The sequence below is a fragment of the Streptomyces sp. NPDC001231 genome (assembly GCF_042896885.1).
In the GTDB taxonomy this organism is placed as follows: domain Bacteria; phylum Actinomycetota; class Actinomycetes; order Streptomycetales; family Streptomycetaceae; genus Streptomyces.
Genome location: NZ_JBIAXS010000021.1, coordinates 116375 through 157437 on the forward strand (window position 1 = coordinate 116375; position 41063 = coordinate 157437).

The following is a 41063-nucleotide window of genomic DNA, read 5'->3' on the forward strand; positions in this document are numbered from 1 at the left end:
CATGTGGTTGATGACCGTGTCCGCGACGACCTTCACACCGGCCGCGTGGCAGGTGTTGACCATGTTCTGGAACGCGGTGCGGTCACCGAGCCGGCCGGCGATCCTGTAGCTCACCGGCTGGTACGACGTCCACCACTGCGGGCCCTGGATGTGCTCGGCGGGCGGGGAGACCTGGGCGTAGCCGTAGCCGGCCGGGCCGAGGGTGTTCGCGCACTCCTTGGCGACCGAGGCGTAGTTCCACTCGAAGAGGACCGCGGTGACGTCCTTGGTGCCGGGCGGGGAGGCGGCGGCGGGGGCCGCGAGGGCCACCGAGGCGGCCACGGCGAGGGCGGCCGCGCATGAAAGGGGTCTGCGGATGGTCATGTGGGGGTTCCTTCTTCGTTGAAGGCCCTTGCTGAAAGGTTCAGCAAGTCGATGACCCCGGATGGTAGAAGGCCCGCCGCCTCAACGGGCAGCGGGCCGCAAGGAGTTGATGTGAAACTGTGACCTGTCGGGTCAGGCCGTGGTCCACCACACCGTCGTGTCGGACGGGACCTTCGCCTCGCCGTCCGCCTCCGTCACCTCGCCGCTCGTGAGCAGCACACGGCCGTACGCCGGGGTGGTCACCGACTCGCCGGTCGTGTTCGCCACGCAGACGAACTCGCCGCGCCGGAAGGCGAGGACGCCCTCGGGCGCGCGCAGCCACTCCACCGCGTCGCCGGCGCCCAGGTCGGGGTGGGACCGGCGGGCGGCGAGGGCCGAGCGGTACAGCTCCAGAGTGGAGCCCGGTACGCCCTGCTGGGCCGCCACGCTCAGCCGGCCCCAGTGCGCGGGCTGCGGGAGCCAGCTGCCACCGCCGCCGAATCCGTAGGAGGACCCTTCGCGGGTCCACGGGATCGGCACCCGGCATCCGTCGCGGAACCCGTCCTGGCCCTCGCCCCGGAAGTACGCCGGGTCCTGGCGCACCTCGTCCGGCAGGTCCACGACGTCCGGCAGACCTAGTTCCTCGCCCTGGTAGACGTACGCCGAACCGGGCAGCGCCAGCATCAGCAGTGTGGCCGCACGCGCCCTGCGCAGACCGAGCTCGCGGTCGCCGGCGCTGCGGATCTGGGTGCCGAGGCCGGGCGGGTTGGCGAAGCGGGTGGCGTGCCGGGTGACGTCGTGGTTCGACAGCACCCAGGTGGCCGGGGCACCCACCGGGCGCATGGACTCAAGGGTGCGGTCGATGACCTCACGGAGCGCGTCGGCGTCCCAGTCGGTGCCCAGGTACTGGAAGTTGAATGCCTGGTGCAGTTCGTCGGGGCGCACGTAGTTCGCGGTGCGCTCGACGGTCGGGGTCCACGCCTCCGCGACGAAGATCCGGTCGCCCGAGTACTCGTCGAGGATGTGGCGCCACTGGCGGTAGATCGCGTGCACGCCGTCCTGGTCGAAGAACGGCATGACATCGTTGCCCAGCAGCTTCAGCTGGTCGTGGGTGCCGAGGTCGGGCAGGCCCTCGGCCTTGACCAGGCCGTGGGCCACGTCGATGCGGAAGCCGTCGACGCCCATGTCGAGCCAGAACCGCAGGATCGAGCGGAACTCGTCACCGACGGCCGGGTGGTCCCAGTCGAAGTCGGGCTGCTCGGGCGCGAACAGGTGCAGGTACCACTCGCCGGGGGTGCCGTCCGGCTCGGTGACCCTGGTCCAGGCGGGGCCGCCGAAGATGGACTCCCAGTCGTTGGGCGGGAGTTCGCCGTCCGCTCCCTTGCCGGGGCGGAAGTGGTAACGGTCGCGCAGGGCGGAGCCGGGGCCCTCGGCGAGCGCGCGCTTGAACCATTCGTGCTGGTCGGAGGAGTGGTTGGGGACGATGTCGACGATGATCCTCAGGCCCAGCGCGTGGGCGTCGCGGATCAGCGCGTCGGCGTCCAGCAGATTGCCGAACATGGGGTCGACGGCACGGTAGTCGGCGACGTCGTAGCCGGCGTCGGCCTGCGGGGAAGCGTAGAACGGGCTGAGCCAGACGGCGTCCACACCGAGGTCGCGCAGGTACGGCAGGCGGGAGCGTACGCCCTCCAGGTCGCCCATGCCGTCACCGTTGCCGTCGGCGAAGCTGCGCGGATAGACCTGGTAGATCACCGCGTCCCGCCACCAGTCGCGGCGCGGGGCGACGGTGGTGGCAGCCGCTTCGGAGAGGGGGGATTCGGCCGGGAAGTGCTGCTTGCTCATGGCGTCCTTGGTGCGTCGGGGGTTCCCCTGCTCGGGCGAAGGAGCTCGGGGCGCTTGCTTGTCATGGGTGCGGAGGACGGCGTCCGGGTGACGGGGCGGCCGCGGCGACAGGGGGTCCGGGGGTTTCCCTGCTCGAAGTGCTTGGGGGAGGGCACCGCGGCCGCCACCCGCTCGGGCAGCCGCGCGGGAACCGTTGACCAGGGGTGGGGGTCAGCCCTTGGTGCCGCCCGCGGTGAGGCCGGTGACGATGTTTTTCTGGACAAGGTAGAAGAAGACCGACACCGGAACGGCGATCAACACCGCGGTGGCGGCCATGTAGTTCCACTGGGCGTCGTGCTCGCTGACGAAGCTCTGCAGGCCGACCGCGAAGGTGTACTTGGAGTCGTCCAGCATGAACGTGGTCGCGAACGCGACCTCGCCGACGGCCGTGATGAAGTTGTAGAAGGCCGCGACGGCCAGCCCCGGGCGGGCCAGCGGCAGGATCAGCCGTGCGAAGGTGCCGAAGGGGCTGAGCCCGTCCACCCGTCCCGCTTCGTCGATCTCGAACGGGATGGTGTCGAAGTACCCCTTGAGCAGCCAGGCGCTGTAGGGGACGGCCGTGGTGCAGTTGATGACGATCAGGGCCCAGTAGGTGTCGATGAGACCGAGCTCACTGAAGATCTCGTACATCGGCACGATCAGGATGGCGATCGGGAAGGCCTGGGTGAGCAGCAGTACCCACATCAGCTGCTTGTAGCCGGGAAACCGCATGCGGGAGACCGCGTAGCCGGTGGTGGCGGCGACGAAGACGCCGATCAGGGTGGTGCCGAGGGCCACGATCATCGTGGACTTGAGCCAGTCGAAGAAGGCCGTGTGCTGCAGCACGAAGCTGTAGTTGGAGAAGGTGAGCTTGCCGAAGATCCGGCCGGGGTGCAGGTAGTCGTCCTTGTCCGGGCCGAGCGACAGGAAGAACAGCCAGGCCACCGGTGCCACCGCGACGAGGCTCGCCACGGTCAGGCCGCCGTGCAGCAGGGCGCCGCCGAGCCGGCCGCGCTCGCCCCGCCGACGGGTCCGGCGCGGGGAAGGCGGGGCGGAGGCCGGGCCGGCCGGTGTCTTCTCGAGGGTCGTGGTGCTCATGGCGGCGGCTCCTGCGGCGTCAGACGGCGAGCTGGTCATTGCGCTTCAGCCAGCGGAAGTAGAAGGAGGTGAAGACGGTCAGGATCGACAGCAGCAGCACGCCGTAGGCGGCCGACTGGGCGAAGTCGCGCGGCTGCTGTCCGAAGCCCAGGTAGTAGGCCCAGGTGACGAGGATCTGGGCGTCGGGCGCGCTGTAGGGGCCGAACAGCAGGAAGATGATGACGAACTGGTTGAAGGTCCAGATGACGCCGAGCAGCACCACGGTGGAGCTGACCGAGCGCAGACCGGGCAGCGTGACGTGCCGGAACCGCTGCCAGGCGTTCGCGCCGTCCATCTCCGCGGCCTCGTAGAGCGTGGCGTCGATGGACTGCAGGCCGCCGAGGAGCGAGAGCATCATGAACGGCACACCGCACCAGGTGTTGACCATGATCGCGGCGAACCGCTGCCAGAAGGTGTCCTCCAGCCACTGCGGCTGGGGCAGGTGCAGACTGCCGAGCACCTGGTTGAGCACGCCGGAGTCGGCGAGCATGATCCGCCAGGAGAAGACCGTGACGAAGGTCGGCACGGCCCAGGGCAGGACCAGCATCAGCCGGTAGAAGGTGCGACCGCGCAGCTTCTGGTTGAGCATGAGCGCGAGGCCGAGGCCGATGGTGTAGTGCAGGAACACGCAGGCTGCCGTCCAGAAGACGGTCCACAGGAAGTGCGACCAGAACCGGTCGTACGAGGTCGGGCCGAACAGGATGTCCTTGTAGTTGTCCAGCCCGATGAACCTGTAGGTGGCCTCGATGTGGTTGACGCCGATGGTGCGAGCCGAGTTGAGGCTGTTGGCGTCGGTGAGGGTCAGGTAGAAGCCCCGCACCAGGGGGTAGCCCACGATGCCGCCGAGCACGACGACCACCGGCGCGATCATCGCGTAGGCGTACCAGTACTTCTGGAAGCCGTTCTTCAGGCGCTGCCCCAGCCCGGGCCGAGGCGCGCGGTCACCGCGGCGCCTGCCGGTCGCGCGGTCGATGGCGACTGTCATGGTTCGACACCTTTTGCAAGATCAGGGAATGGGGCTGGGCGCAGACCGGTGGCCGCCGGGTCCTTCCCTGTCGCGGGAGAGGCCCGGCGGCCACGCGGACTCACTTGCTGAAGTCGGGGACCAGCTTGGAGATCGCGAGCTCGGCGTTGTCCAGGCCCTTGTCCAGGGACTCCTTGCCGGCGGCGATCTTGGGCAGCTCGGTGTCGAGCGGGCCCCACAGGGAGCCGTACTCGGGCAGCGCCGGGCGCGGCTGGGCGGCGGCCAGGACGCCCTGGTAGCCGGCGATGCCGGGGTCGGTCTTGACCTCGGCGGTGTAGGCGTCGTCACGGGTGGGCAGCGTGGAGTTCTTCAGGGCGATGGTCTCCTGGGACTTCGCCGAGGTCATGAACTTCACGAACTTCAGGGCCGCGTCCTGGTGGGCCTTGTCCGAGCCGGCGTAGACGGAGAGGTTGTGGCCGCCGGTCGGGGCGCCCGCCTTGCCGGCGGAGCCGGCCGGGACGGTGGCGATGCCCAGGTTGGACTTGTCCGTGAAGGCGGAGCCCTTGTAGAAGTTCGTGATCTCCCAGGGGCCCTGGATGATCGCGGCGACCTTGCCTTCGATGAACGCGTCCTGGATGTGGGCGTAGGCGTCGGCGGTGGTGTCGGCCTTGTGCAGGCCCTTGCCGTCGAACAGGCCGAGCCAGGTGCCGTAGCCCTTCTTGGCGGCCGCCGAGTTCATGGTGATCTTCTTGGCGTCGACGTCGACGGTGTCGGTGCCCTCGCCGAAGAGGAAGTTCTGGGCGTAGTAGGCCTGGGTGGAGCCCCAGTAGCCGTCCACGCCGGTCTTGTCCTTGATCTTGGCGGCGGCGGACTTCAGCTCGTCCCAGGTCTTGGGGGCCTCGGCGATGCCGGCCTTCTCGAACAGGGCCTTGTTGTAGACCAGGGCCAGGGTGTCGGTGACGAACGGGACGCCGTAGGTCTTGCCCTCGTACTGGGCCTGCTTGATCAGGCTGGGCTGGAACTTGTCCTGGTCGGCGAGGGCCTCGGTGCCGTCCAGCGGCACGAAGTAGCCCTTCTTGGCGAAGGCCGGGGTCCAGCCGACCTCGGAGCGCAGCACGTCCGGGGCGCCCTTGGAGCCGGCGGCCGTGTCGAACTTGTTCTGCGCCTGGTCGAACTGGACGTTGACGTACTTGACCTTGATGTCCTTGTTGGCCGCTTCGAACTGCTTGACCAGGGCCTGGTACGTCGGTGCCTCGTTGGTGGCGTTGGAGGTGTCCCACCACGTGATGGTCACCGGACCGTCGGCCTTGCCGCCGTTGTCGCTGCCGCTCCCGCCGCACGCCGTCGCCGCGAGGGCGAGGGACGCCACCAGCGCGGTGGCCACTATGCCACGCCGCATGAGTTCTCCTTGAGGGTTAAGCCCGTGAACAGGGAACGGCCCCGTCCGCCGCCCTGCCGAGTTGCCGACCGCGCCGTTGCCGCCGCCGGGCGACCGAGAACGTAACAGCGTTGCAAGCTCTGCGAAAGACCTTGCAGAAAAAAAGCGCAAGACTGCGGGCGAGTTACCTCTTCGTGACCCGCTGAGGCAGGCCCTACGGCCCTGATTTCACGCGGGCAGGCGGCCCCTCGGACACTTGTGCAAGACTCTGCAAGCCCTTGCCAGACGACGGCGGGGGAGGAATCATCCCGTTGCGGACCGGACGCCGAGACCCGGACGTCGACCGGCCGCCGACCGAACACGAGGGATCGCGATGACGCAGCAGCCCGCAGCGGGCCGTTCAACGGCTCGCACCAGGCGCCCCGTCGGTGTGCAGGGCGGGGGCCGACCGGTACAGTCCGGTCATGTGACCACACGGCTTGCCGACATCGCCGCCCAGGCGGGGGTGAGCGAAGCGACCGTCAGCCGCGTTCTCAACGGGAAGCCGGGCGTCGCCGCCACCACCCGTCAGTCCGTGCTGGCCGCCCTCGACGTCCTCGGCTACGAGCGCCCGGTACGGCTGCGGCAGCGCAGCGAGGGCCTGGTGGGCCTGATCACCCCGGAGCTGGAGAACCCGATCTTCCCGGCGCTGGCCCAGGTCATCGGTCAGGCGCTGACCCGGCAGGGCTACACCCCGGTGCTCGCCACCCAGACCCCCGGCGGGTCCACGGAGGACGAGCTGACCGAGATGCTGGTGGACCGCGGTGTCGCCGGGATCATCTACGTCTCCGGTCTGCACGCGGACACCACGGCCGACATGGAGCGCTACGAGCGCCTGCGCGCCCAGGGCGTGCCCTACGTCCTCGTGGACGGCTTCTCCCCCAAGGTGCAGGCGCCGTTCATCTCCCCCGACGACCGGGCCGCGATGACCCTGGCGGTCACCCACCTCGCCTCCCTGGGGCACACCCGTATCGGCCTGGCCCTCGGTCCGAAGCGCTTCGTGCCGGTCCAGCGCAAGATCGAGGGCTTCGTGCGCGCCATGCAGGACCAGCTGGGCCTGGCCGCGGACGTCGTCGAGTCGGAGCTGGTCCAGCACTCCCTCTACACCCTGGAGGGCGGCCAGGCCGCGGCCACCGCGCTCATCGAACGGGACTGCACGGCGATCGTCTGCGCCAGCGACATGATGGCGCTCGGCGCGATCCGGGCGGCCCGGCAGCGCGGCCTGGAGGTCCCCCGGGACGTCTCCGTGGTGGGCTTCGACGACTCCCCCCTGATCGCCTTCACCGACCCGCCCCTGACGACCATCCGCAAGCCGGTGCCCGCGATGGGCCAGGCGGCGGTGCGCACGCTGCTCGAGGAGATCGGCGGGACGCCCGCGCCGCACAGCGAGTTCGTGTTCATGCCGGAGCTGGTGGTGCGCGGTTCGACCGCTTCGGCCCCTGGGGACCGCGCTCGTCCCTGAGGCGGAGAACATGCGAACGGAACCCGACCGGGGGATGATCGGTGGACGAACGCTTTTCTGGCACACTCTGTGCCTATGGGTGACTCCACCGTGACACGACTGGAAGGCCGGGAAGAGGCCGTTCCGCCCCTCGTCACGGACGAGCAGTCCCCCACCGTCCTGGAGCGGCTGCGCACCCCCCGCCGGCCGCGGCTGTGGTTCGAGATCCTGCTGATCGCGGTGAGTTACTGGACGTACTCGCTGATCCGCAACGCGGTCCCGGAGCAGAAGTCCAAGGCGCTGCGCAACGCGGACTGGGTCTGGAACGCCGAGCACCAGCTCGGCATCGCCGTCGAACACTCGGTCAACCATGCCGTGAACTCGGTGACTTGGCTGATCATCGGCATGAACTACTACTACGCGACGCTGCACTTCGTGGTCACCATCGGCGTCCTGGTGTGGCTCTACCGCACGCACCCCGGCCGTTACGCGGCGGCCCGGCTCACCCTCTTCGTGACGACGGGCGTGGCGCTGCTCGGCTACTACCTGTACCCGCTGGCGCCCCCGCGCCTGATGACCGGCGGCCACTTCGTCGACACGGTCCAGGTCCACCACACCTGGGGTTCCATGGCCTCCGGCGACCTCAAGAACATGTCCAACCAGTACGCCGCGATGCCGTCCATGCACATCGGCTGGTCCCTGTGGTGCGGCCTGACCGTCTTCACCCTGTGCACGATCCCGTGGCTGCGCGTCCTCGGCCTGCTCTACCCGGTGGCCACCCTGGTCGTCATCGTCGCCACCGCCAACCACTTCTGGCTCGACGCGGTCGGCGGCGTCCTGTGCCTCTCCTTCGGCTTCACGGTGGCCCGCGCCTGGTACGGGGCGCTGCCGCACGCGCTGCCGCGGCTGACGCCGGCTCTGCAACCTACGGAGGCGTAGGGCCGTGGCGGTGTCGCCGGCCCGCCGTCTCACGAACCGTAGAACAGCTCCTCCATGACCGCCCGGGCCCGGCGGGTCGTCCGCCGGTACGCGTCGAGCATGTCGCCCGCGTGCCCCGGCCCGTAGCCCAGGTACCGCCCCACCGCGGCCAGCTCCCGGGACTCGGTGGGGAACGTGTCCCCGGCCCGCCCCCGGACCAGCATCACCGCGTTGCGCACCCGGGTGGCCAGCACCCACGCCTCGTCGAGCGTCGAGGCGTCCTCCGGGGACACAAGGCCCGCCTCCCGCGCCGCCGCCAGCGCCTCACGCGTGCGCGTGGTCCGCAGCGACGCCACCCCGGCCGCGTGCCGCATCTGGAGCAGCTGCACGGTCCACTCCACGTCGGAGAGCCCGCCCGGGCCCAGTTTGGTGTGCAGCTTGGGATCGGTGCCGCGCGGCAGCCGCTCGGACTCCATCCGGGCCTTCAGCCGCCGGATCTCCCGCACCGCGTCCTCCCGCAGCCCGCCGCGCGGATACCGCAGCGGATCGATCAGCTCGACGAACCGCCGCCCCAGGTCCTCGTCCCCGGCCACCGGCTCGGCCCGCAGCAGCGCCTGCGACTCCCACACCAGCGACCACCGCCGGTAGTACGCCTCGTACGACTTGAGCGTGCGCACCAGCGGCCCGGACTTCCCCTCGGGCCGCAGATCCGCGTCGACCAGCAGCGGCGGATCCGCGCTCGGGACCTGGAGCAGCCGGCGCATCTCGGCGACCACCTTGGCCGCGGCCTCGGCGGCCTCCCGCTCGTCGGCGCCCTCCCACGGCTCGTGCACGAACAGCACGTCCGCGTCCGAGCCGTAGCCCAGCTCGTGCCCGCCGAAGCGTCCCATGCCGATGATCGCGAACCGGGTCGGCAGGGTGTCCCCCCAGCCCTTGCGCACGACCGCCCGCAGGGTGCCGGCCAGCGTCGCCGCCGTCAGGTCGGACACCGCGCCGCCCACCCGGTCCACGAGCGCGCCCTGGTCGGCCTCGGCGGGCCGGGTCTCGGTGCCGTAGGAGCCGACAATGTCGGCGGCGGCGGTACGGAACAGCTCCCGCCGCCGTACGCCGCGCGCCGCCGTGACGCCCTGCTCGGGGGTCTCGGCGCGGCGGACGGCGGCGAGGACCTCCTGCTCCAACTGGGCGCGGCCGCGCGGTTCGAGGCCGCCCGCGTCGCCGTTGCCCAGCAGTGCCACGGCCTCGGGCGCGCGCATCAGCAGGTCGGGCGCGAGCCGCCCGGCCGACAGCACCCGGGCGAGGTTCTCGGCGGCGGCCCCCTCGTCCCGCAGCAGCCGCAGATACCAGGGGGTCTTGCCGAGCGCGTCCGACACCTTGCGGAAGTTCAGCAGCCCGGCGTCCGGGTCGGCGGAGTCCGCGAACCACCCCAGCAGCACGGGCAGCAGGGTCCGCTGGATGGCCGCCTTCCTGGTGACGCCGGAGGCCAGCGCCTCCAGATGCCGCAGCGCGGCCGCCGGGTCGGCGTACCCGAGGGCGACGAGCCGCTCCCGCGCGGCCTCCGGCCTCAACCGGGCCTCGCCGGGAGCGAGTTGGGCGACCGCGTCGAGCAGCGGCCGGTAGAACAGCTTCTCGTGCAGCCGGCGTACGACGCTGGTGTGCCGTTTCCACTCGCGGGTCAGCTCGGTGATCGGGTCGCTGCGCAGGCCGAGCGACCGTCCGAGCCGGCGCAGATCGGCCTCGTCCTCGGGGACGAGGTGGGTGCGCCGCAGCCGGAACAGCTGGATGCGGTGCTCCAGGGAGCGCAGGAACCGGTAGGCGTCGTCGAGTTGCACGGCGTCCACACGCCCGACGTACCCTCCGGCGGCCAGCGCCTGCAACGCGTCCAGGGTGGAGCCGCTGCGCAGCGACGGGTCGGTCCGCCCGTGCACCAATTGAAGCAGCTGCACGGCGAATTCGACGTCGCGCAGGCCGCCCGGTCCGAGCTTCAGCTCGCGCTCGACCTCGGCCATGGGGATGGTCTCGACCACGCGGCGGCGCATCTTCTGCACGTCGGCGACGAAGTTCTCGCGCTCGGCGGCCTGCCAGACCAGCGGGCCGAGCGCGGCGATGTACTGCCCGCCCAGTTCCAGGTCGCCGGCCACCGGGCGGGCCTTGAGCAGCGCCTGGAACTCCCAGGTCTTGGCCCACCGCTGGTAGTAGGCGACATGGCTGCTGAGGGTGCGCACCAGCGGCCCGTTGCGGCCCTCGGGCCGCAGGTTGGCGTCGACCGGCCAGATCGAGCCCTCCACGGTCGTCTCGGAGCAGATCCGCATCATGTGCGAGGCGAGCCGGGTCGCGGCGCGCAGGGCCTTGACCTCGTCGGCGCCGTCCGCGGCCTCACCGACGAAGATCACGTCGACGTCGGAGACGTAGTTGAGTTCGTGGCCGCCGCACTTGCCCATCGCGATCACCGCGAGCCGGCACAGCGCGTCGTCCTCGGGCGCGGCGGTCCGCGCGAGCCGGAGCGCGGCGCGCAGGGTGGCGGTGGCGAGGTCGGCGAGCTCGGCGGCGGTCTCGGCGACATCCGTGGTGCCGCACACGTCGCGGGCGGCGATGGACAGCAGGCAGCGCCGGTAGGCGACGCGTAGCCCGACCGGGTCGCCGGCCTCGGCGAGCCCGTGCTCGAACTCCTCGACCCCCGGGTGCAGGTCGCGCGGCTCGTAGGTGACCAGCGCCCGCCAGTCGCCTGCGTGCCGGGCGAGGTGGTCGCCGAGCGCGGTGGAGGCGCCGAGCACGCCGAGCAGCCGGTCGCGCAGCGGTTTGGCCGCTATCAGCGTGTCGAGCAGCTCGCGGCGGGCCTTGGACTCCGGCTGCGCCTCCAGCAGCCGGACCAGCCCGCCCAGCGCGAGATCCGGGTCGGCGGTGGCGCCCAGCGCCTCCAGCAGCACCGGATCGTCCCGGAGCGGCGCGAGGTCCGGCCCGTCCAGCAGCCGCTCGGCGTCCGAGGCATGGATGAAGCCGTGCCGCAGCAGCCGCGTGAAGGTACTGCTCCTGCGCCCCGGCGCCGTCATCCCGGCCTCCCGTCGGATCAAGCCCGTCCTGGCCAGAGCCTATCCGGACTCCCGGGCCGGAGCCCTGACGTCGGACCCGCTTTCCGCGCGGTCGGAGATCGGACGCACCCCCCTGTCACCCCTTGCGCACTGGGGGCCCTACAGCACCGACAGGTGCTTCTTCGGCCAGAGATCCGAAAACCATCGGAGTGCAGCCATCCGTATGCGCACCGTGAAAGTCACGAAAACGTAGCGGACATATCACGCACCAACCTTCACAGCAGTCACAAGCGTTGGCCAGCGTGCCCGGCGGGCACCCCGTACCCCACCGGCGAGCGACGCCGGAACGGGTGGCCTGCGCCGAGTCCGGTGCGCCTCACGGCAGCCGGAGCCGGGGACCCACTCATCCCTGGGGTGAATCGGTCCCGTTCACGCGTCCCCCACGGCGCGCACGGGATGGTAGGGCAACCCTTCCGACCACCCGCCCGAACCCGACAGCTGACCCGGTAGGCGGTCTACGGAAGGAGGCGCCACCCTTGGCGTCGCACCGCAAAGCCCGGACCACGGCCCCCCGGATCGCCGGACTGCGCACGTCCCCGGCCCTCGGTCTGACGACCGCGGCCCCCACCTCCGTGGCGCTGCTGTCCCAGACGGCGAACGCCGCGCCCGCACAGCCCCAAAAGCCCAGCCTCCCCGGCTGCGAGTGCGACTCTCTCCCCATACTGCGCCTGCTCGGCGCTTACGCGGTCGGCGGAGCCTCACGGGCCCAGTCGAAAGGCATCGGCGCGCCCTGCGGGATCACCCAAGGGTTGGGATACCGAGCGTGACAACCGGTGCAGCGTGCGACGAACGGACCGACCTCGGGGTTGGTGAGAACGCTGTAGTGGCTGGAGGGCTGGGCCGGAAGCATGTGCCCGTTCGCCGTCGTCTCCAAGCCGGGCCACTCCGGCGAGCATTGACACGGGTGCTCCACCACGAACGGGTCGCCGTCAGGAGTCCTGGTCGTGGTCTTGAAGAGCTTGGCGAAGTTCTCACGTATCGACACGGCGGCGGCCCCCCGTCACTGCGCCCGCCTCTCGGGTCCCCAGACAGTAACCGAGGTCGGCGGAGTCCATGACCTTCATTGAGTCAGCGGGCGCTGTCGGCGCTGTCCACCAGCTGCATAACCCAACCCGCTCGATTGACTGAGCAGCCGCCCCGAGTAGCTCAGGCAGGTGCCCGATTCCCCGCTCGATCGGGCACGGCTGGGGCACGGGCAACTTCCAGTCCGTAACTCTATGTGAACGGGGCGGTCGGGTACCTCAGGAGTCGTTCCGGCGTCCCGCCGAAGACGCGTACCTCGCCGGGGAGGCCCCTATGGATGCGGTGAAGTCGCGGGTGAAGTGTGCTTGATCGGCGTAGCCCAGTTCGGCGGCGAGAGCGGACCAGTCCTGCGGGGCGGTGGCCGCACGTGCGGCGGCTTCCTGCATGCGAGCTCGCCGGATCACCCACTTGGGTCCGATGCCGACGTATTCGGCGAACAACCTCTGCAGCCGGCGCACGCTCATGTCGGCGATCGCGGCCAGCTGGGACACCCGTAGAACAGCAGGGTCGGTGCTGATCGTTTCGACCAGCCTCGCCGCATTGTCGATGGCAGGGTCGGGCGTGGGCCGGAAGTCGCGCAGGAGCGTGGCTGCGAGGTGGAGCGCGGTGGGCACGCAGCGTTCGGTGATGATGGCGTCTGCCGCTGCCCGCGCTGCCGGGCCGAAGATCTCTTCGATGTCCAGGACTCGGTCGGTGAGGGTGGACACCGGGGCAGTGAGGAAGGGGCGGAAGCCGCCAGGTCGGAATCGCAGGCCGAGTGCCCGGCCGGTGCCAGAGATCTCTCGGGTGAACGTGTCACTGACGATGCCCGTGATGTGGGCCTGCCCGCCGGTGGTGAAGGTGAGGTGGACCACCGGGTGAGTGAGGACTTGCTGCCGGTGTGGTTCGGTCAGGTCCCAGTGGAGGATCCAGTACCCGTCCACGAATGGGGTCAGATCCGCCGGGGCCGGCTCGTGGTCGAGTCGGAACCGCTCAGCCGCGGTACGCGGGTCGAGGATGGCCCGCTGTCGCGTTTGTTCAATACCCGTCATCGTCGTCCTGTCTACCGTGCCTGACGGCAAGCGGGGAAGGGATGACGTGGAGACGAGATCTGTGATGGCCCGAGCCTCCAAATCGGCGGTGGACATCGTCCGAGGGATCGGGCCGGACGCGTTCGACGGGCGCACACCGTGTCCGGAGCTGAAGGTCGGTGCACTCCTGAATCACCTGATCTTCTTCACCGGCGTGCGGGGGTACGCTGCGGGACTGAAGCAGCCCCCGCAGGCTCCGAACGAAGTGGCGGAGGGGCATGACTTCACCGCGGAGCCGGATTGGGCCGAGGCGTACGCCGCCCGGTCGGCGGCGACCGCCGCCGTCTGGAGTGCTCCGGAGGCATGGGCCGGCGAGACGGCGCTGACCGGGAGCGGGCGGATGCCGGCCCGCTTCATCGGTGGGATCGTGCTGGGCGAGTGGCTGCTGCACGGCTGGGACCTGGCGGTGGCCACCGGGCAGAAGCTGAACGTGGACCACGAACTCGCGGTAGCGCTGTACGAGGACATCGTCGGCAAGGCCGAGATGGCCAGGCAGTACGGGGTGTTCGGCCCTGAGGTCAGCGTGCCGCCGACCGCGCCGCTGTTTGACCGCGCTCTGGGACTGGCGGGCCGTGACCCGTCATGGAAGCGCCCGGCTGACCGCATGTGAAGGGGCGCAAACAGCCCCCTGTGGTCCTGCGGATCGCAACCCACGTTCCCTGCTGTTGGCAGGGCGCAGCGGCCGTCAGTGACTGGGGTGTCCTCGTCGAGCACAACGAGGCCCTGCATGTCGGCGAGACCAGGGCTCGTGCTTGGTCCGGGTGTCGCGGCGGCGAACGCATCTGAGGATGGGCTGCGAGCGCACGGCCCACCGTGTCCAGGGCCGAGGGTGCGGTGGTGAAATCGAGCTCACCCACGGTGGCTGGAGCCCACCTGCTCATCCTTTGATCCGTCTATCGCTCGTCCCCGGGCCGGTATCCCGCTGATGCGCGGATCCGGTCGCCCGCCGGTAACTCAGCGTGGATGCTCGGCCGGACCTCCACGATGGCGTCGGCGTCCTCCTGGTCGCCCTCCTCGTCGCGCCAGAGATAGACCCGCACGTGCTTCGCCCGGTGAAGGCCGCGCACCTTCCACTCGGTCATCAGGTCGGCGACGACAAGGGAAAGGGCGTACTGGGGGCCCTCGCTCGAATCGTCGGCGGTGATCGTGCCCCGCCACCGTTCGGGGTCGCTGCCGTAGGGGCGCCATCCCTCCGAGCCGTGCGGCTCGAACACCCGGTACACCCAGTCCGTCTCGGTGCCCATAGCACCGATCCTGTCACTGCAAGGAGCACCGTGCGCCGCATCAGATCCACCCTCGCCGAGCTCGGGTCGACCGGCTACAACAACTTTGAGCTGGGCGACGGGGTCCTTCTTCGTCATCGGCAAGGTGCCTGCCGCCGGGCAGGCGCCGGCTGCCGAGCAGCGGCGCGCGATGGGCGCCGCCATCGGCGCCAACGAGCGGACGGTGATCCTGCGGCGCGACAGCGCGTGTGCGGGGCGGGGTAGGTGCCGTCGGCGATCCGCTGCCGGATCACGTCGGCGACCTGCGGCCACCTGGGCGCATCGGCGTTCACCCGCCTTGATGGTGCGGGTGCCGTTCGGCGGACCGACTTCAACGACCGCGCTTGGAAGCCCGCTCTCGTCGCGGCCGGGGTGATCCCCCAACCGAAGCCGGGCGAGCGTCACCAGGCTGCCCGCGAGCATGGCATGCACGCGCTCAGGCACTTCTACGCCTCGGTTCTGCTGGACGCCGGCGAGAACATCAAGGTCCTGAGCCGCTACCTCGGACACAGCGATCCGGGGTTCACGCTCCGGGTCTACACGCATCTCATGCCGAGTAGCGACGCGCGGGCCCGGAAGTCCGTGGACAGCCTGTACGAGGGAACCGATCCCGTGCCGGACGGCCCAGAGACGGTCCAGCAACGGTGAGACGCCGCGGGGCCGACGGTCCGCGATCGTCGGCCCCACCCGCCGAATGAACGGGAAACCAGCTCTGACCTGCTCTTACAGCACCGGCAGGTGCTTCTTCAGCTCGAAGGCCGTGACCTCCGAGCGGTACTCGTGCCACTCGGCGCGCTTGTTGCGGAGGAAGAAGTCGAAAACGTGTTCGCCGAGGGTGTCGGCGACCAGGTCGCTGTTCTCCATCAGGGTCAGGGCCTCGCCGAGGTTCTGCGGGAGCGGCTCGATGCCCATCGCGCGGCGTTCGGCGTTGGAAAGGGCCCAGACGTCGTCCTCGGCGCCCGGCGGGAGCTCGTAGCCCTCCTCGATGCCCTTCAGGCCGGCGGCCAGGAGGACGGCGTAGGCCAGATAGGGGTTCGCGCCGGAGTCCAGGGAGCGGACCTCCACGCGTGCGGAGCCGGTCTTGCCGGGCTTGTACATCGGGACGCGGACCAGGGCCGAGCGGTTGTTGTGACCCCAGCAGATGTACGAGGGGGCCTCGCCGCCGGCGCCCGCGGTGCGCTCGGAGCCGCCCCAGATGCGCTTGTAGGAGTTGACCCACTGGTTGGTGACCGCGGAGATCTCGGCGGCGTGGCGGAGGAGGCCCGCGATGAAGGAGCGGCCCACCTTCGAGAGCTGGTACTCGGCGCCGGACTCGTAGAAGGCGTTCCGGTCGCCTTCGAACAGCGACAGGTGCGAGTGCATGCCGGAGCCGGGGAACTCCGAGAAGGGCTTGGGCATGAACGTGGCCTGGAGGCCCTGCTCGAGCGCGACCTGCTTCATGACCAGGCGGAACGTCATGATGTTGTCCGCGGTGGACAGGGCGTCGGCGTAGCGCAGGTCGATCTCCTGCTGGCCCGGGGCGCCCTCGTGGTGGGAGAACTCCACCGAGATGCCCATCGACTCCAGCATGGTGATCGCCTGACGGCGGAAGTCCATGCCGATGGCCTGCGGAGTGTGGTCGAAGTAGCCGGAGTTGTCCGCGGGCGTGGGGCGGGAGCCGTCCAGCGGGCGGTTCTTGAGCAGGAAGAACTCGATCTCGGGGTGGGTGTAGAAGGTGAAGCCGAGGTCGGAGGTGCGGGCCAGGGCGCGCTTGAGGACGTAGCGCGGGTCGGCGAAGGAGGGGGAGCCGTCCGGCATGAGGATGTCGCAGAACATGCGGGCCGTACCGGGGGCCTCCGCGCGCCAGGGCAGGATCTGGAAGGTGGACGGGTCGGGCTTGGCGATCATGTCGGACTCGTAGACCCGGGCGAAGCCCTCGATGGCGGAGCCGTCGAAGCCGATGCCCTCGTCGAAAGCCTGTTCCAGCTCGGCGGGCGCGACGGCCACGGACTTGAGGAAGCCGAGCACGTCCGTGAACCACAGGCGTACGAACCGGATGTCGCGCTCCTCCAACGTCCGGAGCACGAACTCCTGCTGCTTGTCCATCTTCCGCTTCCCCATCCTTGCTGGTCAGGCCGCCTGTGTTCGGTGTCACGGGAGACCGTCGGGCACCTGAGCATCCCACCACGGCCGCGTTTCACACGTGTTGCGCAGCCCGTCGCCCGGCCGTCGCGCGAGGGCGCTCGCCCGGCGTACCGCTCTGCCGCCCATCTTGCCCGCTCGCACCGTCATCCGTAATGGCCGAACCCTCACCCACGTGACCGAGGACACGCCTCCATAATTTGCATCTCAAATGCAAGTTTCAATACCGTTTCGATCAGTCGAGCGATCGAGCCCATCCGATCGAGTCATCGAGGAGTCGCCATGCTGTCCGAGCAGTCAGCAGCCACCGTCCGCGCCACCCTCCCCGCCGTCGGCGCGGCCATCGACCGGATCACCGAGCGCTTCTACGCCAGACTGTTCGACGCCCACCCCGAGCTGCTGCGTGATCTGTTCAACCGCGGCAACCAGGCCGCCGGCACGCAGCGGCAGGCCCTGGCCGGCTCCATCGCCGCCTTCGCCACCCACCTGGTGGAGAACCCGGACCAGCGCCCCGACGTAATGCTCCAGCGCATCGCTCACAAGCACGCGTCCCTGGGAGTGACGCCGGAGCAGTACCCGGTCGTCCACGAGCACCTGTTCGCGGCCATCGCCGAGGTGCTCGGCGAGGCGGTGACCCCGGGGGTCGCCGCCGCCTGGACCGAGGTCTACTGGCTGATGGCCAACGCCCTCATCGCCATCGAGAAGCGCCTGTACGAGCAGAGCGAGCAGCGCGGCTGGCGCGAGTGGGAGGTCGTCGAGCGGATCGAGGAGACCGCGGACGTGGCCACCTTCAAGCTGCGCCCCGTCGACGACGCCCCGGTGCCCGGCTACCGGGCCGGCCAGTACGTCTCGGTCGGGGTCGAGCTACCGGACGGGGCCCGCCAGATCCGCCAGTACAGCCTGACCGCGGCCCCCGGATCGCCGGTGCGGCAGTTCGCCGTCAAGCGGGTGGCCGGCGACGCCACGACGCCCGACGGGGAGGTCTCCAACCACCTGCACGCACACGTGCGCGTGGGTGACGTCCTCCAGCTGTCCGCCCCGTACGGCGACCTCGTCCTGGAGGAGACCGAGGCGCCGCTGCTGCTCGCCTCCGCGGGCATCGGCGTCACCCCGATGATCGCCATGCTGGAGCAGCTCGCCCTCACCGGCCACGGCGCCCCGGTGACCGTGGTCCACGCCGACCGCTCCCCCGCCGCGCACGCGCTCCGCTCCGACCACCAGGCGTACACGGCCAAGCTGCCGGACGCGCGACCGGTCTTCTTCTACGAGCAGTACGACGTCGATGTCGACGACGCGGCAGGCGCCGGGCGGCCCGGCCTGGTCGACCTCGGCGACGTCGACGTCCCGGCCGGCACGCGCGCGTACCTGTGCGGCCCGCTGCCCTTCATGCGGGCGGTGCGCGAGCAGCTGATCGGCAAGGGCGTGTCCCCGGCCGACATCCACTACGAGGTCTTCGGACCGGACCTGTGGCTGGCCCAGCCGGCCGCCTGACCGATCGGGCCCATGTGCTCGGAAGGCCGGCCGAGGCGGTGTGCACCGTCCCGGCCGGCCTTCCGGTGTGGTCGCCCTTCCGGGTTCCCCCGGGGCCGACCGTGCGTGCCCCCGCGCTCAGGTGGGTGGCCGCATGGCGGGCAGCCCCAGCAGCAGCGGTCCCGTCGGCGCCGCGACCATGTCGGCGACCGTGAGGGGGTCGAGCGCGGCGTAGAAGGCCTCCTGGGCGCGCCGCAGGGCGCCGCGCAGGCGGCAGTCGGAGCTGAGCGGGCAGGGGATGCTGCCCTCGCAGTCGGCCACGTCGCCCTCGCCCTCCAGGGCGCGTACGAGGGCGCCGACCGAGGCGTTACGGCCCGCTTCGGTGAGTGTCAGTCCGCCGCCGCGGCCGCGGCGGGCCGCGAGCAGACCGCGGTGCTGGAGCTCGGCGACGACCTTCGCGGTATGCGTGTAGGGCACGCCCATGTCGCCCGCGACCTCCCGGGTCGTGGGGCTCGACTCGCCGGCGACCGCGAGCCGCATCAGGACGCGCAGCGCCATGTCGGTGGAGCGCAGCAGCCGCATGCGGCCAGGGTAGATAATGCGCATCGGCCGTTCAACTTATCGGCGGTCTCCCGGCGGGCGCTTCGGTCCCACTACGATCAGCGGGCCCCTCGGGCACGCACGGCCGCCCGCACGTCTCACCCGCCCGCCCCTTCCCCACGAAGGACTCCGCCATGGACTCCGCGCACCCGACCGGCACCGGACAGCACAAGGCCCGTACAGAGGAGATGCGCCGGGCGCAGCGCGTCCGGGAGCGGCGCGCGCGGCTGCTCACGGTGGCCGCGAGCGTGGTCGTCGTGGCCGGGCTGGTCACCGGCGGCGTGGTGCTCCTGAACTCGGGGTCCTCGGACGCCGCGCCGGCCGCGGCGAGCGAGGAGAAGGGCGGTGACGGCGGGCACTTCGTCACCCGCGCGGACGGCGTACGGATCTGGAAGGGCACGCTGGAGCGCAACCACACCACCGCCCCGGTGACCTACCCGATGGAGCCCCCGGTCGGCGGCGACCACAACCCGGTCTGGCAGAACTGCAACGGCGACGTGTACACCGAACCGGTGAAGAACGAAAGCGCCGTCCACGCGCTGGAGCACGGCGCCGTCTGGGTGACGTACAACAGCAAGGCGTCCAAGGCGGACGTGGCCGCGCTCGCGGCGAAGGTGAGGAAGACGCCGTACACGCTGATGAGTCCGGTCGAGGACCAGAAGGACCCTCTCATGCTGTCCGCCTGGGCGCACCAGCGCACGGTGGCGAGCGCGAAGGACCCGCAAGTGGACAAGTTCCTCGCCGAGTTCGTCCAGGGCCCGCAGACGCCCGAGCCGGGTGCCACCTGCACGGGCGGGCTGGACCGTTGAGGCACATCGGGCTGATCGCCGGGGCCGCGGCGGCCGCGCTGGTCGCGACGGGGGCGATCACGTACGCGGTCGCCGAGGACAGCGGCGGGGCGCGCCACACCGCGAAGGCGCCCGCCGCCGGCTCCGCGGACGCCGGCTTCGCCCGGGACATGGCGGTCCACCACCAGCAGGCCGTCGAGATGTCGTTCATCGTGCGCGACCGTACGACGGACACCGAAGTCCGCCGTCTCGCCTACGACATCGCGCAGACGCAGGCCAACCAGCGGGGCATGCTGCTGGGCTGGCTCGACCTGTGGGAGCTGCCGAAGGTGTCGGCGGACCCGCCGATGACGTGGATGGGCATGGGCGACGTGCCCGCCGGCCAGGACGGCGCGCTGATGCCCGGCATGGCGACCGACTCCGAGATGCGCAGGCTCGGCGAACTCGGCGGCAGGCAGGCCGAGGTGTTTTACCTCCAGCTGATGACGGACCATCACAAGGGCGGCGTCCACATGGCCGGGGGCTGTGTCGCCCGCTGCACGGTGGGTGTGGAGAAGAGGCTCGCGCGGGGCATGGTCGAATCGCAGCGCTCGGAGATGCGGTTGATGGCCGACATGCTCAAGGAGCGTGGCGCGGCGCCCCGTTCATAGCCCCGATGCCCCTTTCGCAACCCGGACGCCCCCTTCGCGACCCGAACGTCCCCCGACTCCCCGGGGCCGGGGGCGAAAGCCGCAATTCGCCGCGCCTGGCGGTTCCTTGGGCTTCTCTTGGCCTTCACATTCCCCTGACATGAACGGTTCATCGGGAAGAGTGGCCCCGATCGTGTGATCCAGACGAAAGACCCTTACCGCCGCGGGCTCTGCGCGGATCGTGCGAGGACCGACCACTCATTGCGTCACATGCGAACGCATCGCAGGGGGTTCTATGAGATCCAACCGTGCCACAGCGCGCGCCGGAATGAGCGTGGCGGCGACCCTGCCGCTGCTCGCCGGCGCACTGGCGCTCGGCATACCCGCGCACGCCGCGGACAACCCGGGCCGCAGCGCGCTCGCGGGCACCAGGCCCGTCTGGGCGACGGTCACGGCGGACAAGGGCGCCACCTCGGACAGCGCCCAGGTCCACGCCCGGGTCTACCTGGCCGGACGGGACGCCGCCGGCCTCGCCCAGTACGCCGCGGCGGTGTCCGACCCGTCCTCGGCCTCGTACGGCAAGTACCTGAGCGCCCAGGAGGCGCAGGCGCGCTTCGGCGCGACGAAGGCCCAGGTGGCCGCCGTCAAGTCGTGGCTGGCGTCGTCGGGGCTGAAGGTCACCGCCGTGACGGCGCACTACGTCGCCGTCTCCGGTGACGTCGCCGCCACCGAGAAGGCGTTCGGCACCCAGCTGCACAACTTCGCCAAGGGCTCGCGGACCTACCGCGCCCCGGCGCGGACGGCCTCGGTGCCGGCCTCCCTGAACGGCGCCGTCCTGACCGTCACCGGCCTGGACAACGCGCCGCACAAGGCGAAGCACAAGGACCAGCTGCCGCCGCCGGACGACGTGTTCAAGAACGCCGGGCCGTTCTCCACGTACTACGGCTCGAACGTGGCGAGCACGCTGCCCTCCGCGTACGGCCAGAAGGTCCCGTACGCCGTCAAGGGCTACACCGGCAAGGAACTGCGGTCCGCCTACGGCGCCGGCAAGTACACCGGCAAGGGCGTCCGCATCGCCATCACCGACGCGTACGCCTCGCCGACCATCGCCTTCGACGCGGCCAACTACGCGAAGAAGAACGGCGACAAGCCCTGGAAGACGGGCCAGTTGCGCCAGGTGCTCCCGGCCGGCTACACGGACACCGAGGAGTGCGGGGCGGCCGGCTGGTACGGCGAGGAGACCCTCGACGTCGAGGCCGTGCACGCGGTCGCGCCGGACGCGAACGTCGTCTACGTGGGCGCCGCCTCCTGCTACGACGACGATCTGCTCGACTCGCTGAGCAAGATCGTCGACAACCACCTGGCCGACATCGTCTCCAACTCCTGGGGCGACATCGAGGCCAACGAGACGCCGGACGTCGCGGCGGCCTACGACCAGGTCTTCCAGTTCGGCGCGGTCGAGGGCATCGGCTTCTACTTCTCCTCCGGCGACGACGGCGACGAGGTCGCCAACACCGGTACGAAGCAGGTCGACACCCCGGCCAACTCGGCGTGGGTGACCGCCGTCGGCGGTACCTCGCTGGCCGTCGGCAAGGGCCACAAGTACCTGTGGGAGACCGGCTGGGGCACCCAGAAGGCCTCGCTGTCCGCGGACGGCAGGAGCTGGGCGGGCTTCCCCGGCGCGTTCACCTCGGGCGCGGGCGGCGGCACCAGCCGGACCGTGCCGCAGCCGTCGTACCAGACGGGCGTCGTGCCGAAGGCGCTGGCCACGGCCAACAACAAGGCCGGCAACCGCGTCGTCCCGGACATCGCGGCGGTCGCCGACCCGAACACCGGCTTCCTGGTGGGCCAGACGCAGACCTTCCCGGACGGGTCGCAGCGGTACAGCGAGTACCGCATCGGCGGGACCTCGCTGGCCGCGCCGGTCATGGCGGCCGTACAGGGTCTCGCCCAGGAGGCCCGCGGCGGCAAGGCGATCGGCTTCGCCAACCCGGCGATCTACGCCAAGTACGGCTCGAAGGTGTACCACGACGTGGTGGACCAGCCGACCGGCAAGGACCTCGCGGTCGCGCGGGTCGACTACGTCAACGGCGTCGACGCCGCGGACGGCCTGAGCGTCTCCGTCCGCAGCCTCGGCAAGGACAGCTCGCTCAAGGCGGTCAAGGGCTACGACACCGTCACCGGCGTCGGCTCCCCCGCGAACGGTTACGTGGAGTCCTACCGCCGCTGACGCCAGGTCAGCGGCCGTGCGCCCGTTTCTCCTCCGGGAGGAGCGGGCGCACGCGCGCGTGCAGCACGGTGTCGGCGACGTCCTCGGGGCGGTCGAGCATGAGCGGGTGGCCGACGGGTGCGCTCGGCCGGAACGCGCCGCCCGGGACCGCGGCGAGCGCCCGCGGCCGGGCGTGCCACCACTCCCGCCGGGGTGCGGCCCGGCGCGGGTCGTCGGCGGCGAGCACGGTGACCGGCAGGCCGGGCGGCAGCGTCCGCGACCGCCGCAGGGCGGCGAGAACGGGCGCCCGGACAACCGACGCGAGCGCACGGGGCGGCACCGCCACACCCACGAGCGAACCTCTGCCGACCAGGGCCCACGGCCGGCCGGCGGACGGACCACATGAAGGCGGACGCCTCCTCACGGCCAGACACCGGCCGACAGGGTCGGACACCCGGACACGCGCGGCGAGTGCGCGGGCACGATGGCGGTTACCGCCACGCTCGGGGCAGTCCCCGCCCACCGGAGCCCACAGCCGGCCGGCAGACGGCCCACCGCGCACGAGCGACACGAACACGGGACGCCTCCTCACGGCCGGGCGGCGGCCGACAAGGGTCGGCGGTTGGGGAGCACGCGGGGCTGGAGGTCGGTGACGGTCTCGTCGCGGTGCGATCAGGGGGAGGCAAGGCACTGCACGGCGGCCCGTGGGCGCCTGGGCGCAGTGGGTGGCGTACACGTGAGCGGTGAGCACGCCGTACACGCCTGACGGACTCACCGCGGGCCCGGGCGGCTGGTCCGCCCGCGTCGTGCCGAGGCCGGGGGTGCTGCCGGGAACGCGGGAGCGGCGCGGCGGCCCGGTGCCAGGCCGCCGCGCCGCTCGGTCTTCGGCGCACGGTCCGCCGCGGCGATCCCCGGCCCCCTCGTGGGCGCGGGCGGCGTGGGGTGGCCCACACCTCCGCGCCCGGCCATCGCGTCGCTTTGACGATTACACTGGGCGCGTGCCTCAACTACGTCTCGCCCTGAACCAGATCGACTCGCGCGTCGGAGACCTCGCCGGGAACTCCGAGGCGATCGTCCGCCGGGCCCGGGAGTCCGCCGAGCGCGGAGCGCATCTCGCGGTGTTCCCGGAGATGGCGTTGACCGGGTACCCCGTCGAGGACCTGGCCCTCAGGTCGTCCTTCGTGAAGGCGTCCCGCGCCGCGCTGCGCGCCCTCGCCGCCCGGCTCGCCGCGGAGGGCCTCGGGGAGCTGCCGGTGCTCGTCGGCTACCTCGACCGCGGTGAGACCGCCCAGCCGAAGTACGGCATGCCTGCCGGCGCGCCGCAGAACGCGGCGGCGGTGCTGCACCGCGGCGAGGTGGTGCTGAGCTTCGCCAAGCACCACCTGCCGAACTACGGCGTCTTCGACGAGTTCCGCTACTTCGTCCCCGGCGACACCATGCCGGTCCTGCGGGTGCACGGCGTCGACGTCGCGCTCGCCATCTGCGAGGACCTGTGGCAGGACGGCGGCCGGGTGCCGGCCGCGCGCAGCGCGGGCGCCGGGCTGCTGGTCTCGATCAACGCCTCGCCGTACGAGCGCCTGAAGGACGACGCCCGCCTCGACCTGGTCCGCAAGCGGGCCCAGGAGGCCGGCTGCACCCTCGCCTACCTCGCCATGACCGGCGGGCAGGACGAGCTGGTCTTCGACGGCGACTCGATCGTGGTCGCCCAGGACGGCGAGGTGGTCGCGCGGGCGCCGCAGTTCGCCGAGGACCTCATGGTGCTGGACCTGGATCTGCCGGCCGCCTCGGCGAAGGCGCCCACGGGCCTGGTCGACGACGGTCTGCGCATCGACCGGACGGTGCTGTCCGAGGAACCGCTGCCGGCCTACGAGCCGGGTCCGGCCGACGGGTACGCCGCGCGCATGGACGACGACGAGGAGGTCTACACGGCACTGGTCGTGGGCCTGCGCGCGTACGTGCGCAAGAACGGCTTCCGCTCCGTGCTGATCGGCCTGTCCGGCGGCATCGACTCCGCGCTGGTCGCGGCGATCGCCTGCGACGCGGTGGGCGCGGAGAACGTGTACGGCGTCTCCATGCCGTCCAAGTACTCCTCGGAGCACTCCAAGGACGACGCCGCGGAGCTGGCACGGCGCACTGGCCTCAACTTCCGCACCGTCCCGATCGCGCCGATGTTCGACGCGTACATGGACTCCCTGGGCCTGACGGGCCTGGCCGAGGAGAACCTCCAGTCCCGGCTGCGCGGCACGCTGCTGATGGCGGTCTCCAACCAGGAGGGCCACATCGTCCTCGCGCCCGGCAACAAGTCGGAGCTGGCGGTGGGCTACTCGACGCTGTACGGCGACTCGGTGGGCGCGTACGGCCCGATCAAGGACGTGTACAAGACGTCGGTCTTCCGGCTGGCCGAGTGGCGCAACCGGGCCGCGGCCGAGCGGGGCGAGGTCCCGCCGATCCCGGAGAACTCCATCACCAAGCCGCCGAGCGCGGAGCTGCGCCCCGGCCAGGTCGACACCGACTCGCTCCCGGACTACCCGGTGCTGGACGCGATCCTGGAGCTCTACGTCGACCAGGACAAGGGCGCCGACCTGATCGTCGCGGCCGGATACGACCGCGAGCTGGTCACGAAGACGCTCCGCATGGTCGACACGGCCGAGTACAAGCGGCGCCAGTACCCGCCGGGCACGAAGATCTCCGCGAAGGGCTTCGGGAAGGACCGGCGCCTGCCGATCACGAACGGCTGGCGGGAGTCGGCGTAGGCGCCGGATCCTGTACGGGAGTACGGGAGTACGGGAGTACGGGAGTACGGGGGCGTGCGGGTGCCCCGGGGCTAGGCCCCCGGACCACCCGCAGCGCCCTCGGCCCGGACGGCCCCGTCCCGGAGTTCCCCCGTGCTCGTCGAGCGGGAAGGCACCCCCGTACGGGCCGTGGACGGCACGTGCGACGCGACCACACGCTCCCGCCCGGCCCGCACGGCACCGGCGCGCGCGGCACCCGCCCGCCGCAGGTCCACCCGGTACGCCAGGCCGGCCACCGCGAGGCCCAGCACCGCGAGGACGCCCCCCGCGAGCGCCGGCGAGGTCACGCCGAGGCCCGCGGCGAGGGCCAGCCCGCCGATCCAGGCCCCGCCCGCGTTCGCCAGGTTGAACGCGGCCTGGTTGGCCGCGGAGGCCAGGGACGGGGCCGTGGACGCCTTCTCCATGACCATGAGCTGGAGCGGCGAACCGGTGACGAACGCCGCCGTGCCCAGCAGGGCCACCGCGAGGGCCGCGCTCCACTCGGTCCGCATCAGCAGCGGGAACAGTGCCAGCACGACCGCCAGCGCGGTGAGCCCGCCGAACAGCGTGCCCCGCGTCGAGCGGTCGGCCAGGCGCCCGCCCAGCAGGTTGCCGACGGTCGCGCCCACCCCGAACAGGGCCAGCAGCAGCGTCACTCCGGCCTCGGCGTACCCGGCGGAGCCGGTGAGCATCGGCGTGATGTAGCTGTACGCCGAGAACAGCGCGCCGAAGCCCGCCACGGTCGTCAGCAGGGCCAGCCAGACCGGGAGGGAGCGCAGGGCGGCCAGTTCGCGGCGCAGGCCGGCCGCGGGGGCGTGGCCGCGGTCGCGCGGGACCAGCAGGACGAGGGACGCTATCGCGGCGATCCCGATCACGCTGACCGCGAGGAAGGTCACCCGCCAGCCGAGGCGCTGGCCCATGAGCGTGGCGGCCGGGACACCGACGACGTTCGCCAGGGTCAGGCCGAGCATCATCAGGGACACCGAGCGGGCCCTGCGCTCCGGCGGCACCATGGTCGCCGCGACGACGGCGCCCACACCGAAGAAGGCGCCGTGCGGCAGTCCGCTGAGGAAGCGGGCGGCCAGCAGCCAGTGGTAGCCGGGGGCGAGGGCGGACAGCGCGTTGCCGACGACGAACAGGGCCATGAGGCCGATCAGGACGTGCCGGCGGGGCAGCCGTGAGGTGACGGCGGCCAGCAGCGGGGCGCCGATGACGACGCCCAGCGCGTACGCCGAGACCAGGTGCCCGGCGGCGGGGATCGAGACGTGCAGGTCGTCGGCGACGTCGGGGAGCAGCCCCATGATGACGAACTCGGTGGTACCGATGCCGAAGGCGCCCACGGCGAGGGCGAGCACAGCCAGGGGCATGGAGGGCCTTTCAGAGCTTCGAAGCGTGCGGGGCAGGAGTTCCGTACCGCGGAGATCCGCGTATGTTCAGAGACGGAACAAAGCCTCTCAGGCCCAGTATTCCAGCAGGTTAAGACCCGGTTGCCGATGTGGTGACGTTCACACGCGCGGCCACCGGCAGATGGTCGCTGCCCGTGCGCGGCAGGGTCCAGGAGCTCACCGGCTCGACTCCCCTGACCATGATCTGGTCGATCCGCGCCATCGGGAACGACGCCGGCCAGCTGAACCCGAAGCCGCTGCCCGCGGCGCCCTGGGTGGAGCGCATCTGGGAGGTGACGGCGTTGAGCGAGCGGTCGTTCATGGTGCCGTTCAGATCGCCGAGCAGGACCACCCGGGGCAGTTGCTCACCGGCGATCGCCTCGCCCAGCGCGTCCGCGCTCTCGTCGCGCTGCGCGGCGGTGAAGCCGGCGTTCAGCTTCACCCGTACCGAGGGCATGTGGGCGACGTACACCGCGACGGGCCCCTCGGGCGTTCGCACGGTGGCGCGCAGGGCGCGCGTCCAGCCCAGCTTGATGTCGACGGAGCGGACGCCGCTGATCGGGTACTTGCTCCACAGCCCGACCGTGCCCTGCACCGTGTGGTACCGGTACGCCGGGGCGAGCGTCCGCTCGTAGACGGGGAGCGCGGACGTCTTCAGCTCCTCCAGGGCGAGCACCTGGGCCCCGGAGGCGGCCAGATCCCGGGCGGTGCCGGACGGGTCGGGGTTGTCGGCGTTGACGTTGTGCGTGGCGACCGTCAGTTCGCCGCCGGGGCCCGTCTTGTCGGTGAGCAGGCTGCCGAACTGGTTGAGCCAGACGATCCCGGGCAGCAGCACGGCGATCAGCGCGATCGGCGCCCTGCGCACCAGGGCCAGTACCAGCAGCACCGGTACGAACAGGCCCGCCCACGGCAGGAAGGTCTCGGTGAGACTGCCGAGGTTGCCGATCCGGTTGGGGATCTGCGCGTGCGTCAGCAGCACCAGGGCGAGGACGACCGCGAGCGCGGCGAGGAGGAGGCCCCGGCGCCACAACCGCGCGTCGCCGCGCCGGCCGCCGGAGAAGCCGTGCGCCAGGCGCCGGAACCGGTCTCCTGGGCGCTCGGGCCCCGAGCCGCCCGCCGTCTCCGTCACGTACGCCTGTCGCGCCATACCGTCGCCTCACTGCCTGCCGTGCACACCGTTCACCCCCGTGTTCTACGACCCTAGGGGATGATCGGCGCCGTTCCCGCCGTCCTTGACGGCCGTACGGGCAGGATGACGAAGAAGTCGGCGCGCGGAGTTCCGGTTGCGCCGCCCACAGCCCCATCTGTGACGAAACGCGCACATCAGCGCGGGGAACTGACAGGCCGTAGCCCTTCGAGCACCGCGTCCACTATCTGCTCCGACAGCCCCTCGGGCAGGCCGGCGTCGGGGCGCATCACGCTGCGCACCAGCATGGGGCCGACGAAGAGGTCGCCGAGCAGGTCGACGTCGATGTCCCGGCGCAGTTCGCCGTCGCGCTGCCCGCGGCGCAGGACCTCCACCTGGAGTTTGCGCCGCGGCTCGACCACGGTCGCGTGGTAGGCGCACCAGATCTTCGGGCTGCTCTTCATCTGGGCGTAGACGTTGTGCAGGATGAGCGAGCTGCGGCTCACCAGGCCGCGGCGGCGCAGCTGTTCGAGGATGGCCACGAGGTCGTCGCGCATGGAGGTGCCCGGCAGGTCGGGGTCGGGGGGCTCGGCGGCGCGTACGACGTCGACGAACAGCTCCTCCTTGCCGCTCCAGCGCCGGTAGATGGTGGCCTTGCCGACACCCGCGGTGCGGGCGATGCGTTCTATGGAGAGTTCGGCCAGCGGCACGCCGTCCTCCAGCAGCTTCATCACGCCCTCCACGATGGCGCGTTCCACCGCTTCGCTGCGGGGGCGCCCCCGCACGGGGGCGTCGGCAGCGGCGTGGCTGTCGGCAAAGCTCACGTGGGCCGTCCTTTCGTCGTACAGGGAGATTGTCCTATCGGGCGGTCGTCGGTGGGTTCAACCCACCGACGGCCCCCTCCGGCCGGCAGTCCCCCGTCGCCGCGTGGCCCCCGTGTCGCGGCTACTCCACCGCCGCCACCAGTTCCTCTTCCTCCTCGCCCTTCCGCGGCAGGGCCTCCTTGCCCGGCAGGAACACGGCCACCACGACCGCGCCGACGAGCGCGACCACGGTGCCGCACAGCGCGGTGACGTGCATGGCGTGCAGGAAGGCGTCGTTGGCCGGGCCGATCAGGGCCTTGCCCTGCGGGCCGAGCTTGGCCGCGATGCCGAGGGTGGCCTCGATGGACTCTCCGGCCTTGTCCCGCAGTCCGGCCGGCAGCAGGCCGAGCTTGCCCTCGATGTCGTTGCGGTACGCCGTCGAGAGCACCGAGCCGAGGACGGCGATGCCGAGGGCGCCGCCTACCTGGCGGAAGGTGTTGCTGAGCGCGGAGGCCGAGCCGGCCTTCTCCCGGGGCAGCGCCTGCATGATGACGACGCTGGTCGGCGTCATGATGTGCGCCATGCCGGTGCCCATGAGGAAGAAGACGACCTCCAGCAGCCAGATCGGCGTGTCGGCCTCGAAGCCGGCGAAGGCGGCCAGCATGGCGGCGAGCAGGATCAGTCCGCCCGTGGTGGTGGCCTTGTTGCCGAAGCGGTCGACGACCAGCCGGGCCCGCGGCGCGAAGATCAACTGCGCGACGGCGAGCGGCAGCATCAGCACACCGGACTCCAGCGGCGAGTAGCCGCGCACGCTCTGGGTGTAGAAGACGCCGAAGAACGTCACGCCCATCAGCGCGAAGAAGACCAGCGCGATGGCGGTCATGGCGGCCGAGAAGACCTTGTTCTTGAAGTACGTGACGTCCAGGGACGGGTGGTCGCTGCGCTTTTCGTAGACCACGAAGGCCGCGAGGACGAGCAGGCCCGCCACGATCGTCGACAGCACGGTCGCGTTGGTGAAGTCGGCGAGCTCGCCGCCCCGGATGATGCCGTAGACGAGCAGGACCAGGCCGACGACGGACAGCACCACGCCGATCGGGTCGAGGCGGCCGGGCCGCGGGTCGCGGGAGTCGGGCACCAGCCACAGCATCAGCGCGACCGCGAGGATGACGATGGGAACGTTGACCAGGAAGACCGAGCCCCACCAGAAGTGGTCCAGGAGCAGACCGCCGGTGATCGGGCCGATCGCGATGGCCAGGCCGACGCCGCCCGCCCAGATGCCGATGGCCTTGGGCTGCTCCTCGCGTTCGAAGACGTTCATCAGGACGGCCAGGGTGGCCGGCATGACGAAGGCGGCACCGAGAGCCATCACCGCGCGGAAGGCGATGAGTTGGCCCGGCGAGCCGGACTCGGCGGCCAGCGCGGAACCGGCACCGAACACCACGAGGCCGCCGATCAGGACCTTCTTGCGCCCGATGCGGTCGCCGACCAGGCCCGAGGTGAACAACAGGCCCGCGAAGACGAGGGTGTAGGCGTTGATCGCCCACTCCAGCTCGCTCTGCGTGGCGCCCAGGCCGGTCGGGGCGGGGGTTGAGATGGTCTTGATCGCGACGTTCAGGATCGAGTTGTCGAGCACCACTATCAGCAGGCTCAGCATCAACACGCCGAGAATCGCCCAACGGCGGCGGTGCACCGCTTCCGGAACCCGGGGGCCGTGGGCGGCACGGTCGGCAGGAGTAGTCATGGCGCCGAGCGTAGGGGCACTTCCGATACGAGACCGTCTCGTATCGCAATCCTTTACCCAGATCTTACGCCCTCCGTGCCGAGACGTTGCGCACACGGGGCTCCTCTGGCCGCGTCCGGCACGAGGTGCCACCATGGGAGGGATCCGGGGACGCCGTAAGGGCGCCCCGAGATGACTGAAGGAGCCGTTGTCATGACGCAGCTTTCGGCTGCCCACAACAAGCCCTCCGACGGCAGCAAGGCGCTGTACGGGGGCAAGGGCACTCGCCGCATCACTGTTCGCGACATCTCCCTCGCCAAGGAACGCGGCGAGAAGTGGCCCATGCTCACCGCCTACGACGCGATGACCGCGTCCGTCTTCGACGAGGCCGGCATCCCGGTGATGCTGGTCGGCGACTCCGCGGGCAACTGTCACCTCGGCTACGAGACGACCGTGCCCGTCACGCTCGACGAGATGACCATGCTGTCGGCCGCGGTCGTCCGCGGCACCCGCCGCGCCCTGATCGTCGGCGACCTCCCCTTCGGCTCCTACCAGGAGGGCCCGGTGCAGGCGCTGCGCTCGGCGACCCGGCTGGTGAAGGAGGCGGGCGTCGGCGCGGTGAAGCTGGAGGGCGGCGAGCGCTCCCACGAGCAGATCCGGCTCCTGGTGGAGTCCGGCATCCCGGTCATGGCCCACATCGGCCTGACCCCGCAGTCCGTCAACGCCATGGGCTACCGCGTCCAGGGCCGCGGCGAGGAGGCGGCGCAGCAACTGCTGCGGGACGCGAAGGCCGTTCAGGACGCGGGCGCGTTCGCGGTGGTCCTGGAGCTGGTGCCGGCCGAACTGGCCGCCGAGGTGACCCGGGTGCTGCACATCCCGACGGTCGGCATCGGCGCCGGTCCCGAGACGGACGCGCAGGTGCTGGTGTGGACCGACATGCTCGGGCTGACCGGCGGGCGCGTGCCGAAGTTCGTCAAGAAGTACGCCGACCTGCGCGAGGTCATGGGCAACGCGGCCAAGGCCTTCGCGGAGGATGTGGTGGGCGGGACGTTCCCGCTGGAGGAGCACTCGGTGCACTGACCTCCCGTCGAGCCATCGCGGTACCAGGGCAGCCCCCGCCGACTTCCCCCATCGGCGGGGGCTGCCGGTTTCCTGGACAGCGGCCCGGTGTCGCGGCTGGAGGTGGGGCTCACCGCGCCCGACAGGTGCTCGTCAGGCGTCTGTCGGTGGGCTGTCGGTGGTTTGTCGGTGGGGGCTGGCACCGTTCGGGGCATGACGCGAATCGACGACAACCCCGGCGGCGTGCCGAACGCCGTGACCGTGCGGGGGCTGGTCAAGCACTACGGCGAGACCAAGGCGCTGGACGGCGTGGACCTGAACGTGCGCGAGGGCACCGTGATGGGCGTGCTCGGGCCGAACGGAGCCGGCAAGACCACCCTCGTACGCATCCTCTCCACCCTGCTCGCCCCGGACGCCGGACAGGCCACCGTGGCCGGCTACGACGTCGTCCGGCAGCCCCGGCAACTGCGCCGGGTCATCGGGCTGACCGGGCAGTACGCCTCCGTGGACGAGAAGCTCCCCGGCTGGGAGAACCTGTACCTGATCGGCCGGCTCCTCGACCTGCCGCGCAAGGAGGCCCGCGCCCGCGCCGACGAACTGCTGGAGCGGTTCTCGCTCACCGAGGCCGCGCGGCGGCCGGCCCGCACCTACTCCGGCGGCATGCGGCGGCGGCTCGACCTCGCCGCCTCGATGATCGGGCGGCCCGCCGTCCTGTTCCTGGACGAGCCGACCACGGGCCTCGACCCCCGCACCCGCAACGAGGTGTGGGCCGAGGTCAAGGCGATGGTCGGCGACGGGGTCACCGTGCTGCTGACCACCCAGTACATGGAGGAGGCCGAACAGCTCGCCTCCGAGCTGACCGTCGTCGACCGCGGCAAGGTCGTCGCGGGCGGCGGCATCGAGGAGCTGAAGGCGAAGGTCGGCGGGCGCACCCTGCGCGTGAAGCCGGCCGACCCGCTCGAAGTGCGCCCGCTGGCCGGGATGCTCGACGAGCTGGGCATCACCGGGCTCGCCGCGACGACCGTCGACACCGCGACCGGCTCCCTGCTCGTGCCGGTCCTCAGCGACGAGCAGCTGACCGCCGTGGTCGGCGCGGTCACCGCGCGCGGTATCACGATCACCTCCATCACCACCGAACTGCCCAGCCTGGACGAGGTGTTCCTGTCCCTCACCGGCCACCGCGCCAGTGCCCCGCAGGACACCGTGCCCGCCGACACCCGCGAAGAGGTCGCCGTATGAGTGCCGTCACCACGACCCCGCTGGGCTCCGCCGGCCTCAAGGCCGACGCCCGGATCCCGCTGCGCAGCCATCTGCGGCACACCGGCGCGCTGGTCCGCCGCAACCTGCTGTGGATCCGACAGGACCCGGAGTCGATGTTCGACGCGATCCTGTTCCCGGTGATCTTCACTCTGCTGTTCGTGTACGTCTTCGGCGGCTCGATCGGGCAGTCGCTGGGCGGCGGGCAGCAGCAGTACGTGCAGTACATCGTGCCCGGCCTGATGGCCATGATGGGGATGAACCTGGCCCAGAGCGTGGGCACCGGCTTCAACCAGGACTTCAACTCCGGTGTCATGGACCGCTTCCGGTCCCTGCCGATCGGGCGCGGCTCGGTGCTGTTCGCCAAGATCGCGGTGGAGCTGCTGCGGATGCTGATCGCCACCGCGATCCTGCTGTTCGTCGGCGTCCTGGTCGGCTTCGACATCGAGAACTGGCCCGGCCTGTTCGCCGCCGTGGGCCTGTCGGCGGTGTTCGGCTCGGCGCTGATGTGGGTGTTCATCACGCTCGGCGTGGTGATGAAGAACGCGCAGTCCGTGCAGGCGATGGGCTTCCTGGTGCTGATGCCGCTCCAGTTCGGCTCGTCGATCTTCGCCCCGCCCGGAACGATGCCGGGCTGGCTGCGGACCTTCACCCAGTACAACCCGCTGTCCGCGCTCGCGGACACCGCCCGCGGACTGATGGTGGGCGGCCCGGTGGCCCACAGCCTGTGGGTGAGCCTGGCCTGGTCGGCGGCGCTCACGGCGGTGATGGCGCCGGTGGCGATCCACAAGTTCCGCACCAAGAGCTGACCGCACGGCCTCGCGCCGGTGCGGCTCAGATCAAGGCGGCGGCCTCCTCCCCGGACAGGCCGCCGCCCTCGGCGTACGCGGCCTGGTATGCCTCCTCGCCGAGCAGGGCCCGCGTGCGCGCGACGACCTCGTCGCGGGCATAACGTTCCAGGGACGAGGGCACGTGGCGGGGCGGCAGCAGGGCGTCGGCGGCGCCGACGCAGCGGGCGGCGTCCCGGGCCCGGCGTCCGCCGTCCACGCCGACCACGGCCGTCGCGCCGATGATCAGGTACGCCGAGCGCATATGGGGCGCGATGGCCTCGGACAGCGGGTCCTGGGCGCGTTCAAGGGCCCGGCGGGCCTTGTCCAGGGCGTTCTCGTAGAGGCCGTCGGCCGCGTCCAGCCAGGCCTCCGCGCCGAGGATGAAGCCGTCGAAGACGACGAAGTGGGAGATGCCGAACTCCTCCCGCAGCAACCTCAGTTGCTCGCGCGCCTCGGGGATGCGGCCGGTCATGCCGAGCCTGCCGGCGAGGAAGAGCCGGGCGGCGGGCATGGCGTCGTTGTGGCCGTTCCGGCTCTGTTCGATGACCTCGCGCAGCAGCCGTTCGCCCTGTTCGGCCTCGCCCGCCTCCAGCAGCACGCTGCCGAGGCGGGCGTTGAGCACCGCGACCTGGGCGGGGGCGCCGAGGCGTTCGGCGTGCTCGATGGCCGCCCGGTAGTCGGCGGCGGCCGACAGATACGCGCCGGTGCGCTCGCGGCTCTCCGCGCGCGCGGAGAGCGCCTCGGCGGTGCCCCAGGCGTCCCCGAGGCGGCGGAAGATCTCCAGCGACTCGTCGGCGTCCCGACCCGCGTCCCCGGCCCAGTCGGTGCGGTTGGCCAGCAGGTTGGCGCGCCACTGGAGGGTGTGGGCGAGTTCCCACTCGAATCCCGGCGTCTCGCGGCAGGTACGCACGGCGGCGTCGGTGACCTCGCGCAGGCGCACCACGTCGCCGGTCAGCATCACCGCGAAGAGCCAGAGCATGCCGGGGCTGCGGCAGGTCTGCGGCTGGCCGGGCTGGTAGACCTTGGTGATGAGCCGCAGTTTCCGTTTCGCCTCGGGCGACTCCCAGGCATCCAACTCGGTGTCCATGCAGGCGAGATGGACAAGGTGCAGGCCCCGGCGAGCCTCGGCGAGGACCTCGCCTGTCATCGGTGGCGGGGCGTCCGTGCACCGCTGCCGGACGGGCGCGGCGCGCCGGACCGGCTCGGTGAAGGGGTCGGGGCCGAGCGCCATGACCTCGCTGCACCAGTTGCGGGCCTCGATGCGCACGTCGCGCATCTGCCAGTAACAGGTGAGCGAGAGGATCATGCACAGGCCCTCCTGCTCGTCGCGTGCGGTGACGGCGTGACGCAGGGCGGTGCGCAGGTTCTCGTACTCCAGCTCGAACCTGGCGATGGCCGCACGCTGGCCGGGTCCGCGCAGCAACGGGTCGGTGGTGCGGGCCAGTTCGCGGTAGTGCGTCAGGTGGGCGCGCTCGGTCTCCGTGCGGCCGCCGGCCTCGTCGAGCCGTTCGCCGGCGTACTCGGCGACGGTCTCGAGGAGCCGGTAGCGCATCTCACCGTCGGCGCCGGGGGCAGCCACCACAAGGGACTTGTCGACGAGCGAGGCGAGCGCGTCGAAGGCGGTGGGGCCGCACACGGCCTCGGCGGCGGCGAGGTCGCAGCCGCCGGCGAAGACGGACAGCCGGCTCAGGACGTACCGCTCCTCGGCGTCGAGCAGGTCCCAGGACCAGTCGACGACGGCCCGCAGGGTCTGCTGGCGGGGCAGGACGGTACGGCTGCCGGAGGTGAGCAGGCGGAAGCGGTCGTCGAGCCGGTCGGCGATCTGCCGTGGGGCCAGCATCCGCAGCCGGGCGGCGGCGAGTTCGATGGCGAGCGGCAGCCCGTCCAGGCGCCGGCAGATCTCGGCGCAGGCGTCCGCGGTGTCCTGGTCGGCGTCGGGGCGGAAACCGGGGCGTACGGCGGCCCCTCGGTCGGCGAGCAGCCGCAGCGCGACCGGCTCGGGCAGCGGCTCGACCGGCCGCAGCACCTCGCCGGGTATGCCCAGGGGTTCCCGGCTGGTGGCGAGGACGGTGAGGTGGGGGCAGCGGGCGAGCAGTTCCTCGACGAGGCGGGCCGCCGCGTCGACGACGTGCTCGCAGTTGTCGAGCAGGAGCAGCATGCGGCGCCGGGCGCAGTGCTCCACCAGCCGGTCGACGGGGTCGTCGTGCCGCTCGGCGACCACCGCCCGCATCTCCTCGGCCCCGGCGCCGTACAGCACGGTCTCGCGGGCGCCGACGGCCGTGAGGACGGCCTCGGGCACGGCCTCGGCGTCGTCGACGGGGGCGAGTTCGGCCAGCCACACCCCGTCCCGCGGCGCCGGCCGCAGCGCCTCGGCGGCCTCCTGCGACAGCCGGGTCTTGCCGGCCCCGCCCGGCCCGAGCAGCGTCACGAGACGCGCGGCCCCGAGGTCGGCCCGGATCGTCTCGATGTCGGCCTCGCGGCCCACGAAGGAGGTGAGCCGGGCGCGGAGGTTGCTCGGGGGCCGGGAGGTGAGCGTCGCGGGCGCCGCGGCGGGGTCCGCCCGCTCGCCCCCGGCGCCTGCCGGGACGCCGGGGGCGGGCCCGGCGAGAGGTGCCGTCGCGGGGGCGGCGGTGCTCTCGGCGGCGCGCGGTCCCGGCGCCGTGCCGGAACCGGGCGCGGCGGTCCGGGCCCCGGCGCCCACGGCCGGGCCGGGCTCCTGGCGCGGCCCGCCGGCGGGGCGCCGCCCGTGCGGCCGCAGCAGTTCCGCGTGCAGCGCGCGCAGTTCCGGGCCCGGGTCGGAGCCGAGGCGGTCGGCCAGCAGACGGCGTACGTCCTCGTAGGCGGCCAGGGCCTCCGCGGTGCGGCCCGCGTCGCGCAGGGCGCGCAGGCGGAGGGTCTGGAGGGGTTCGTCCAGGGGGTGGGTGTCGCACAGGGCGGTCAGCTCGGGCAGGCTCTGCTCGGCGTACCCGAGGGCGAGGGCGGCGGTGAGGCGGGCCCGGCGCACGTCCAGGTGACGGGTGTTCCAGCGGGCCGCCTCGGCGGTGCGGTCGGGCAGGTCGGCGAGGGCCGGGCCGCACCACAGCGCGAGGGCGTCGTCGAGGACGACGGCCGCCTTCGCGGGGTCGCCGTCGCCCAGCGCGCGCAGGCCCTCCCCGGCCAGCCGCTCGAAGCGGTGCAGGTCGACGTCGTCGGCCGCGGCGGCGAGCCGGTAGCCGCCCTCCGCGGAGGCCACCGCGTCCGCGCCGAGCGCCCGGCGCAGCCGCCCGACCAGGGCCTGGAGCGCGCCCGTCGCGTCGGCGGGCGGCTCGCCGTCCCACACCTCGTCGACGAGGGCGCGCACCGGGACCGTACGGCCGGGACGCAGGGCGAGCACGGTCAGCAGGGCGCGCAGCCGCGCCCCGCCGACCGGGACGGCGGTGCCGTCGGGGCGGAGCACCTGGGTGGTGCCGAGGATGCGATAGCGCACGGGGTCCATTGTCTCCGGTGGTGTCACGGCCGGTCACGGGATTTCCGCGGCGCGGCGCCCGGTCGGTCCCGGAACCCGGGGCCCGGTGCGGGACGTTGTCCCCGTGTGCCCGGTACGGTCGGGCTCGCCGGACGAACCGTACGAGCACAGGAGCCGTCCCCCATGACGTCCGTCACCATCCGCCGCGGCGACCGCCGGGTCAGCCCCGTCTTCCTCGGCATCCTGGCCGTCACCGTGGTCGCGGGCTGGGCCGCCTGGACCGGATTCCACCCGCTTCCGGCCCGCCCGGGCCTGTCGGTGTTCCTGTTCGTGACCGCGGCCTGGGTCGTCTCGCTGTGCCTGCACGAGTACGCGCACGCGCGCACCGCGCTGCACAGCGGTGACGTCACGGTCGGCGCCAAGGGCTACCTGACGCTGAATCCGCTGAAGTACACGCACGCCGTGCTGAGCATCCTGCTTCCGCTCCTGTTCCTGGTCATGGGCGGGATCGGGCTGCCCGGCGGCGCCGTGTTCATCGAGCGCGGCCGGATCCGGGGCCGCTGGCGGCACAGCCTGGTCTCGGCGGCGGGACCGCTGACGAACGCGCTGTTCGCGGTGGTGTGCACGGCCCCGTTCTGGCTCGACGCGCTGGACGGAGTGCCCCGCGAGTTCCGGTTCGCGCTGGCCTTCCTCGCGCTGCTCCAGGTGACGGCGGCGATCCTGAACTCCCTGCCGGTCCCGGGCCTGGACGGCTACGGCGTGATCGAGCCCTGGCTGTCGCCCGGCGTCAAGCGCCAGGTCCAGTCGATCGCGCCGTTCGGCGTGCTGCTGGTCTTCGCGCTGCTGTTCCTGCCGTCGGTCGGGAGCGCCTTCTTCGACATGATCCACGCGATCCTGCGTCACCTGGGCGTCGGGTACCTGGACCAGGCCTGCGGCTGGGACCTGTACCGCTTCTGGGACAGCCCCAGCGCGTTGTGCACGGTCAGCCGGTGACGGAGCGGTCCTGCCCCGTCCGGCCGCGGCGGGCGTAGTACCAGGTCATGTTGGACGACAGCCCGGCCAGCAGGATCCACACCACCCCGAGCCAGCTGCCCTGGACGAAGGAGACGACGGCCGCGGCCACCGCGAGCACACAGACGATCAGGGCGTAGAGGGCGAGTCGCCGGGCCGGGCCGGACGGGGGCGAGGGCTGCATGGCGGTCGGCTCCTGTCGGGGGACACTGCTTCGGGCATGGCGGAGGCCTCCGTGCGGAAGCGTCCGGCAACAGTGTCCCCCATCGGCTCATACGTCCGTGATGCGGAGTCCCGCGTGCGCCTTGTAGCGGCGGTTGACCGAGATCAGGTTCGCGACCAGCGACTCCACCTGGTGGGCGTTGCGCAGCCGCCCGGCGAAGACGCCCCGCATGCCGGGGATGCGTCCGGCCAGCGCCTGGACGGTCTCCACGTCGGCGCGCTCCTCGCCGAGGACCATCACGTCGGTGTCGATCCGCTCGATCCCGGAGTCCTGGAGGAGGACCGCCGACAGGTGGTGGAAGGCCGCCGTCACCCGTGAGTCCGGCAGCAGGGCCGCGGCCTGCTCGGCGGCGCTGCCCTCCTCCGGCTTGAGGGCGTAGGCGCCCTTCTTGTCGAAGCCGAGCGGGTTGACGCAGTCCACGACGAGCTTGCCGGCCAGTTCCTCGCGCAGGGCCTCGAGGGTCTTGCCGTGGCCCTCCCACGGCACGGCGACGATCACGATGTCGCTGCGGCGCGCGGTCTCGGCGTTGTCGGCGCCCTCGACGCCGTACCCGGTCTCCTCGGCCGCCGCCCGGGCCCGCTCGGCGGCACGCGAGCCGATGATCACCTTCTGCCCGGCGCGGGCGAGCCGGTAGGCCAGGCCCTTGCCCTGCGGACCGGTTCCCCCGAGCACGCCCACGACCAGCCCGGAGACGTCGGGGAGGTCCCAGGGATCCTTGGCGGGGGCCTTGTGTGCACTGTCGCTAGAGGTCATGCGCCGACTCTACGTCCGCGGCCCCGCTGCCGCCGGGTCCCCCGGAAGGGCGAAAGGCGGACCGAAGCCCGCGCCGGCCGCGCCTGTTTGCGGCAGGATGCGCGCGTATGGACGCCGTACGGGTCACGCTGCTGCGCGAGGTGCTCGCCGGAACGGAGTGGCTGGGGGCCACCCGGCGGTTCGCGGGGGTGCTGCGGGGATCCGTGGTGTCGCACGGGGGCGGGCTGCTGCTCGTGGGCACACCGGAGGACGAGCCCTGGCACCTGGCGGCGCATCTGGTGGACGAGGCCGCCTGGTCGGGCACCCCGGAGCTGGCCCCGACGCTCGTCCGGCACGCCCCGCGCCCCGCGGACCGGGAGCACCTGGCCGTGGGTCTGGGGCGGCTGTCGGCGGCCCGGCGCGGCGAGACGCTGCTCGTGGTGGCTCCGGAGGAGCCCGCTCCGCTCCTGGAGCGCGTGCACGAGGCCCGGCGGGCCGGAGCGACGGTGCTGGCCCTGGGCTCCGGCGGGGGCGAGCTGGAGGCGATGGCGCACGAGACGCTGGCGGTGCCGCCGGGGGCCGAGCTGGACCTGGACACCGTGCAGCATCTGGTGAGCGCGGCGGCCGGGGAGAACGCGCTGCCGGCCCCGCGCGGCCGCGGCCGCTTCCGGGACCGCCTGTCGCGGCTGACGGACCTCCTGACGGCGCCTCCCCCTCCGCGCTGGTAGCGGGGCGCGCGGAAAACCGGGTGCCGCCGGCACTCCGCTGCCGACGATGCCCCCTCGTGACCGACGACTCCCCCGCCCCTGCCTCCGAAGACTCCGGTGCCTACGGTGGCTCCGGCCCGCGGGCAACGAGCGCGCGGTGCGGCTTCGGCAGGACCGCGCGGCCGGCGCCGTGCGCGCGGCCGCGTGATCGCTGTGATCGCTGTGAGCGGTGTGATCGACGTGATCGGCGTCCTCGGGCCTGATCAGCCCCCGCTGCCCTCCTCGGTGCCGGCCGTCGGGGCGTCGTGCCAGCGGGGGTCGTTCTCCCACTGGAGGTTGCGTTCGCGGGCGGTGTCCATCGCGTGCTGGGCCTCCTCGCGGGAGGCGTACGGGCCGAACCGGTCCTTGGCGGGGCACTCGGGCCCCTCCTCGACCTTCTTGTGCTCCAGGCAGTAGTACCACTCACCCGGCTTACCGGCGGTCCGCTTCTTGAACAGGGCCATGACCAGCTCCTCTCGCCACGGACATGTTCCCCCATCGCCCCCGGATAGACTCGCCGACATGTCTGGCCAGTCGTTGCTCGTCCCCGGGGAGCTGTCCCCGCCCCGTTCCGTGCCCGGAAACATCCGCCGCCCCGAGTACGTCGGCAGGCCGGCGCCGAAGCCGTACGCCGGGCCGGAGGTGCAGACGCCGGAGACCGTCGAGGCGATGCGGATCGCCGGGCGGATCGCCGCGCAGGCGATGGAGGAGGCGGCCCGGCACATCGCGCCCGGCGTCACCACGGACGAGCTGGACCGGGTGGCGCACGAGTTCATGTGCGACCACGGCGCCTACCCCTCCACGCTCGGCTACCGCGGCTTCCCCAAGTCGCTGTGCGCCTCGGTCAACGAGGTCATCTGCCACGGCATCCCGGACTCGACCGTGCTGCGGGACGGCGACATCGTCAACCTGGACGTGACGGCGTACATCGGCGGGGTGCACGGGGACAACAACGCGACGTACCTCGTGGGTGACGTGGACGAGGAGAGCCGCCTGCTGGTGGAGCGCACCCGCGAGGCCCTCAACCGCGCGATCAAGGCGGTCCGCCCCGGACGGCAGATCAACATCATCGGCCGGGTCATCGAGTCGTACGCCAAGCGGTTCGGCTACGGCGTGGTCCGGGACTTCACCGGCCACGGCATCAACACGTCGTTCCACTCCGGGCTGATCGTCCCGCACTACGACAGCCCGCACGCCACGACGCTCATCCAGCCCGGGATGACCTTCACGATCGAGCCGATGCTGACGCTGGGCACGTACGAGTACGACGTCTGGGACGACGGCTGGACGGTCGTCACCAAGGACCGCAGGCGCACCGCCCAGTTCGAGCACACGCTGGTGGTGACGGAGACGGGGGCGGACATCCTGACGCTGCCGTAGCACCGCCGCACCGCGCCCACGTGGCCCGCTCCCTCCGGGGGCGGGCCTTTCCTGTCTCTGCCATGTCCGTTTGGCCGGAATTCGGGGTAAGGTTTTCCCGACAGGGTGTCGGTAAACTCATTGACTTAGGCAAGCCTTGCCTTAGCTTGAATTTAAAGGTTCCCCCTCGGCCTTCAAGGTCGGGGGGTGTCTTGTTTGTGGGGGTGTTTGCCGACGGGGTGGCGGGGTGCGGGGCTGG

At 71.7% G+C, this 41063-nt stretch carries 35 protein-coding genes, 1 pseudogene and 1 riboswitch (1 of these 37 cut by a window edge); of the genes and pseudogenes, 16 read left to right on the forward strand and 20 right to left on the reverse strand.

What is annotated here, in order from left to right:
- From ACFY3J_RS24950 to ACFY3J_RS24970, 5 genes are all read right to left on the reverse strand, one after another.
- Positions 1 to 363, reverse strand: the start of a protein-coding gene (locus tag ACFY3J_RS24950; protein ID WP_384173990.1) for an alpha-amylase family protein. 1014 nt of this gene lie to the left of the window's left edge; only the first 363 of its 1377 coding nucleotides appear in the window; its start codon is at positions 361 to 363; its stop codon lies off the left edge, out of view.
- A 132-nt stretch (positions 364 to 495) separates the two neighbouring features.
- Positions 496 to 2184, reverse strand: coding sequence for a glycoside hydrolase family 13 protein (locus ACFY3J_RS24955; protein WP_384173987.1), 1689 nt, complete (start codon positions 2182 to 2184; stop codon positions 496 to 498).
- 210 nt (positions 2185 to 2394) lie between these two features.
- Positions 2395 to 3300, reverse strand: coding sequence for a sugar ABC transporter permease (locus ACFY3J_RS24960; protein ID WP_384173984.1), 906 nt, complete (start codon positions 3298 to 3300; stop codon positions 2395 to 2397).
- Between the two features lie 19 nt (positions 3301 to 3319).
- Positions 3320 to 4324 carry a carbohydrate ABC transporter permease gene (locus ACFY3J_RS24965; RefSeq protein ID WP_384173981.1) on the reverse strand — a complete coding sequence of 335 codons (1005 nt, stop codon included), beginning with the start codon at positions 4322 to 4324 and terminating at the stop codon, positions 3320 to 3322.
- Positions 4325 to 4424: 100 nt separating this feature from the next.
- On the reverse strand, positions 4425 to 5702 hold the full coding sequence (locus ACFY3J_RS24970) for an extracellular solute-binding protein (protein WP_390841775.1): 1278 nt from the start codon (positions 5700 to 5702) through the stop codon (positions 4425 to 4427).
- A gap of 445 nt (positions 5703 to 6147) precedes the next feature.
- Between ACFY3J_RS24970 and ACFY3J_RS24975 the strand changes: the two genes are divergently transcribed.
- Together ACFY3J_RS24975 and ACFY3J_RS24980 are read left to right on the forward strand one after the other, a co-directional pair.
- Positions 6148 to 7182, forward strand: a complete 1035-nt coding sequence (locus ACFY3J_RS24975) for a LacI family DNA-binding transcriptional regulator (RefSeq protein WP_141361486.1) — start codon at positions 6148 to 6150, stop codon at positions 7180 to 7182.
- Positions 7183 to 7257: 75 nt separating this feature from the next.
- Positions 7258 to 8100, forward strand: coding sequence for a phosphatase PAP2 family protein (locus ACFY3J_RS24980; RefSeq protein WP_384173975.1), 843 nt, complete (start codon positions 7258 to 7260; stop codon positions 8098 to 8100).
- 29 nt (positions 8101 to 8129) lie between these two features.
- On the opposite strand, the gene ACFY3J_RS24985 is transcribed toward ACFY3J_RS24980, so the two are convergent.
- A complete protein-coding gene (locus ACFY3J_RS24985; RefSeq protein ID WP_390841776.1) occupies positions 8130 to 11126 on the reverse strand; it encodes a bifunctional [glutamine synthetase] adenylyltransferase/[glutamine synthetase]-adenylyl-L-tyrosine phosphorylase in 2997 nt (998 codons plus the stop codon).
- 327 nt (positions 11127 to 11453) lie between these two features.
- A riboswitch (cyclic di-AMP (ydaO/yuaA leader) is annotated at positions 11454 to 11634 on the forward strand.
- 7 nt (positions 11635 to 11641) lie between these two features.
- Between ACFY3J_RS24985 and ACFY3J_RS24990 the strand changes: the two are divergent.
- A pseudogene (locus ACFY3J_RS24990) lies at positions 11642 to 11809 on the forward strand (glycoside hydrolase); the annotation flags it as partial.
- 35 nt (positions 11810 to 11844) lie between these two features.
- Here ACFY3J_RS24990 and ACFY3J_RS24995 read toward each other — a convergent pair.
- Complete coding sequence (locus ACFY3J_RS24995; RefSeq protein WP_384174114.1) at positions 11845 to 12150, reverse strand: hypothetical protein; 306 nt, start codon at positions 12148 to 12150, stop codon at positions 11845 to 11847.
- A gap of 256 nt (positions 12151 to 12406) precedes the next feature.
- A complete protein-coding gene (locus ACFY3J_RS25000; protein WP_384173969.1) occupies positions 12407 to 13219 on the reverse strand; it encodes a DUF6597 domain-containing transcriptional factor in 813 nt (270 codons plus the stop codon).
- Positions 13220 to 13265: 46 nt separating this feature from the next.
- On the opposite strand from ACFY3J_RS25000, the gene ACFY3J_RS25005 reads away from it, so the two are divergent.
- A complete protein-coding gene (locus ACFY3J_RS25005; RefSeq protein WP_384173966.1) occupies positions 13266 to 13868 on the forward strand; it encodes a TIGR03086 family metal-binding protein in 603 nt (200 codons plus the stop codon).
- Positions 13869 to 14151: 283 nt separating this feature from the next.
- Here the strand turns inward: ACFY3J_RS25005 and ACFY3J_RS25010 are convergent, their stop codons facing one another.
- Positions 14152 to 14502 carry a hypothetical protein gene (locus ACFY3J_RS25010; protein ID WP_384173964.1) on the reverse strand — a complete coding sequence of 117 codons (351 nt, stop codon included), beginning with the start codon at positions 14500 to 14502 and terminating at the stop codon, positions 14152 to 14154.
- Positions 14503 to 14946: 444 nt separating this feature from the next.
- Between ACFY3J_RS25010 and ACFY3J_RS25015 the strand changes: the two genes are divergently transcribed.
- Entirely contained in the window at positions 14947 to 15168 is a 222-nt protein-coding gene (locus ACFY3J_RS25015) for a tyrosine-type recombinase/integrase (protein ID WP_390841777.1), read from the forward strand.
- Between the two features lie 75 nt (positions 15169 to 15243).
- On the opposite strand, the gene glnA is transcribed toward ACFY3J_RS25015, so the two are convergent.
- Complete coding sequence (glnA, locus tag ACFY3J_RS25020) at positions 15244 to 16605, reverse strand: type I glutamate--ammonia ligase (RefSeq protein WP_141361480.1); 1362 nt, start codon at positions 16603 to 16605, stop codon at positions 15244 to 15246.
- Positions 16606 to 16923: 318 nt separating this feature from the next.
- Here glnA and ACFY3J_RS25025 point away from each other — a divergent pair, with 318 nt between their 5' ends.
- Positions 16924 to 18132 (forward strand): globin domain-containing protein, encoded by a 1209-nt coding sequence (locus ACFY3J_RS25025; RefSeq protein ID WP_384173957.1) that lies wholly within the window; start codon positions 16924 to 16926, stop codon positions 18130 to 18132.
- Positions 18133 to 18249: 117 nt separating this feature from the next.
- On the opposite strand, the gene ACFY3J_RS25030 is transcribed toward ACFY3J_RS25025, so the two are convergent.
- Entirely contained in the window at positions 18250 to 18693 is a 444-nt protein-coding gene (locus ACFY3J_RS25030) for an RrF2 family transcriptional regulator (RefSeq protein WP_384173954.1), read from the reverse strand.
- 152 nt (positions 18694 to 18845) lie between these two features.
- Between ACFY3J_RS25030 and ACFY3J_RS25035 the strand changes: the two genes are divergently transcribed.
- From ACFY3J_RS25035 to ACFY3J_RS25045, 3 genes are all read left to right on the forward strand, one after another.
- Entirely contained in the window at positions 18846 to 19520 is a 675-nt protein-coding gene (locus tag ACFY3J_RS25035) for a DUF3105 domain-containing protein (protein WP_384173951.1), read from the forward strand.
- Positions 19517 to 20149 carry a DUF305 domain-containing protein gene (locus ACFY3J_RS25040; RefSeq protein WP_384173949.1) on the forward strand — a complete coding sequence of 211 codons (633 nt, stop codon included), beginning with the start codon at positions 19517 to 19519 and terminating at the stop codon, positions 20147 to 20149. Before ACFY3J_RS25035 ends, ACFY3J_RS25040 begins: the two co-directional genes overlap by 4 nt.
- Before the next feature lie 274 nt (positions 20150 to 20423).
- Positions 20424 to 22358, forward strand: a complete 1935-nt coding sequence (locus ACFY3J_RS25045) for a protease pro-enzyme activation domain-containing protein (RefSeq protein WP_384173946.1) — start codon at positions 20424 to 20426, stop codon at positions 22356 to 22358.
- 7 nt (positions 22359 to 22365) lie between these two features.
- Here ACFY3J_RS25045 and ACFY3J_RS25050 read toward each other — a convergent pair whose 3' ends face one another.
- Positions 22366 to 22683: a hypothetical protein gene (locus ACFY3J_RS25050; protein ID WP_384173943.1), complete on the reverse strand. Its 318-nt coding sequence runs from the start codon at positions 22681 to 22683 to the stop codon at positions 22366 to 22368.
- Positions 22684 to 23335: 652 nt separating this feature from the next.
- Here ACFY3J_RS25050 and ACFY3J_RS25055 point away from each other — a divergent pair.
- Positions 23336 to 25090: an NAD+ synthase gene (locus ACFY3J_RS25055; protein WP_384173940.1), complete on the forward strand. Its 1755-nt coding sequence runs from the start codon at positions 23336 to 23338 to the stop codon at positions 25088 to 25090.
- 71 nt (positions 25091 to 25161) lie between these two features.
- Here the strand turns inward: ACFY3J_RS25055 and ACFY3J_RS25060 are convergent, their stop codons facing one another.
- From ACFY3J_RS25060 to ACFY3J_RS25075, 4 genes are all read right to left on the reverse strand, one after another.
- Positions 25162 to 26475 carry an MFS transporter gene (locus tag ACFY3J_RS25060; protein WP_390841778.1) on the reverse strand — a complete coding sequence of 438 codons (1314 nt, stop codon included), beginning with the start codon at positions 26473 to 26475 and terminating at the stop codon, positions 25162 to 25164.
- A 109-nt stretch (positions 26476 to 26584) separates the two neighbouring features.
- Positions 26585 to 27640 (reverse strand): endonuclease/exonuclease/phosphatase family protein, encoded by a 1056-nt coding sequence (locus tag ACFY3J_RS25065; RefSeq protein ID WP_390841779.1) that lies wholly within the window; start codon positions 27638 to 27640, stop codon positions 26585 to 26587.
- Between the two features lie 176 nt (positions 27641 to 27816).
- A complete protein-coding gene (locus ACFY3J_RS25070) occupies positions 27817 to 28443 on the reverse strand; it encodes a TetR/AcrR family transcriptional regulator (RefSeq protein ID WP_384173931.1) in 627 nt (208 codons plus the stop codon).
- A 121-nt stretch (positions 28444 to 28564) separates the two neighbouring features.
- Positions 28565 to 30163, reverse strand: coding sequence for an MFS transporter (locus ACFY3J_RS25075; protein WP_384173928.1), 1599 nt, complete (start codon positions 30161 to 30163; stop codon positions 28565 to 28567).
- Positions 30164 to 30355: 192 nt separating this feature from the next.
- On the opposite strand from ACFY3J_RS25075, the gene panB reads away from it, so the two are divergent.
- From panB to ACFY3J_RS25090, 3 genes are all read left to right on the forward strand, one after another.
- Positions 30356 to 31222, forward strand: a complete 867-nt coding sequence (gene panB, locus ACFY3J_RS25080; RefSeq protein ID WP_141361460.1) for a 3-methyl-2-oxobutanoate hydroxymethyltransferase — start codon at positions 30356 to 30358, stop codon at positions 31220 to 31222.
- A 192-nt stretch (positions 31223 to 31414) separates the two neighbouring features.
- Complete coding sequence (locus tag ACFY3J_RS25085) at positions 31415 to 32440, forward strand: ATP-binding cassette domain-containing protein (protein ID WP_390841780.1); 1026 nt, start codon at positions 31415 to 31417, stop codon at positions 32438 to 32440.
- A complete protein-coding gene (locus ACFY3J_RS25090) occupies positions 32437 to 33267 on the forward strand; it encodes an ABC transporter permease (RefSeq protein WP_390841781.1) in 831 nt (276 codons plus the stop codon). Before ACFY3J_RS25085 ends, ACFY3J_RS25090 begins: the two co-directional genes overlap by 4 nt.
- Before the next feature lie 25 nt (positions 33268 to 33292).
- On the opposite strand, the gene ACFY3J_RS25095 is transcribed toward ACFY3J_RS25090, so the two are convergent.
- Positions 33293 to 36763 (reverse strand): BTAD domain-containing putative transcriptional regulator, encoded by a 3471-nt coding sequence (locus tag ACFY3J_RS25095; protein ID WP_390841782.1) that lies wholly within the window; start codon positions 36761 to 36763, stop codon positions 33293 to 33295.
- Between the two features lie 153 nt (positions 36764 to 36916).
- Between ACFY3J_RS25095 and ACFY3J_RS25100 the strand changes: the two genes are divergently transcribed.
- A complete protein-coding gene (locus tag ACFY3J_RS25100) occupies positions 36917 to 37726 on the forward strand; it encodes a site-2 protease family protein (RefSeq protein ID WP_384173917.1) in 810 nt (269 codons plus the stop codon).
- Here ACFY3J_RS25100 and ACFY3J_RS25105 read toward each other — a convergent pair.
- Both ACFY3J_RS25105 and npdG read right to left on the reverse strand, forming a co-directional pair.
- Entirely contained in the window at positions 37716 to 37928 is a 213-nt protein-coding gene (locus ACFY3J_RS25105; protein ID WP_141361450.1) for a hypothetical protein, read from the reverse strand. The genes ACFY3J_RS25100 and ACFY3J_RS25105 overlap by 11 nt on opposite strands.
- 87 nt (positions 37929 to 38015) lie before the next feature.
- Positions 38016 to 38720 (reverse strand): NADPH-dependent F420 reductase, encoded by a 705-nt coding sequence (gene npdG, locus ACFY3J_RS25110; RefSeq protein ID WP_376546145.1) that lies wholly within the window; start codon positions 38718 to 38720, stop codon positions 38016 to 38018.
- Positions 38721 to 38827: 107 nt separating this feature from the next.
- Here npdG and ACFY3J_RS25115 point away from each other — a divergent pair, with 107 nt between their 5' ends.
- Positions 38828 to 39427, forward strand: coding sequence for a hypothetical protein (locus tag ACFY3J_RS25115; RefSeq protein ID WP_384173911.1), 600 nt, complete (start codon positions 38828 to 38830; stop codon positions 39425 to 39427).
- Positions 39428 to 39669: 242 nt separating this feature from the next.
- Here ACFY3J_RS25115 and ACFY3J_RS25120 read toward each other — a convergent pair whose 3' ends face one another.
- Positions 39670 to 39909: a hypothetical protein gene (locus ACFY3J_RS25120; RefSeq protein ID WP_384173908.1), complete on the reverse strand. Its 240-nt coding sequence runs from the start codon at positions 39907 to 39909 to the stop codon at positions 39670 to 39672.
- 58 nt (positions 39910 to 39967) lie between these two features.
- Between ACFY3J_RS25120 and map the strand changes: the two genes are divergently transcribed.
- Positions 39968 to 40825: a type I methionyl aminopeptidase gene (gene map, locus ACFY3J_RS25125; RefSeq protein ID WP_384173905.1), complete on the forward strand. Its 858-nt coding sequence runs from the start codon at positions 39968 to 39970 to the stop codon at positions 40823 to 40825.
- Positions 40826 to 41063: the final 238 nt, after the last annotated feature.

What these genes read in the sequence shown, in the direction of transcription:
- ACFY3J_RS25075 (WP_384173928.1), bottom strand. Translation starts at nt 30,163, where the DNA reads ATGACTACTCCTGCCGACCGTGCCGCCCACGGCCCCCGGGTTCCGGAA.
- ACFY3J_RS25015 (WP_390841777.1), top strand. Translation starts at nt 14,947, where the DNA reads ATGCACGCGCTCAGGCACTTCTACGCCTCGGTTCTGCTGGACGCCGGC.
- ACFY3J_RS25120 (WP_384173908.1), bottom strand. Translation starts at nt 39,909, where the DNA reads ATGGCCCTGTTCAAGAAGCGGACCGCCGGTAAGCCGGGTGAGTGGTAC.
- npdG (WP_376546145.1), bottom strand. Translation starts at nt 38,720, where the DNA reads ATGACCTCTAGCGACAGTGCACACAAGGCCCCCGCCAAGGATCCCTGG.
- ACFY3J_RS25030 (WP_384173954.1), bottom strand. Translation starts at nt 18,693, where the DNA reads ATGCGGCTGCTGCGCTCCACCGACATGGCGCTGCGCGTCCTGATGCGG.
- ACFY3J_RS24985 (WP_390841776.1), bottom strand. Translation starts at nt 11,126, where the DNA reads ATGACGGCGCCGGGGCGCAGGAGCAGTACCTTCACGCGGCTGCTGCGG.
- ACFY3J_RS25035 (WP_384173951.1), top strand. Translation starts at nt 18,846, where the DNA reads ATGGACTCCGCGCACCCGACCGGCACCGGACAGCACAAGGCCCGTACA.
- ACFY3J_RS25095 (WP_390841782.1), bottom strand. Translation starts at nt 36,763, where the DNA reads ATGGACCCCGTGCGCTATCGCATCCTCGGCACCACCCAGGTGCTCCGC.
- glnA (WP_141361480.1), bottom strand. Translation starts at nt 16,605, where the DNA reads ATGGACAAGCAGCAGGAGTTCGTGCTCCGGACGTTGGAGGAGCGCGAC.
- ACFY3J_RS24980 (WP_384173975.1), top strand. Translation starts at nt 7,258, where the DNA reads ATGGGTGACTCCACCGTGACACGACTGGAAGGCCGGGAAGAGGCCGTT.
- ACFY3J_RS24955 (WP_384173987.1), bottom strand. Translation starts at nt 2,184, where the DNA reads ATGAGCAAGCAGCACTTCCCGGCCGAATCCCCCCTCTCCGAAGCGGCT.
- ACFY3J_RS25090 (WP_390841781.1), top strand. Translation starts at nt 32,437, where the DNA reads ATGAGTGCCGTCACCACGACCCCGCTGGGCTCCGCCGGCCTCAAGGCC.
- ACFY3J_RS25100 (WP_384173917.1), top strand. Translation starts at nt 36,917, where the DNA reads ATGACGTCCGTCACCATCCGCCGCGGCGACCGCCGGGTCAGCCCCGTC.
- ACFY3J_RS25025 (WP_384173957.1), top strand. Translation starts at nt 16,924, where the DNA reads ATGCTGTCCGAGCAGTCAGCAGCCACCGTCCGCGCCACCCTCCCCGCC.
- ACFY3J_RS25045 (WP_384173946.1), top strand. Translation starts at nt 20,424, where the DNA reads ATGAGATCCAACCGTGCCACAGCGCGCGCCGGAATGAGCGTGGCGGCG.
- ACFY3J_RS25060 (WP_390841778.1), bottom strand. Translation starts at nt 26,475, where the DNA reads ATGCCCCTGGCTGTGCTCGCCCTCGCCGTGGGCGCCTTCGGCATCGGT.
- map (WP_384173905.1), top strand. Translation starts at nt 39,968, where the DNA reads ATGTCTGGCCAGTCGTTGCTCGTCCCCGGGGAGCTGTCCCCGCCCCGT.
- ACFY3J_RS25115 (WP_384173911.1), top strand. Translation starts at nt 38,828, where the DNA reads ATGGACGCCGTACGGGTCACGCTGCTGCGCGAGGTGCTCGCCGGAACG.
- ACFY3J_RS25000 (WP_384173969.1), bottom strand. Translation starts at nt 13,219, where the DNA reads ATGACGGGTATTGAACAAACGCGACAGCGGGCCATCCTCGACCCGCGT.
- ACFY3J_RS25105 (WP_141361450.1), bottom strand. Translation starts at nt 37,928, where the DNA reads ATGCAGCCCTCGCCCCCGTCCGGCCCGGCCCGGCGACTCGCCCTCTAC.
- ACFY3J_RS25065 (WP_390841779.1), bottom strand. Translation starts at nt 27,640, where the DNA reads ATGGCGCGACAGGCGTACGTGACGGAGACGGCGGGCGGCTCGGGGCCC.
- ACFY3J_RS25010 (WP_384173964.1), bottom strand. Translation starts at nt 14,502, where the DNA reads ATGGGCACCGAGACGGACTGGGTGTACCGGGTGTTCGAGCCGCACGGC.
- ACFY3J_RS24960 (WP_384173984.1), bottom strand. Translation starts at nt 3,300, where the DNA reads ATGAGCACCACGACCCTCGAGAAGACACCGGCCGGCCCGGCCTCCGCC.
- ACFY3J_RS25085 (WP_390841780.1), top strand. Translation starts at nt 31,415, where the DNA reads ATGACGCGAATCGACGACAACCCCGGCGGCGTGCCGAACGCCGTGACC.
- ACFY3J_RS24965 (WP_384173981.1), bottom strand. Translation starts at nt 4,324, where the DNA reads ATGACAGTCGCCATCGACCGCGCGACCGGCAGGCGCCGCGGTGACCGC.
- panB (WP_141361460.1), top strand. Translation starts at nt 30,356, where the DNA reads ATGACGCAGCTTTCGGCTGCCCACAACAAGCCCTCCGACGGCAGCAAG.
- ACFY3J_RS24970 (WP_390841775.1), bottom strand. Translation starts at nt 5,702, where the DNA reads ATGCGGCGTGGCATAGTGGCCACCGCGCTGGTGGCGTCCCTCGCCCTC.